Raw genomic sequence first — 48,839 nt, 5'->3', positions numbered from 1 at the left:
GGCTGCAATGAATGATGAATACATGATGCTTCTTCTCAAATCCTTTTGTCAAGGCTGATTGAGATGCTCTTACCCTGATTAGACCAAATAATAGTACCTACACCGTTATAGTTGCCATTTTTCCACTCACCGTCATAACTTTGTGTCTCATTGTTTTTAGGGTAAGTCATATTTCCTTTACCATTGATTTCGTTGTCACGAAACTCACCTACATAACGCCGACCATCAGCATAGGTCAAAGTCCCTTTGCCATTGCGCTTTGTTCCGTCATTGCTCCAGTCTCCCTCATAGCGATCGCCATTCTTATAAATATACACACCCTTGATATAACTATTATTTTTCCACTCACCTTCTAGGCGATCGCCATTCGCATACATTAACAAGCCTTTACCATTTCTTTTATTATTGAGCCATTCCCCATCGTAGCGATCGCCATTCGTATAAGTAAATACCCCTTTACCATTCTTTTTATCATTGAGCCATTCCCCATCGTAATGACTATCATTGGTATAAGTAAACACGCCTTTACCATTGAATTTCCCTACCTTGAACTCCCCTTCATAGCGAGCACCCTTGGCAGAAGTCCATACTCCTTTACCATGTGGCTTACTATTTAAAATATCACCTTTATATCTACTACCAGTCTCGTATGTAATCTCATTAGTCAGAGGGCAGAAACCTGCTTGCCAACCAATACATTGTTTAATTTCACTCTGAAAAATATGGATTGACGATCCTACAATAGCTACTATTACTCCACATACTAGGGTTTTGATTATTCCTTGTTCGTTCATAAAAATTACTTAACAAAGCATTGAATAATAGAAGCAACCAACGGTTTGATTATCTACTGCAATAATCAATAGTTGCTTTGAGATAAGGCACTAATTCTCCAAACCAAGTACCCCAAGCCTGTTTTCCTTCACTGCTATTAATGAAAGAATTAACAGAATTTTGCCACTGAGAATCGTTAGCGGGAAGTATCATCCCATATACGTCACAGGAAAGAGGTTGGCTGGGCAATAAAGCAAAAGTATCTACAGGCAATCCTTGTCTGACTGCTTCTCCTACCAAAAGAACCGTATCGCCCGCAAATGCAGTAATTTTACCGTTCGATACTGCTGTTATGCCTAAATATCTTTCGGTAAACTGTACTATTTCAGCACGAGGATATACTCTGGCAACTGCTGCTAAATTAGCAGAACCTTGAAGGACGCCAATACTTGTATTTGACAAGTTGACGTTTCTATTTTGATTTTTGACAAGCAACTGTGTACCTGTAATAAAAAATGCTTGAGAATACTTAATATTTTCGACTTGTTCTTTAGCGCTGCTGATTGTGTTAGGCCCACACTCTATATGCACATTTCCGTTTCTCACGAGCGCCTCGCGATTTTGAATAGTAGAACGGACTGCCACTACATTAACATTTCTGTTTAGTTGTCGGCTGAGGCTGTTTGCTAGTGCACCTGCAAAAGTTGTACAATAGCCTTTCCAGCCTTGTCCGTCTTCATAGCCAAAAAACACAGCATCTTTTCTAATCCCAACTTTTAAAACTCCTGTTTGCTGAATTTCTTGCAACACAGTCCGCGCCCAGCTTGCCGAAGGAAAAAGCACTGTGCATATAATGCTAGATGTTAGAAATATCAGTTTTAATCGCTTATTCATTATTCTATATTGCTACCTATGGAGCACTGCTCGCGAGCTATTAGTGAAATACTTTATCAACTCGATCGCATCTTTGTCAGTGATAAAAAGTGATAAAAAGTGATAAAAAGTAAGGACTTTCCCCAAATTCCCCAAAAATCTCCTCTCAGATAGATGCTCCTAGAGTTAAACTCTTGTAAATAACCTTTCTCACAACCCAACTTTCTTGGCCTACGACAACACCTGCAAATATCTAGCCGAAAAATTCCCCGCAGCCTTCGTCCGCTGGCTGCTACCAATTGACGAACCCACCAGCGTTCAGGTACTCAAAACCGAACTAATTCAAGAGCCCATCCGAGCCGATTCTCTCGTTTTCCTGCAAACAGATAACCAAATCCTGCATCTGGAATTTGAAACCAGACCCTACTCCGACCCGCCGATCGCCTTCAGGATGCTAGACTACTACGTCAGGCTCAAACGGCAATACTCCTGTTCCATCAATCAAGTAGTAATCTTTTTGCAGCAAACAGCCTCAGAACAAGTTTTTGTATCGGAGTACACAGACGCGAACACCCGACACGGATATCGAGTTATTCGCCTCTGGGAACAAGACCCCGCTTTACTGCTGTCAGTCCCCGGCTTGCTCCCACTCGCAACACTATCTCAAACCAACTCGCCGCGAACTTTGTTAGAGCAAATAGCTACTCAGATTGCTACAATAGAAGAACCTACTCAACAAGCGGATTTACTCGCTTGCACCCAAGTGCTCGCAGGTTTGAGATTTGAAAAAGACTTAATCAGACAACTATTTAGGAAGGAAACTATGCGCGGTTCTGTGATTTACCAAGAAATTCGCGAAGATGGCCTCCTTGAAGGAAGGAAAAATGAGGCGCTGTCGTTCCTCAGTCGTCTGTTGATTCGACGTATCGGTACGATCGCACCTGAAACAACCGAGCAAATTCAGACTTTATCCGTAGAAGAATTAGAGGATTTAGGAGAGGCGCTGCTGGATTTTTCAGAAGCCTCAGATTTAACCAATTGGTTGAATGAACATCAGCCTTAATTCCTAAGATATAGCCTCTTATATTAATTTAATGGGTCGTTGCACATATCTCGATCCCCCTAAATCCCCCTTAAGAAGGGGGACTTTGATCAAAATCTTGTCCCCCCCCTTGTAGGGGCGGTGCGACCCCTACTCCCCGTGCCCGCCCGCCCTCTTTAGGGGGATCGGGTTCTATGCAGCATCATAAAAAAATGGTATTATTGTCAAAACTTCACCAAATATATACTTTAAGGAAACTTAAGCCATGACCGTTGATGAAGCAATCGCGATCGCAGAAACTCTCCTCGATGGCGAAGGCTTAAACGACGTGCAAGAGCTCATCTTCAGACAATGCTGGGAAGGCAGACATTCCTATGAAGAAATTTCTCAACTCTCTCAATATAATGATGAATACATCAAAGCGCTGGCGGCTAAACTCTGGAAACAACTCTCAGAAGCTTTTGATGAAAAGGTAAAAAAAAATAATTTACGCTCTGTTTTTAAGCGATACTTGCGGCGAAATCAAGTGACTTTACATCGAACTCAAGTTATTGGAGTTAACCTCAGCGGTGCTAACTTAAGCGGAGCCCGACTATCATTCGCAAACTTAAGTGAATCTGATTCGTCAGCAGATTTACACGGTGCAATTTTAGCTGATTATAATACAGTATCAGATGAAATTATCAAGGCCGAAGACGCGCACAACCAGGGAATTTTATCGAGCATAAAATCAAGGATTTATCACTGGAACGATCTGCGCTTTCACTGTGAAGAACAAGTAAAAATAGCAGAAGCGCTCGATCGCACAAACACCCTCTTTTTCCCCAACTCCAAAGCCCGCCTCACCACACCCGCAGGCCGACAAAACCAAGAACCAGATTTCCTCATCTTCCACCAAGGCAAATGGGGTATTCTGGAAATATCGCATCCCGATACACAAAAAGATGAAACGCGCGATCGCCTGTTTGCATCTCACGGTATCAGCATCATCCACTATTGCGACGCTAACAGATGCACAGAAGAACCCGATCGCATTGTCCGAGAATTTTTAGACATATTGAGTCAGGGAGAGGGCGATCGCATTTAGTTAAAACGTAATTCCTGTATCGATCGGCGATCGGGCAGCACGATTCAATGGTAAAATAGGAATAGTAAAGCGTTCTCAGTGGCTATGCCTGCCAAAGATCGATTTCATGAAGCCGTAAAAGTCGCCCTCCAAAAAGATGGCTGGACAATTACCGATGATCCACTTACAATCCCGATCGAGCGCCTCAGCAACCTCTACATTGACTTTGGAGCAGAGAAGTTACTCATAAGAATTAATACGGGATGCGGGAAACTCAGTGGCTTCAGCCCTGAGAGGGAAGCGACTCGGGGGACTTCAGTCAAGAGTGTCTTTCTTAATTAGCAGAGTGATGCGGATCTTCGATGTATTTCCTAACAACTTCACTACTAATATTGCCTGCGGTACTAACAAAATAGCTGCTCGTCCACAAGGACGGCAGCTTTTTTAATTCTGGAAATTCAGCCCTTAAATTATGACTAGAACGTCCCTTGAATGCCTTGACAACTAACGCAGGAGTATCCATCGGCTTAACCGCTACAAATAAGTGTACGTGATCTGGCGCTACTTCCAGAGCTAAAATATCCCAACCTTTCTCGATTGAAAGTGCTAAAAATATTTCACGCAGCTTAGTTGCTACACTGCCAACCAGAACTTTTTTCCGGCGTTTGGGATAAACACAAAATGGTAATTAAGTAGGAATTTGACGTGGTTGTGAGTCTGGTACTCAGGAATTGGCAACATAAAGTTTTGTTGTTATGGATTGACTTATCCACTATACTCACCTAAACTAAATAAATCAACTAAATTTCGGGAAAAAGAGGTGACTAAAGTCAAAAAAACAATGGGAGTGCAGCAAGTATTGTTGTCTCCTACCAAAGAAATTGAAGCCGTATTACAATATCTTTGTCGGCAATCCGGCAAGCTGTACAATAGTGCTGTTTACTTCGCTCGTCAAACACTTTTCAAAACAGGAAAACTGTTGACTGGAAAATTTGATTTATCTTTTGAACCGTCAATCGCAAAGTCGATGGTTGCTAAGTCGCTGCCTTCAACGCCTATGCAACAAACTTTGATGTCGGTTACGGAGGCGTTCAAAAGCTTCAAAGAGTTAAAAGCTTTGTATAGCAAAGGTCAATTGCACTTTAGACCCAAGCCTCCGAGCTATTTAACAGGCTCTAAATTGTTTAAAGTCGCCTACCCAAATTCTGGTGGATTAAAGCCAGCGCTTGTCGGCGACCAGTTGAGATTTTCCCTGGGCTTAACAGTACGGCGCTGGTTTGGGGTTTCTGAATTCTTTCTACCTATGCCGTCAAATATTGACTACACAAAGGTTAAAGAGTTCACGATTCTCCCTAAGAATGGCGCTTTCTATTTAGAAATGTCTTACGAAGTAGAATGTAAACAACATGATTTGGATTACAATCAAGCTCTATCAATTGACTTGGGGACGGCTGACAACTTAGCAGCTTGTGTTGACACGCTTGGAAATTCTTTCTTGGTTGATGCTCGCGCCATGAAGGCGATGAATCAACTTTGGAATAAGAAAGTAGCGACTAGAAAAGAAGGAAAGCCCACGGGTTATTGGGACAGTTGGTTAGACCGCGTAACCCGCAAGCGCAATCACCAGATGCGCGATGGTGTCAGCAAAGCTGCAAAGTTAATTATTGACCATTGTTTGAAACACGGTATCGGTAATCTAGTGATTGGATGGAACCAAGGGTTTAAGTCCAATGTTGATATGGGCAAACTGAACAATCAAAAGTTTGTTCAGATGCCATTAGGAAAACTGAAAGATCGCTTAAAGCAACTTTGTAATTTACACGGCATTAAGTTCACTGAAACAGAAGAAGCATACAGCTCTAAAGCTAGCTTTCTTGATGGAGACTTCCTACCCAGGTATGGTGAAAAACCGCTTGGATGGAAAGCATCTGGAAAGCGAATTAAACGTGGATTGTATCGCTCTGCTAATGGAACTATAATTAACGCGGATCTGAATGGCGCGGGCAATATTCTAAGAAAAGTAGCCAGTAAGTTAGGTGTAAAACTTGACCGACTGGGTAGACGGTGTTTGGCCACCGTAGCGAGAATTAGACTTTAGTAATAACTAGAGTTATTCTGTCAGCAGAATCTCAGTGGCTTTAGCCCGCTTGAGTGTCAATGCCGAGCGCAAGGGTCAAAAAATCGCTGTTGAGGTCAAAAGCTTTCTTGGAGCCTCTACACTTTCGGAATTTCATACTGCCTTGGGTCAGTGTCTTAACTATCGCTACGCACTCGAAGATACCGATCCCGATCGAAAACTTTACCTCGCCGTTCCTGTCAGCATTTATGACGACTTTTTTGTTGTTCCCTTCATTCAATCCGTCATTCAAAGGAGTCAAACCCGTCTCATCGTCTACGATCCTACCAGAGAGGAAATCAGACAATGGCTAAACTAGATCGTTATCGAAATGCCGTGCAGCAAGCCTTACTCAACTATGCTCAGATGCGTTCTGGAACTTCTAGCAATTCAGAGTTAGAACTCCAAATTCTGTTCGATCCACAGCGCGACCATTACCAATTAGTGTATGTCGGCTGGTACAAAAGTAAGCGTGTCTACGGCCCGATTTTACATCTCGATATTAAAGATGAAAAAATCTGGCTACAACTCAACACAACGGCAGACGATATCACCCTGGATTTAATGGAATTAGGTATTGCTAAAGATGATATTGTTCTGGGGTTCCATGCACCCTATATGCGCCAATTTACAGAATTTGCCGTAGGTTAATAGCATTCTGCTGCATCGATTGCTTTATTGTATCGATTAATCGATTGCTCATACTGGTTGTGAATCGCCACCCAAAACCGATTCCCGCAAATTCTGCCAGTACGCAGCCGTAACGGGTTCCCCATCCGAGTCTAAACCCTCTTGCAGCAAACCTTCTAGTTTAGCTTGTGCCTGTTTTCGCTGGCGATCTTGCTGCACCAAGTCTAGAAAATACTCTACCGCACTGGCATAAGCCCCTGCCTGAATTTGATCCTCAATATAGGTTTGCAGCTCTTCTGGTATGGCAAGAATAACGTTCATCGTCAACACAGATTTAGGATATCTATCATTGTATCGATCGGCGATCGGGCAGCGCCATAAAAATTAAAATTAGCAGCTTGAACATCGGTTTGACACTTTTGGATGTTCACGACTTAAAAGCTACTCGATCGTACCTACAAGAAAACTGGTCTATCTACATCAACCATACTTCCCAGAAGCTACAGCAGCAGCCAGTCGCTCCATACCAGCTCGAACAATCACTGCTAAGTCACTCAGTGGCATACATTGAATTTTCTTAAGCAGATCGTTAGTATCTACGGGTTCCTGCACCGGCTTGCCTTCGAGATGAGCCATAAGCTCTTCCATCGTAAAGCCTGCTCTTGTCGCAATCTGAGTCAAATTTTTCGTATCTGGAAGTACCTGCCCCTTTTCCCAATACAAGACAGAAGCAGCAGAAACTCCCAACAGCTTGCCAAAAGCGGTCAGACTCATCGAGCCCCGCGCTAATTTAACAACCTCACTCAGTTTTTTCTTAGCTTCTGCGTCCACGGTATCAGCCACGAGATAACCACAACTCCTAGTTTACAGATAAATTTGCTTCATATTCATTCTCCAGCAGCCTCAGCCGACGCAGCGAATCTATCCGCTACAGCTTTAGCAATTAGCGCCACCTGACTCAGAGGCAAAAACTGAATTTTTTTGAGAATATCGTTAATTTCTGAAGGTTGCGAGACTGGATTGCCATCCAAAATGCTGAGAAACTCTTCCAGAGTATAGCCTGCTCTCGCTGCGAGCTTACCCAAGTTTTCCGTCTCTGGAACCGTATCGCCCCTTTCCCAAAGCTGAACAGCAGTCGCAGAAACGCCTAAAAGCTTACCAAACGCTCGCTGACTCATTGTTCCACGAGCAGTTTTGATGATTTCACTAAGTTTTTGTCTATTTTGGATGTTCACAACTTAAAAGCTATGCGATCGTATCTACGAGTCTACTTACGAACAGATACATCAACTATATTTCCCAGACGACTCAGCCGCCGCCGCGAGTCTATCCATCACGGCTCTACCAACCACGGCTAACTCACTAATTGGTATACATTGAATTTTTTTCAGCAGATCGTTAGTATCTACCGGTTCACGCATGGGTTTGCCTTCCAGATGAGCCAGCAACTCTTCAAGTGTAAACCCTGCCCTCACAGCAATCTGAGCCAAATTTTCTGTATCTGGGATGCTCTGACCTTTTTCCCACAACTGAACCGCAGTCGCAGAGACACCCAGAAGCTTGCCGAATCCCCGCTGACTCATGGAACCGCGAGCTAGTTTGACAATCTCGATCAATTTTTTTTTAGCTTCTGCGTTCACAACTGCCGTCACTACTTAATCCCACATAATTCAGTTTACTTCCCAACTCCCAAATTTTCCACTTGCAATTCATAATTACACTTGACACAGGGGCGCATTGCAAGTAAACTAATAATTACAACCTAAGTGTTGATACGCCGAACGGGTCGCTAAACAAATGGTTCTGAGCTAGGAACCCAACATAAGGGGACAGCCCGATCGAACTTTGAAACCGAAGACAGACATCAGGGAAAGTAAAAATGACCAAGAGACGCAATCTAAAAACTCACAAGCCCAGCCGCACCCGTCAAAGCCTTACAGCCTCCGGTTGGCTAAAACCCCAGCGCTGGCAAATCTCCAAAATAGAAGCAGCCGAAGCCTTGAGAATGCCCGTCAACCGCATAGTCAAAGTTTACCCCAAACAACATCAAGTAATAGTCGTTTACCTGAACAAGAAAGGACAAAAATGCAGTTCCTTTTTCAGCTACAGACTATTTGCCAGATGGCAACAAGAGGCGATCGCAGCAATTGCCAGTTGTCGAAACCAGCAAATCCTAGCACCCCTAGAAGTCATTGTACAATACGACCTCGAACATTTCAAATATCCAGTAGCGATCGCCGATGCAATTTGGGAAGCCCTACTCAACCATATCTCCCGCGTAACAAGGGAACTGAGGCTGAGCAAACAATGCGCCTAGCCCCCCATCACTCCATCAATTAGTAGAAGCAGCCAACTCAGCCAAACGTTCCTGCTGATCCTGAGAAATGCAAGTTTGAATAATCCCCTCAATATCTCCTTCCAAAACACTATTGAGCGAGAAATTTTCCCCCAAACGGTGGTCGGTAGCCCGATTGTCCTTATAGTTGTAAGTGCGAATCTTCTCCGATCGCGAACCAGTACCAACCTGAGCCAAACGCCGCGACTTCACCTCATCCTGCTGCTCCCGCAACTTCATCTCATAGAGCTTAGCCCGCAAAATCTGCATCGCCCGCTCCTTATTCTGCAACTGACTGCGCTCCTCAGTACAGAAAATCCGAATTCCCGTCGGCTTGTGAAACAAATCCGCAGCAGTTTCCACCTTGTTCACGTTTTGACCGCCAGCGCCGCCCGATCGAGCCGTACTCATCTCAATATCCTTCGGATCAATGTGAATCTCCACATCATCAACCTCCGGCATCACAGCCACCGTCGCCGTCGAAGTATGCACCCGGCCGCCAGCCTCAGTCACAGGCACTCGCTGCACCCGGTGTACTCCAGCCTCAAACTTCAGCTTGCTGTAAACGCTGTCGCCCGTAACTTCCAGAATCACCTCTTTAAAGCCGCCCATTTCCGCCAGCGACTCGCTCACCAACTTCACCTGCCAGCCTTGAGTTTGAGCGTAGCGCGAATACAGCCGCAGCAAATCTCCCGCCCAAATACTAGCCTCATCTCCGCCAGTACCCGCCCGAATTTCCAGCATAATATTCTTGTCATCGTTCGGGTCGCGGGGGAGCAGCAAAACCTTCAAACGACTTTCCAAATTCTCCAGCTTCGACTCAAGTTCCTGAACTTCCAGCCCAGCCATTTCTTGCATATCTCGATCGCCCGCAGCTTCCTTGAGAACCTGTCGCGCGCCCACCAAATCTTCCTGAGTCGTTTTCCACAGAGCAAAAGTATCGACCACTTCCTCCAAGGACGATCGAGCTTTTGCTACCCGTTGAAACTCTTGATTGTCCCTAGCGACATCCGGGTCAGCCATGCGGCGAGTCAACTCATTAAAAGTTTGCTCTACCGACTTCAATTTATCCAGCAAATAAGATTCAGCCATTGTCAGTTGTCCTTTGTCAATCGATTTTAGATTTTAGATTTTAGATTTTAGATTTTAGATTTGAAGAACAGTTGGAATAGAATCTCCATCGAACTCTACTGCCTGCTTAGCAAGTCTTCAATCTAAACTCTCCAATCCGAGGGCGGATCGATTTTAGATTTTAGATTTTAGATTTTAGATTTTAGAACTCAAGAGCAGTTAGGATAGAATGTCGATCGAACTCTACGCGATAGAACTCAACTGCCTGCATAGCGAAGTCTTCAATCTAAAATCTAAAATCCGAGGGCGGTAAGTTGCCAGTAGAAAGAACTACTCTCAACAAACTGCGGACAAATGACAATCCGGCTACTTCTTCTTTTTGCCTTTACCAGCAGCCTTAGAAGCATCTGCTTTCGGCTCTTCCATTTTCAGCGGCCCAGAGGAAGCATCTGCCTTCGGCATTTCTACCTCAGTCATGCCGTATTTCCGCATAAAGCGCTCCACACGACCTTCAGTATCAATAATCTTCTGAGTGCCAGTATAGAAAGGATGATTTCCCGACCAGACATCAACTTGAAGCTTTGGTCTTGTTGAACCCACAGTCATCACAAGTTCGCCGTTGCAATAAACCTGAGATTCGGGATACCACTCAGGGTGAATGCCTTCTTTTGCCATTGTTTTTTACTCTCTAATTTTTGACTTTACAACCATTTTAGCTGCCGCAGGACTTGTACACCAACAACAGCACCAATTTTGCCTTATATCTGTTGGAACCAGGAAGCAGGAATCGGAAATAGACTTGAAAAAAAAGGAAGATAGAATCTGGATAATTTTGCCTTCTTCCTTCTTCCTTCTATCCGTTACATCCGTTACATCCGTTACACAATCCGCTGCCGAACCTCGATTACCGCTTGGAGTATTGAGGAGCTTTGCGAGCTTTCCGCAAACCGTACTTTTTCCGTTCTTTGGCCCGCGGGTCGCGAGTCAAATAGCCCTCAGTCTTCAGAGGCTTGCGGTTGTCCGGGTCTAATTGACAAAGTGCTCTAGCGACACCCAAGCGAATCGAGTCAGCCTGACCTGTCAAGCCACCGCCTTCGACTTTTACCAAAATGTCGTACTCATTTTCCAGACCCAAAGTTTCCAGAGGGGCCTTAGCCAGAGCCAAATAAGTAGGGTTGAATTGCAGGTACAAATCCCCCTCTTTACCATTGACTGTCAGTATGCCAGTGCCGGGAACCAAACGCACCCGCGCTACGGAACACTTGCGACGGCCGGTACCCCAGTACACAGCGCGACCGGATGTATCTGTTGCTTGCATTACTCATTTCCTCCCGGAATCGTGTGAACAATTAATTCTTCTGGTTTTTGAGCTTGGTGCGGGTGGTTGGGGCCAGCGTACACCTTGAGTTTAGTAAACAGTTGTCTGCCCAGAGAAGTGTGAGGCAGCATTCCTCGTATAGCTTCTTCGACAATTCTTTCGGGCAAACGTGCTTGCAATTTGGCAAAAGTTTCTGTTTTCATGCCGCCCGGTCTTCCAGAATGGCGGCGGTAGATTTTCTGGGTGCGTTTTTTGCCAGTAACAGCGATTTTGTCCGCATTGATGACAATTACGAAGTCGCCGGTATCCATAGAAGGAGTGTAAGTCGGTTTGTGTTTCCCCCGGAGGTACATGGCAACTTCAGTTGCCAGACGGCCCAGTCGCTGGTCGGCGGCATCGACCACGTACCACTTGTGCTCTAGGGAGTCTTGAGTAGGGACGTAAGTTTTGTTCATTGTTTGTTGTTAGTTGTCTATTAACTGTTAACTGTTGTTAGTTGTCAGTTGTCAGTTGTCAGTTGTCAGTTTTTAATTGTTAGTTGTCCTTAGTTTTTTATTAGTAGTTACCTAATGACTAATGACTAATGACTAATGACTAATGACTAATGACTAATTTTGGCTGAGTGTCGTACCAGACATCTGGGGGAAAGGGAAATTCTGAATAGCCAACCCGCAGCAGGCACAAACCTTGAGCGGGAGCGGCATATTTTACCATTTCTCGGCGTTCGTTGACCCAGATATCTGTGAAATTGTCGATCGGCCTTTCCCCGCGACCCACCTGCACCAGCAACCCCACCAGCAGCCGCATCATCCCGTACAGAAACCCGCTTGCCTGAACCTCAATATAGATAAGAGGCCCAGAACGCTGACACTCGGCAGCTTGTACGTCCACCCAGGAATGGGGGCGGGCAGACCCCGCGCGGTGGAAAGCAGCCAGGTGATGCCGCCCGATGAGCGGTGTCAAAGCTGTCTGAATCAAAGATTCATCCACAGGAGCGTGATAGCAGTGCCAAGCAAAAGGACGCACAAACAAATTAGGCGTCGGGTCTGTATAAAGGGTGTAGCGATAGCGCCGCCAACTGGCTGAGAACCGAGCGTGCCAGGTAGGTTCCACCTTTGCCGAAGCTCGAATTAAAATATCTTTTGCCAGTCGAGAGTTGAGAACGCTTGCCCAACGGTGAGCCGGAATTGGGCCGTGGGCATCAAAATGGGCTACTTGAGCAGCAGCGTGAACTCCCGCATCCGTTCTCCCAGCAGCGTGCAGCGTTACCGGGCGTTCCAGAACAGTCGATATTGCTGTTTCAATTTCTTCTTGTACTGTACGCTGGTTCGGCTGTCGCTGCCAACCGTGAAAGTTAGTGCCGAGGTATTGGATTACTAGAGCAACGCGCTGTATCGATTGGGGATTTTCGATTGGGGATTTTGGATTGTCAGTCATAAATCACAAATCTCCAACCCAAAATTGAATTAAACCAGTTCAACGATCGCCATTTCGGAATTGTCTCCTTGGCGGGGGACAGTTCGTACTACGCGGGTGTAGCCCCCGTTGCGCGAGCCGTACCGTTCTTGGGCTGCTTCAAACAAGGCGTGTACTAACTGTTTGTCGTAGATAAAGCCCATAGCTTGCCGGCGAGCGGCCAATGAGCCATCTTTTGCGAGGGTAATCATTCTGTCCGCCTCTGGCCGCAGCGCTTTGGCGCGGGCGAGAGTGGTAGTGATTTTACCGTGGCGGATTAATTCGGTGGTCAGCGAGCGCAGTAGGGCGCGGCGCTGGTCAGCCGGTTTGTTGAGTTGGGGGACGCGACAGCGGTGACGCATGGCAGTTGGTAATTGGTAATTGGTAATTGGGCGCCGGGATAGTCCGCGATCTAGGGGGGTGAATTCTTTAACTTAAAAACTCACCTACTTAAAATTCAGAACTTTTTTACCCGTTACCCGTTGATTAACTTTTAGCTGATTTTTCCTGTGGCAAGGTAATGCCCAAGCGTTTTTGTAAAGCTTCAATCACTTCTTCTGCGGACTTCTGCCCGAAGTTCTTGATCTCGAGCAAGTCTTCTTGGGTATAATCCAATAAGTCTGCGACTGAGTTGATCTGAGCCCGCTTGAGACAGTTGTAAGCCCGGACGGACAACTGCAATTCTTCGATCGGAATTTGGCTAGTAGGATCGGCTTCACCTGGATACTCTGGTTTGAGAGAATCTTGGGTGATGTCTTTGAGAGGTGCAAATAAATCTACCAGGATGTGGGCAGATTGACTCAAAGCTTCTTGAGGAGTCACGCTGCCATCAGTCCAGATTTCCATAATCAGCCGGTCTTTCTCGACCGTGCCCCCTACCCTAGCATCTTCAACGCTGTAGTTGACTCTGCGAATCGGCATAAAGATGGCGTCAATTTGGAGAAAATCCAAAGCCGACCCATCATCGCGACTGCGGTCTACTGCTCGGTATCCGATGCCTTTTTCAATTCTGAATTCCATTTCCAGAACTGAGCCGGGGGAGAGAGTTGCAATGTATTGGGAGCGATCGATCAATTCCACCTCTGAGGGCAAATCGAATCGATCGGCCGTTACTGTTACAGGCCCCTCAATCCGCAACCTGCCGATTTGCGGCTGCTGAGAATGAGTTTTGAGGACGACCTCTTTCATGTTCAGGAGAATTTCTAGAACATCCTCACGTACCCCTTCGATCGTGGCAAACTCGTGATTGACGCCCGCGATTCGGACTGAAGTTACTGCTGTTCCTTCCAAATTTGACAGCAGAACTCGCCGAAGCGCATTCCCAACAGTTGTTCCCTGACCGCGATCGAGCGGTTCCAGGACGAATTTTCCGTACTGACTCCGGTCTTTGTCAGTGTTAGACTCTATACATTCAATTTGAAACTGCGCCACGGAGTGACCTCCCTTTTCCACTGTGGATTTTTGATTTTTGATTTTAGATTGCAGAGCATACCCCTGAATGGATTTCGGATTTTGGATGGACGGGGCAACAGTTAGAAGCATTAGTTTTTGACTTTAAGCAGTTAGCCATTATCCAAAATCTAAAATCTAAAATCTCAAATCGTTTTAGACTCTACGCCGCTTGGGAGGGCGACAGCCGTTGTGAGGAATTGGGGTAACATCTCTAATCAGGGTAATTTCCAGTCCCGCCCCTTGCAGCGCCCGAATAGCAGTTTCTCGACCTGCTCCGGGTCCGCTCACCATTACTTCTATTTGGCGCATTCCTTGGTCATTGGCTCTGCGGGCAGCACTTTCTGCTGCTGTTTGAGCCGCAAAGGGAGTGCCCTTCTTAGCTCCTTTAAAACCGCTGGAACCTGCGGATGCCCAGGATATCACTTCGCCGTTGAGGTCGGTAATAGTTACAATCGTGTTGTTAAAGGTAGACTGGATGTAGCCTACCCCATTGGGTACATTCCGTTTCTGCTTTTTTGCACCAGATTTCTTGCCTGTTTGTGGTCGCGCCATATTAGTCTCTTTAACGTTTCTCTCAACTAATGTCCCGAAGCGCTAGGAGCCAGCAGCCCCCAGCGTATTTTTCCCAAAAAGATGTTACTTCTTGGAAGGAGCCTTTTTCTTGCCCGCAACTGTTCGGCGGACGCCACGACGGGTTCTGGCGTTGGTACGGGTTCGTTGTCCCCGCACCGGCAGACCCAAACGGTGACGCCGACCGCGATAAGTTCCGATGTCCATCAGGCGCTTGATGTTCATTGACTCCCAGCGCCGGAGGTCTCCTTCGATTTGGTATGTTGTTTCTACATGAGCCCGCAGAGCTGTCACGTCGGCCTCTGTTAAATCCTTGACGCGAGTGTCAGGATTTACGCCTGTTGCAGCGATAATTTTTTGGGCCCGCGACAAGCCTATTCCGTAAATGTATGTCAGACCTATTTCGACGCGCTTATCGCGTGGAAGGTCTACCCCGGCAATCCGTGCCACACTTTTTGTCTCCCTAGTTTTCCTGTTTGGCTACAATGTTCAATTAGGATGCACCTGGGTGCAGTGCCCAATCTTCTTTTTTTCTAACCTTGGCGTTGTTTGTGTTTCGGGTTAGTGCATATCACCATCACTCGACCGCGACGGCGGATGACGCGACATTTCTCACAAATTTTTTTGACAGATGCTCGAACTTTCATCTTTCTTCCTGCCTGGAGAACCCCGCTCTACCGGAGAACAGGCACGCTGGGACTGCCCGTAGAGCGGTGGGAGGAGAGGCTGGGCAAGGTGTAGACCTCTCCTCGATTAAATTGTATAAAGTGCGGGTTGTTTCATGAAGGAGCCCGCTTGCACCCACTCCCATTGCTGGGGTAAAGTTCGCCTGCACAAAACAAAAATGTTGGCGAGCGATACTTTTACGGCGTAGCAATGACTTAACCCGGTACACCGGTGGGTTGTTGACGCCCTTCTCGGCAACACTACAAACGTAGCATTATAGCATAAATTTGAAGCTTTTTACCAAATTCTCTCTAATTAAACTTAGAATTAGTTTTTAGAAAGTTTTATCTAAGCCTATTTTTTCCGAAGGCGATAAGTAATCCTGCCTTTGGTCAAGTCGTAGGGAGTCAATTCGACTTTGACGCGATCGCCAGGCAGAATTTTGATGTAGTTGCGGCGGATCTTGCCGGAAATGTGAGCTAGCACGTTAAACCCATTATCTAGGTCAACGCGAAACATCGCATTGGGCAGGGATTCCGTCACTGTCCCTTCCATTTCAATTAAATCTTGCTTAGACAATTTGGTATTTACCTCAACTCTACATTTGATTAACTAGGAGTGTCCCGGCGTGAGCCTCAAAACCTATTTACTGGTAGGAGTCCAACGGGAACGGGGGGCAATAATTAGGGCGCCTCGTTCGACTTCTTGACTCAACCAACGGATCGCTTTAGCTTTACTTGAGTAAAGTTGTGGCAATTAGTATCGAGTTCAATCCGGTCTCTAGCAACCCTCACAAAACCTGATAGCACAAAAAGCTCCTAGTTAACATATCTTAGCAAAAGCTTGTGAGTAACAAGCTGTATTGAGAGGGTTCAAGAGTCGATCGAGAGAGATTGTTGCAGTTCTGCGGTGACTAATTCCATTGCTCGATCGCCATCAACCGCAACTAACTGTTGGCGGCCGCTGTAAAAATCAATCAAAGGCTCAGTTTGTTCGCGATAAACTTGCAACCTGCGGCGGATCGTCTCCTCATTGTCATCCTGCCGGCCCCGCGACAGCAGGCGAGACACCAAAATGTCGTCAGGCACGTCAAGATTAACAGCTTTGAGACCCGATTTTGGGTTGGGTGTACTCCCCTCGGCACCGCTAAGCTCCAGCAGCAGTTTGTCTAAAAAAGTTGCCTGGGCGACTGTGCGGGGAAAGCCGTCAAGAATCCAGCCCGCATTAGCGTCCGGTTCATTCAAGCGTTCCTGCACGATATCCATCAGCAATTGGTCGGGAACCAACTCACCCCTGTCCATGTAAGCTTGCGCCTTTAGACCCAAGGCAGTTTTCGCCACCACGCAGGCGCGCAGGATTTCGCCCGTAGAAATGTGGGGTATTTTCCAGAGAGCGCCTAATATCTGAGCCTGAGTTCCCTTTCCCGCCCCTGGAGGCCCCATGAAAATAAATTGCATTGCGATTACTTCACCATTCCTTCATATCGTTGGGAGATGACGTAAGTTTGAATTTGCTTAGCAGTTTCGATCGCCACACCTACTAGAATCAGTAGGGAAGTTGCGCCAAAACCTCTAAAAGTTTGCACGCCGATCGCGCTTTCTACAGCAGTTGGTACAATGGCCACCAGACCGAGAAAAATCGCTCCCAAGAAAGTCAAACGGTTCAAAACCTTCTCCACATAATCACTCGTTTTCTGACCCGGACGAATTCCAGGAATGCTGGCGCCCATTTTTTTCAAGTTCTGAGACATATCTACGGGGTTGACAATCAACGAAGCGTAGAAATAGCTGAAGAACAGAATCAAAGTCAGATAAAACAGCGCGTAAGCCCAAGGCGTCGGCCCGTTCGGACTCAAAACATTAGCAACTTGAACCAAAAACGGGTTATTGAGAGACTGAGCGAGGAAAGAAGGCACAATCAACACCGAAGATGCAAAAATAATCGGCATCACTCCGCCTTGATTCAAGCGCAGGGGCAGATAACTCCGGCTCTCCCGATAAACTTTGCGGCCGACTTGGCGGCGGGCCGAAATAATCGGAATGCGGCGAGTACCTTCCTGAACAAAAACAATCCCGACAATCGTCACCAAAAAGACCAGCAGCAGAACGACTACACGGCCGACAACTTGCGTGTCCCCACTTTGAGCCAATTCAAAAGTTTGTCCCAAAGAGCGCGGCAATACCGAGACAATATTGATAAAAATCAGCAGCGAGGCTCCGTTCCCGATACCTCGCTCCGTCACCACTTCCGATATCCACATCACAAACATGGAGCCGGCTGTCAGAGCCAAAGCAGTTTGTGCTATGAATAAAGGCGATGGAGATTGAGCAAAAGGGCTGACCCAAATCGCAATGCCAATACTTTGCAAAATTGCCCAGCCCAAAGAAACGTAGCGAGTAATTTGAGAAATCTTGCGCCGCCCTGCTTCTCCTTCATTTTTCTGCAACTCTTCTAAGCTTGGCAGAGCCGCCGTTAGAAGTTGCACAATAATTGAAGCATTAATGTAGGGCAAAATCCCCAGCGCGAAAATCCCCAAAGCTGACAAGCCACCTCCTGAGAACAAATCCAAAAAGCCAATTAAAGGGCTATTTTCGACGTTTTGGGCAAAGGCGACTCGATCGATGCCGGGGACTGGCAAGTGGACACCCAGGCGTACTAAAATCAGTAAGCCAATGGTTACGAGGATGCGGCCTCGTAAACCAGCAGCTTGAGCCATCTGCATGAACGTCTCTTGTGCAGTTGGCGCTTTCTCTCTACTAACGTCCATAGTTACGATTTGGGATTTTAGATTTGGGATTTTCGACTAAATCATTTTCTGATAGCAAGAAGAGAGGATTTGAGATTTGGACATACTCTCAAACCTCAAATCTTCACGCAACTAATTCGCAACTTCCGCCTGCAGCTTCAATTTTTGTGCGAGCACCTGCGGTAAAAGCCGAGGCGCGCACTTGCAAAGGTACATTCAGTTCACCATCTCCTAAGATTTTCAGCGGCCCATCGTCTGTGGTGACAATTTTGGCTTGGATCAAAGAGGTGAGAGTAACTTCGGTGTTTGCTGGCAGCGATGCTAATTTACTTACATTAATGGTAGTGTACTCTTTCCGGTTCACTAGAGGGAAGCTTTTCAACTTGGGGAGACGGCGGTAGAGAGGATTTTGACCTCCTTCAAAACCGGGTCTAGTGCCGCTACCGGCTCTAGATTTTTGACCGCGCATCCCTTTGCCGGAGCTCGCGCCTTGACCGGCAGAAATACCTCTGCCCAAGCGTCGGGGGCGCTTTTGGGAGCCTGCTTTGGGTCGGGCGTCTTGCAATCTCATAGTTTTAGTAATTGGTAATTGGTAATTGGTATTTAGAGAGGGGGTACGCAGTAGTTTTGAGTGCGTGAGTTTTGAGTTGCGGATTTTTTTATTTTCACCGCAAGCACTTAACACTCAAAACTTACAGTTTCCCGTTCTCGCGTGCCCTAACCGTAGAGATTTTCTACTGGAATTCCGCGCTCTTGAGCAACTTCGGACAAGGTGCGGAGGGTGGAGAGGGCATTGACTGCGGCTCGGGCGTTGTTTAAGGGATTTCCAGAACCTAGCTGTTTGGCTAAGATATTGCGGACTCCTGCGAGTTCGAGAACAGTTCGCACTGCTCCCCCTGCAATTACCCCGGTTCCCGGAGCGGCCGGCCGCATCATGACTTTAGCTCCGCCACCGTCACCGTTGATGGGGTGAGGGATGGAGTTAGATTTGGTGAGGGGGACTTCAATTAGGTGCTTTTTGCCGTCAGCGACGCCTTTTTTAACGGCACCGATTACGTCGCTAGCTTTGCCGACTCCTACTCCAACTTGACCGCGTTCGTTGCCGATAATGACTATGGCGCGGAAGCTGAGTTTTTTACCACCTTTGACTACTTTGGTAACGCGCCGAATCTGAACAACCCGTTCTTGCCATTCGGATTCTTTTTCGCGCCCTTTGTTGTTGCTGCTGCTTTTTTTCTTGTTGCGCTGTTCTTTTTGTTCTGCCATAGTTTTGTCCTGTGGGAATTAGTAATTGGTGAAAGGCGATCGGCAAGTGGTAATTGTTTGAGTAAAAAGTAAAAATAGAAGAAATCTGGATTTTGCCTTTTAACTTTCAACTTTTGACTTTTTACTTTTTAATTACTCATTACCCGCTACCCATTACCCCCTCTAAAAGTCTAACCCGGCTTCGCGAGCTGCTTCTGCGAGGGCTTTGACACGACCGTGATAGAGGTTGCCCCCCCGATCGAATACGACTTTGACTATGCCAGCGCTGGAACAGCGTTTGGCAATCAACTGACCGACTTGCACGCTCGCGGAGCAGTTGCCGCCAGAACTGAGAGCTGACTTCAATTCGGGATCGAGGGTTGACGCAGCAGCCAAAGTGTGCTGGGCGGTGTCGTCGATTACTTGGGCGTAGATGTGCTGATCCGATCGAAATACCGCTAGTCTGGGACGTTCGGAGGTGCCGAACACCTTGCGCCGAACACGGCGGTGTCTGCGCTGGACTGATTCTTTGCGAGTAAGCTTCATATAAATACTCGGTAAATGGGAAACGAGCGAGTCTTTAGACCTGAGAGAGAAATGACACTTCGGATTTGCTCCTCGGAGCCTCCCTTGCGGGGTGATGTTAGCTTCGCCAATGTTTTAAGAGCTTTTTAGACTTGCAACACTATCTCAGTGACCTTAAGACTGTTTAGTTGCAAATGACAGAGCAGGGAACTAGCTACGCATTCTCCCGGTGTCGTGACTCCAAAAACGTAGACCTCGAAAGTCTTAGGCTGGTCAGTATGGCTTGCGGGAATTGCCCCTACAAGCGAGCGTGTCTTTAGACCTGGGTTACTGACTGTTACTTCTTACCTGTTTTGCCTGTTTTACCAGCTTTGCGACGGACAACTTCGCCGCTGTAGCGAATGCCTTTGCCCTTGTAGACTTCGGGCGGACGCACCGCGCGGATGCGGGCTGCTGTGTTGCCTACGAGTTCTTTGTCAATGCCGGAGACAATGACGTTGGTGTTGCCTTCAACTGCCATTGTGATGCCTTCTGGAGGGGGCATTTCAACGGGTTTGCTGTAACCGACGTTTAAAATCAGGTTCCGTCCTTGAACCTGTGCCCGATAACCTGTGCCGATAATTTCGAGCCGCCGCTGAAAACCTTGAGATACACCTTCGACCATGTTGGCGACTAGGGTGCGGCACAAGCCGTGCAGTTGTCTGGCGACGCGAGATTCGTCTCGACGGGTAACGAGTAAAGTCTCGCCTTCAATTCCCATGAGGATTTCGGCTGGGATAACTCGGGAAAGTTCACCTTTAGGGCCTTTGACGGCTACTTTTTGACCGTCTAGGGTGACGGTGACTTTCGTGGGGATGCTAATCGGACGCTTGCCAATTCGCGACATAGTTTTTTGTCCTTTGTTTTTAGTTATTAGTCCTTGATTATTAGTGCTTAGTTATTAGTCCTTAGTGATTGATTTTTGAGTCTGTTGCCAACGACCAGTGACTAATGACTAATGACTAATGACTACCAAACATAACAAAGCACTTCACCGCCCAAACCTTGGCGTCGAGCTTCTCGATCGGTCATAATGCCGCTGGAGGTAGAAATAATGGCTATGCCAATTCCGCCTAACACTCTGGGCAATTCTTTACGGTTCGAGTAAACGCGCAGTCCTGGTTTGCTGACTCGCTTAAGTGCCGTGATAATGGGCTTGCGAGTTTTACCTTTGTACTTTAGAGAAAGCACTAAATGTCGCTTGACCCCTTCTGCTTCTGCTTCTTCAAATTCGCCGATGAAGCCTTCACTTTTGAGGACTTGGGCGATGCTGCGGGTCATTTTTGTAGCTGGAATTTGCGTTGTTTGGTGGCGCGCCATGCAAGAATTGCGAATGCGCGTCAACATATCTGCTATGGTATCGTTAGCTGCCATCTTTTGCTTCTTACTCTAGTGCTTAGTTGTCCCGGAACGGCATTCCCATTTCTTTAAGCAAGGCGCGTCCTTCTTCGTCGGTGTTTGCTGTGGTGATAATTGAAATGTCCATGCCTCGAATTTGATCGATGCGGTCATATTCTATTTCTGGAAAAATTAGCTGTTCTCTCAGACCCAAGCTGTAGTTGCCGCGCCCGTCGAAGCTTTTGGGGCTGATGCCGCGGAAGTCACGGATTCGGGGGAGTGCGAGGTTGATCAGCCGATCGAGAAAATCGTACATCCGATCGCCGCGCAGCGTCACCATAACGCCGACGGGTACTCCTTTGCGGATTTTGAAGCCTGCGATCGCTTTTTTCGCCCGCGTCACCACTGGTTTTTGACCGGTGATGATGCCAATTTCGTTGATCGACGAATCCAGTGCCTTAGCGTTTTGAGATGCTTCTCCCAAACCGCGGTTCACTGTGACTTTGACGAGTTTGGGGACCTGATGGATATTAGTATATTTAAACTGATCCATCAGTGTGGGAACGATTTTTCCTTGATAAAGAACCTTGAGTTTGTCCGGCATAGTTTTTGTGTTTCGTTAACTGTCCCTGGGCTTGGTCAGGGAATTATTAGTTGTCAGTTGACTGTTGTCAGTTGTCCGTTGTCAGTTGTCCGTTGACTGTTGTCCGTTGACTGTTGTCAGGAAAGCATTTGTCTAATGACTAATGACTAATGACTAATGACTAATGACTAATGACTAATTATCGATGATTTCTCCAGTTTTTTTGAGCTGTCGCAGTTTCCGGCCATCTTCGCTAAATGTATAGCAAACGCGGCTAGCTATTTTTTCTTTTTCGGAATAGTGCATGACATTGGAGCTGTGAATGGGAGCCTCAAACGTGAGTATTTTCCCGGACTCTCCCTCTTGCTGGGGCTTGACGTGCTTGGTTCTGATGTTTACACCTTTAACAATTACTTTGCTGACTTTAGGATATGTCTTTAAGATTTCTCCGACTTTTCCTTTCTCTTTGCCAGTAATTATTTGCACGGTGTCGCCTGCTTTGACGTGCATTCTGTAGCGCTGCGGCTCGCTAGTTGGTTTACCCTTTTTTCCGTACATTTTAAAGTACCTCCGGGGCTAAGGAAACGATTTTAGTAAAGTTTTTGTCGCGCAGTTCGCGGGCGACGGGGCCGAAGACGCGCGTGCCTTTGGGGTTGCCGTCTACGTTGATAATAACGGCGGCGTTATCGTCAAAACGAATGCTCATGCCACTGTCGCGGCGCAAACCTTTGCGGGTTCTGACAACGACGGCCCGAACGACATCTGATTTTTTGACGGCCATATTGGGGATGGCGTCTTTGACGACGGCAATGATAACATCGCCGACTCCGCCGTAGCGACGGTTGCCGCCTCCCAATACGCGGATGCACATCAGTTTGCGGGCTCCGCTATTGTCGGCGACATTGAGGTATGTCTGGGGTTGAATCATGGTGATTGTTGACTGTTAACTGTTGACTGTTGACGGCTAATTGATTAATCAAGTACCGATCGGGCGATCGCGAGATCGCAATTAACTGTTAGCCGTTTTTTGTCCCGAAAATCTCAGCAACCGTCCAACGTTTGGTTTTGCTCAGTGGTCTAGTTTCAGTGATGCGAACGCGATCGCCCGATTTGCACTGATTTTCTTCGTCATGAGCTTTGTAGCGCTTGGTGCGGACTACGATTTTGCCGTATTTGGTGTGGGAGGAGCGGTTTTCGATTGCTACCACGACGGTTTTATCCATCTTGTCGCTGACTACTACGCCAACTCGTTCTTTAATTGCCATAGCTACCTATTTTTGTTGTGCAATTGACTTGTTTTTAGCTACTGTGCGATCGTCGGCTCGGCTGCTTCTGACTCTTGGCTGACTGCTGCGGTTGCAGCAGGCTGTGCTACCTGTTTAGCTGCGGCTGATTTTGCTGCTGCTTCTTTCTCAGCAACGATTTGGCGCTCGCGTTCAACTGTCATCAATTGAGCTAGGCGGTGTTTGGCGTGCTTGAACAGGTGAGGCTTTTCCATGCGGCCGGTAGCTTGCTGGAGCCGCAATTCCATTAGTTGGCGCTTGACGGCTAAAATTTGCTCTGCTACTGCAGCATCGCTTAATTCTCTAGCTTCTTTAATCTTGGTCAAAGACATAATTGTGTGCTTTCTCGTTAGCGAGCGGTATGACAGAAGACAGAATTGTCTCGCTTGGCTGAAGGTCGAAGGAAAGAAAAGTTATGAAAGCCAGATTTTAAAATGCTGTAGCCGTTTAAAATGCTGATTAATACAGACCTAATTCTACCTTCGCTCTTCGCTATGACTGGTCTTCTTCGCGAGTGATGAACTTGGTTTTAATTGGTAATTTGAAAGATGCCAAACGCATTGCTTCGCGGGCAGTTTCTTCACTTACGCCGCCAATTTCAAACATTACCCGGCCCGGTTTGACCACGGCAACCCAAAACTCTGGTGAGCCTTTACCAGAACCCATCCGGGTTTCTGCTGCGCGCTGGGTGACTGGTTTGTCGGGAAAAATGCGAATCCAGATTTTGCCGCCCCGGCGGATATAACGGGTCATGGCGCGCCGTCCGGCTTCTATTTGGCGGGAAGTAATCCAGGCGGGTTCGACTGCTTGGAGCGCGAAGTCGCCAAAGCTAACTGTGTTGCCGCGGGTGGCAACACCGCTCATTCGCCCGCGCTGTTGTTTGCGGAATTTGGTTCTTTTAGGGCTTAACATGGCGAAAGGGAGTTGGGTAATTGGTAATTGGTAATTGGTAATTGGTGATTGCTAATTGCTAATTGGTTTGGAACAACTGACAATTAACAAGTGACAACTAACAGTTAACAATTAGCTAGCCTTCGTTCGATCGATCTTCAAAGTTCTGGCGACGGCGCTTTTGTTTGGTGCGGGGCACTGCTGCATTTGGTGCAGCCTCTTGTTCCTGTCCGGGAATAATTTCGCCTTTGAAAACCCAAACTTTAATGCCCAGAATACCGTAGATGGTTTGAGCAGTGCAGTAGGAGTAGTCGATGTCAGCCCGCAGCGTGTGCAAGGGGACTCTTCCTTCGCGCGTCCATTCGGTACGGGCGATTTCTGCGCCGTTGAGGCGTCCGCTGACTTGAATTTTGATGCCTTGGATGCCGACTTTTTGGGCGCGGGTGATTGCTTGGCGGACTACTCGGCGGAAGGATACGCGCCGTTCTAGTTGCTGAGCGATGTATTCCGCGATCAGTGTGGCATCGGCGTCTACTCGCTGAACTTCGACGACGTTGATGCGGATTTGGCGGTTGCTACCGAGTTGCTGCTGCAAACCGACGCGCAAGGTTTCGATGCCTGCTCCGCCGCGGCCTACGACAACGCCTGGTCGGGCGGTGAAGACTTCTAGGTCGATTTGATCGGCTTTCCGCTCAATTTTGACCGAGGAAATCCCAGCATTGCTGAGGGTTTTACGAACGTACTTGCGAATTTTATAGTCTTCTTGCAAGAGTTCTGGATAGTTTTTGGGATCGGCAAACCAGCGAGAGCGGTGCTCTTGGGTAATGCCGAGGCGAAAACCAATTGGATGTATTTTTTGGCCCATAATAGTTGATGAGTTAATTGGTAATTGGTAATTGGTAATTGGTAATTGGTAATTGGTGATTACCCATTTTTTTCAACTTTAAGCTGTTTATTACCTCTTACGTTTTTCCCTGGTTTAGTTTTCTACGAGCGGAGCTACTACTACGGTAATGTGACAGGTTGGCTTGCGGATTTGGTAGGCGCGACCTTGAGCGCGGGGTCTAAAGCGTTTGAGGACTGGGCCTTGGTCTGCGTAAGCTTGAGACACTACTAGCTTGGATTTATCCAATCCTGCGTTGTGTTCGGCGTTTGCTACTGCCGATCGCAAAACTTTGACGATTGGTTCGCAGGCGCGGTAGGGCATGAATTCGAGTAAAATCAGCGCTTCTTGATAGCTTTTGCCACGAATTTGGTCGAGGACTCGGCGCACTTTGAAGGGGGATGTTCTGATGTAACGGGCGATCGCCTTAATTTCGGATGTGGTATCTATAGCCATTTCGATTTCGGTAATTGGTAATTGGTAATTGGGCAAAAGGTAATTGGTAATTGGTAATTTTTTTTTTCCGACTACCTATTACCTGTCACCTAATTCGGCTATCTTTTCGCCTTTTTATCACCACTTTTCGCGTGACCTCTAAAGGTGCGAGTGGGGGAAAATTCTCCAAGTTTGTGACCTACCATTTGGTCGGTGAGGTAGACGGGTACGTGCTGTCTGCCGTTGTGAACGGCGATCGTGTGACCTACCATTTGGGGCAGGATTGTGGAAGAGCGCGACCAAGTTTTAATTACTTGTTTTTGGCCCGCGGCGTTGAGTTTTTCGATTTTTGTCATCAGAGCATCTGCGACAAAAGGCCCTTTTTTTAGCGATCGAGACATGATTTTTTTAGTAATTCAGGAGTCATTAGTCAGAATTAAGCAGTCATTGGTCATCAGTCCTCAGTCATTAGTTAGCAGTTAATAACTAAGCACTGAAGACTGCTGACTGATGACTAGCTTTGTCTGCCGCCCTTGCCGCGCTTGGAAGCTTTGCGGCGACGCCGGACGATTAAAGCGTCGCTGCGCTTGTTTTTGCGTCGAGTTTTTGCACCCAATGCTGGTTTACCCCAAGGAGTGACAGGCCCCGGACGTCCGATGGGAGCTCTGCCTTCGCCACCGCCGTGCGGGTGGTCTACCGGGTTCATGACGCTACCGCGAACGGTGGGTCTGCGACCTTTCCAGCGGGTGCGACCGGCTTTACCCAGGCTGATGTTTCTGGCGTCGGTGTTGCCGACTTGACCGATGGTGGCGTAGCAGTCGGCGCGGACTTTGCGCTGTTCGCCGGATGGCAGCTTGAGGGTGACGTAGCTACCTTCTTTTGCCATTAGCTGAGCGCTGGAGCCGGCGGAGCGAACGATTTGTCCGCCTTTTCCGGGTACTAGCTCGACGTTGTGGATGCTGGTACCAAGGGGAATGTTCTTCAGGGGGAGGGCGTTGCCGATTTCGATCGGCGCGTCTGGGCCTGAGACAATTACTGTACCGACGTTTAAGTTGAGCGGGTGCAGGATGTACCGTTTTTCGCCGTCTTTGTAGAACAGGAGGGCGATGCGGGCGTTGCGATTGGGGTCATATTCGATCGCCTTGACGGTAGCGGGAATGCTGTGTTTGTCGCGGCGGAAGTCGATGTCTCTATAAAGCCGTTTGTGACCGCCTCCCCGGTGGCGACAGGTGATGACGCCTCGGTTGTTGCGGCCTTGTTTGGTGTGCTTGTTGCTGGTAAGAGACTTTTCTGGTTCTGATTTGGTAATTTCAGCAAAGTCCGAGACGGTTTGTTCTCGGGTGCTGGAGGTATAAGGTCGGTAAGAACGGATGCCCATAATCGATCTATTTTAGATTTTGGATTTTGGATTTTGGATTTGACGTTTATCGATTTTAGATTTTAGGTTGAAGATTGGCGATCTTTGGTTAACTTACGAGTTTTCTGGTTCGAGAATTTCCACCAGTTAACCGCAATTTAAAATCTAAAATCTAAAATCTAAAATCCAAAATCGTCTAGACTTCTGGGAATAGGAGTTTGCGGATCGAGTCTCCGTCGGTCAGAGTTACGGTTGCTCGCTTGTAACAAGGTTTAAAGCCGACGAATTTGCCAACTCGACGCTTTTTGCGCGGCGGGTTTTGGGTGTTGACGCCGATGACTTTGACCTTAAATAGTTCTTCGATTGCAGCTTTGATTTGAGGCTTCGTCGCTTTGGGGGCTACGTCGAATGTGAATTGATTTAATTCCATCATTCGGGTAGCTTTCTCGGTGAGAATCGGACGCTGGATCAAATCTGCGTAGTCGCGGGGGTCGATTTTACTCACCGTAAATCTCCTGAATTTTAGCTATGGCTGTAGATGTGACGATAATTTTGTCAGCCGCGAGAACGTCGTAAACATTCAGGGATGTTGCCAAGATGACGTTTACTAATTCGATGTTGCGTCCTGATAAGTAGACGTTTGGTTGCGGTTCTGGCAAGATTAACAGAACTTTTGTATCGGGTTCGATACCCCAGCGGGCGATCGCACTCAGCAATTCTTTGCTTTTCGGTCTCGGAAATTGCTCTGCAAATTCTTCAACCACAATGATGTCTTCGGTGCGACTTTGGAATGCTGTCCGCAAAGCGAGACGGCGTTCCTTTTTGTTCATTTTGACTTCAAAGTCTCTCGGTTTTGGCCCGAAGATGACACCGCCGCCCCGCCACAGCGGAGAACGGATAGAACCTGCTCTGGCTCGGCCGGTGCCTTTTTGACGCCAGGGTTTGCGGCCACCGCCTCTGACTTCCGATCGAGTTTTGGTGCAAGCATTTCCTTGACGAGCGTTATTCAGTTGCCGCGTCAATGCTCTGTGAACGATGTGAGACGCATTTTCTTCTTTGGCTACGCGCAGTTCTAAAGTTGTTTCCCCAACTTCTTCGCCTTGCCAATTTCGCACTACACAGTTAACCATATCTTTTGTCCTTTGTCTGTTGTTAGTTGTCTGTTGATTAGTTGTCTGTTGTCTGTTGTCTGTCGTCTGTTGTCTGTTCTCAGGTCTTAGTTTTCAGCTCTTAGTTTTCAGCTTTTAGTTCTTAGTTATTGCTTGCTACTAACGGCCAACCACTATCTACTGACTGCTGACTACTGACTACTGACTACTGACTAACGTCCTACTTTTTTCTCAGGCACAACATTGACTAAGGCGCCAGCTTTGCCGGGAACTGCTCCCTTAATTAGCAGTAAATTCTGCTCTGTATCCACCCGGACAATTGTTAGTTTGCGGACGGTGACTTGAACGTTGCCCATACGTCCTGCCATTCTTTTACCGGGATAAACGCGACCAGGAGTAGTTCCAGGTCCGATCGATCCAGGCTCGCGGTGGTTCTTGGAACCGTGAGACATGGGGCCTCGTTTAAAGTTGTGGCGCTTTTGAAAACCTGCAAAACCTTTACCGATGCTTGTACCGATGACATCTACTATTTGTCCCGGTGTAAAGGTATCTGCTTTTAGTTGTTGACCTAATTCAAATGAACTGGTGTCTTCCAATCGGTATTCCTGCAAGTGGCGCAGTGGATTCGCCCCCGACTTGGCAAGGTGTCCTAGTTCTGGCTTGTTGAGAGCCTTTGGTTTGACTTCGTTGTATCCAACTTGAACGGCACCGTAGCCGTCAGTTTGTTTTGTTTTGATTTGAGTTACTGTACAAGGCCCTGCTTGTATGACGGTGACGGGGATGGCTCTCCCTTCGGCGTCAAACACTTGAGTCATGCCTAGTTTAGTGCCAAGAATGCCTACAGACACGGATTTTCTTCCTTTTATTTACGCAAGAGGTTTCGGATTGCGAAGTTTTCGTCAATCCGCTTGCTCTTGTGCAGAAACATTTATTTCAGTGTTCCTGCAATTAACTGTTATCAACCAACAGCCTTCCTCGGTGTTTAAAATTTGAGTTTTAAATTTGGGAGCGAGCTTGTGGAAGTCTTGCAAGGGTTGAGATTCGCGGCTTTTTACCTGCTAGATCTCCGAGTTTTGTCTCGGTCTTGCTTGTTTGCGCCAGGACTTGAGCAGCAAACTACTCAGTATCCTTTACGGCGACAATTCACAATAGTACATGAAGTGTTTGGCGTTTGTCAAGGCCCGGATGAGAATTTTTCGGCTCAACTTTAGCATTTATAATATTTCCAGCTCGCAAGCAGCGATCGACCAAATTTTGATACAGCAGGAAACACAAATTTATGGGACTGATTACGACGGGATCTGATCTAATTCGGGATTTGGAAAAGTCGGGGTCGCTGGCCCTGTACGTTCCTTTAGAGGGAGGATTTGAGGGGCGCTACCTCCGCAGGCTGAGGGCTGCGGGCTACGGTGGGTACACGATTTCGGCGCGGGGTTTGGGTGATTTGGCGATGTATTTGACCGGGGTTCACGGCGTGCGGCCGCCGCATTTGGGCAAAAAAACTACTGGAAATGAAGGGGCTGTGGGTTATACGTACTTCGTGCCGCCGCTGTTGCAAACTCAATTAGACAATTTGCCGCCGAAAGCAAAAGGACTGGTGCTGTGGATTATTGAAGGGCAGATTTTGTCGAGTCAGGAGATTGAGTATTTGACTGTTTTGCCGACGTTAGAACCGCGAGTTAAAATAGCAGTTGAGATGGGGGGCGATCGAGCTTTTAGCTGGAAGCCACTTAAAGATGCTTTAGTTGCAGCTTAAATTCCGGTATTTGCGATCGCAAATCAACTAAAAAACGCAGCGAGCAACTAAAGCTCAACAGCTTCTGCTCGCTGGTTTTGATATTTTTGGAACTTAATTAACAGGAAAAATCTTATGCTTCAGAACCGCGATTATACCATAATTATTGACAAAAGCGGCAGTATGTACACAAAAGACCAGATAGGCGGTAAAAGTCGGTGGGCGCTCATGCAAGAATCGACGATCGCATTGGCGAATAAATGCGAAGAACTCGATCCTGATGGCATAACAGTTTATGTGTTTTCCGGTCGCTTCAAGCGATATGACAACGTAACAGCAGCTAAAGTCGTGCAAATTTTCCAAGAAAACGAACCTTCGGGGACTACGAATTTAGCTGCTGTTCTGCAAGACGCCCTGAACAGTTATTTTCAGCGCAAAGCATCCGGTAAGGCCAAGCTAAATGGGGAAACAATATTAGTGGTGACGGACGGGGAACCGGACGATCGCAAAGAAGTGATGAAAACCATTATAGAGGCTTCGCGGAAGCTCGATCGAGATGAAGAGCTGGCGATTTCTTTCATTCAAGTAGGGAATGCGCCGGAAGCTACTAAGTTTCTCAAAATATTGGATGACGAACTGCAAAGCGCCGGGGCTAAATTCGATATCGTTGATACTGTGACGATGGATGATATTGAAGGAATGACCCTGACAGAGGTATTGCTGAATGCAATAACTGATTGAGGAGGCGCGCGTCACGCGATTATATTTGTGCCAATTAGCCCAGCAGCATTTTTTAAGGGGTTTAAGTTATGGAATCTATCGATCGCCTGTTAGGTGAACTTAAGGCAGAGTATCAAGCATCTCAAAAAAATGCTGAGTTGAAAACTCAGGCGCCGGTGCCAGCACAAGCGCCTTTGCCACAAGCTGCAGTGCCGTCAAATCAAACATTTAAAACATCAGATATAAATTTGTATGCTGGTTCTTTGGATAAGGATTTAGCTCAAATTAAGGCTGAGTACGAAGCGCAAAATCAAGCTCAGGAAGCAGTTTCACAGCAACCGCTTAAGGCTGAGCACGAAGCACAAAATCAAGCTCAGGCAGTGGCTTCACTGGAACCGCAGCCAGCAGAAAAAGTGGCGGGGCAGCAGTTGGACGTACAAACGCACAGACAGAAAGTTAGGCAAGCTCAGGTTTGGCTGAAAAAGTTGGATAAAAATTCCGATGAGGGATATTGGTTCGATCAGTTTGCTTTTAAGTATTCTTCGAGGATAGATGCGGCGATCGACTATTTGCAAGCTGTGAATGAGTTTGATTGATTCAACTACACGGTATTCACAATTTCTAATGCCGTTTTTTGGTTAATTGCCATCTCTATTTTTTGTAAGGACACGGCAGTGCTGTGTCTTTGCAAAGGGTAAAATAAATATCATATCATGTCTGATCGAGCGATTAAAAGGGCGGGTTTTTGAGATTGTCAATTATTGGCAGATATTTTTGGTGAACCCGCCCCTACCGTATTAGGGACCGGACATAATATCCTGTGTATCACGCGGGATTTAGGATACGGCACTGCCGTATCCCAACAAATTACCACCAAATAAATATCATTTATAGGAACACAGCACATTTATTTCCTGTGGCTGCCACAACCACGTGGAGGATTGATCCTATACTAAATTTTTGGACACAGATGTAGGATTCAACAAAAACAAAGCCGCCTTTTTTGCTGTATCTTCAGATAGCTGAATTTGTTTTAACTCAACAATACCTTCACTGATAAAAGTATCTCTCAAAGCAGCTTTTTCTCCACTGTTAAAACTCGTTTCGTAAAACACTTCTCTAATGCCCGCCGCAATGACTAATTTCAAACAATAGATGCAGGGTTCTAAGGTGACGTAAATACTAGCCCCAGCAGTAGATATACCGTGTTTAGCAGCTTTGGCGATCGCATTTGCTTCCGCATGAACCGCCCTTGAGGGCAAAGTTTTGCTGGCGTCGCAACTACTCAAACCAGGATAGCAGAAGCCTTGAGTTGTACAGTGTGCCGAACCTGACGGCGAACCGTTGTAACCGGTTGCTAAAACTTGCCTGTTTTTAGTTATCACCGCGCCTACAGGAAAAGCCAGACAAGTCGATCGAGTAGCGGCCAATTTTGCCAACATTAAGAAGTATTCGTCCCAAGTCGGTCTTTCTTCTTCTAAATTCATCGTCTATCCTGGATGTATTGCTTGCTCGTTTTCAGACACTCGGCCGCCTTTTGCAATTCTATTCCCAAATAACCAATATGCTCGCCTTTGATGGCAGGGGAAGCCGCACAAATTTCTCGCACTAACTTGAGAGGGTTTGTTCCAGAATAACAGGTGACAACTTCGCCGCTGCCGGGAGTGGTTTGCGTGACAACTATTTGATTGTCGGCTACTTCAACTAAAAAATTGCCTGCTGCATCGAAAAAGTCTCTATCTTCGCAGATTTTAGCATATTGGGTTTGAATAAGTCGATCGGCATTTTCAAAGGTATCGTCATACAAGTGAGCCGATTGACTCAGCGTTACCAACGGGCCCATCGTCAAATTATAATCGGAACGCCTCGCAATTTCATCTCGAATGTGCTGCTGCAAAGCCCGCAAACCCATTGCATTGGCCGGCCAAGCCGCAAACATATCGTTACTGCGGAGAGTTGCAGTTAGCGATATTTCCTCATCCACAACTCGCACCCAAATGTGATTTAAACAAGGACTGCCACTGTGCTGGTGGTCGGAGGAACCGTCAGGTCTTCTGTTGATATTTCCGCCTGCATCCCACAAACTAATTACAGCACTTGCCGCGTCAATTTCCTTAATTAGTTTGGCAATAACTTCTTCGATTTGATCGCGTCCAAACCACGACCGCATCCGCTGTGCGTAAGTATATTTAATGCCTTCGTTATAGGGGGCATCTTCCAGCATTTGCGGTTTGTACTGTTCGAGGAAATCACGGTCTATTGGTAAGTAATTTGGTTCAGGGAAATAGAACTCCGCAGGTTCATCTGTAATCACTGCCATTAAGTCGATTAATTCTTGCCACTGTCCGTCGTAACCAGTCGGCCGTAAGGTGCCAGTGGTCTTAATTCGGTGGATGATTTTTACCCAAGTTTCGGCGATAGTTTTGCCTTCGATTCTGTGTCCGTATTTCTGACCGGGGAGTACAGTCGGGACGATTTCGACTAGCGGAAAAGTTACGGGTTCTCCCCAAGGTTCAACAGATTCTTTTTGGGAAAAAGACTTGACACAGCTCACAGTTTCTGCTATATATTTGGCTTCTTTCCATTCTATTGAATGACGCAATAGTTCTAAGGCTTCTGCTGCTATTTCAATATCAATGTAGCCAAATATTGAAGATTTAATTAGCCAGCAATCTCTGCCAGTATCGCTTTTGCCGGCTTCAAATCCGTTACGAAAAAAGTCGAGCAAGCACGCGGCAGCACCGGAGTTGCTGTCTTCTTTAGTAGCGTTGAGAATTACTAAAAAGCGGACGTGGGGATTGCACAGCAAGTTTCTAATTAAGAAGTTGATGCCGCGAGTAGGAGAGTATAGTTGTCCGATGACAGCAAACTCGTTGGGTTGTAATTTTTTGCCGATCGCACTTTTTACTGTCCAGCCACTGACAATGGCTGTTTGCCCCGTTCCGTTAGAGTCGATAGGAGCGTTACCACTCCTACCTCTCCTTCAGAGCCGGACGTGAGACTTTCACCTCATCCGGCTCCTTGATAATTCCATCCTTGTTATGGATACGATTCAAAACGGGTTACTGTCATAGTTCTTTTGGAGGCAACTATCGTTCGCCGTCTTTGTGTCGTGGCAATGTCTATGTAAAAGTTGAAGATTATCATAGGTGTTTTTTCCACCACTCGAAATCGGATTAACATGATCAACTTCTACAATATCCGTACTGGTAAAGTACGAACCACAGTGTGAACAGATACCCTTTTGTTTCTTGATTAAAGATGCAACTCTTTTAGGTGTATCTGGGCTTTCGCCACGTCGCTTACTCCAGTAAATCCAGTCTCCATCAAACGGACTAGCAACACCCTTGACTTTTGTATGCCTGACGATTGGCGTATTTGCATGGGTGAGTAATTCCAATCCATTCTCGGTACTGAAACACCAATTACGGTCGCCTGACTTTCGCCAATATTTCTCGATATTGATGTTCCCTTTTCCCCTGGTTTTTGCCCAAGCTCTTAATTTTTCCCATGTTAGATGGTCAACTTTTGAGAAGGTATCCTTACTAACGACTGTGGAGTAATAGTTTGACCATCCCCCGACGATTGGATTCAGCTTGCTAATCAGGGCTGCTTGGGGGGCAGTTTTATGGGTGTCTATTACTTCGGCAATCTTGGTTAGATGTAGCTTTACCTTGGCTTTTGAAGGGGTGATTAGTGTTTTAAAACCTAACGGGATTCCGTTTGAACTATTGGCGCTACGGTAGTTTCCTACTTTGTGCTGCTGTACATGGAATCCTAGAAACTCAAACCCAACATTACCGTTAATTTCAATAAGGGTGTGGGTTAATTTTGTTTTGGTTGGTTTTAATTCCAATCCCATATCATTCAACCACTCTGCTATGATCTCTTGACATTTCTTGATTACGTTTAAATCCTCATGGATTATCACAAAATCATCAGCGTAACGGATTAGGCTAAGGGCGAAGCGATTTCTCGTTTTATCCCCTTTCCATGTCTCTGCGTACTGTTTCACTCTTTCTTCCATACCATGTAAGGCAATATTTGCAAGTAAAGGTGAGATCACCCCGCCTTGTGGTGTACCATCATTGGTAGGGAATAAAGAACCCTGGTCACAGTACCCTGCCTTGAGCCAAGCTTTCAGTTGTCGGTTTAAGGTAGGGTATGTATTTATTTTTGAGATCAATGCTTCATGGTTTATACGGTCAAAGCATTTAGCTATATCAGCATCTAGCACATATTTGGCTTTTTGGTTGATACAGTTGTATATTGCTCCAATCGCATCGTGACAGGAACGCCCTGGTCTAAAACCATAACTGTTAGGCTCAAATTTTGCCTCCCATTCAGGTTCTAACGCTAGCTTAACTAGGGCTTGCAAAGCGCGGTCGTTGATTGTGGGTATTCCTAATGGTCTAGTTTCAGTCGTTCCAAGCTTGGGAATGTTTACCCTACGAGTGGGTTTTGCCTTACCTGTTAGCTTCAACTTTCCTGCCAGGTTACTACGTTGCTTTGGGGTCAACGATTTAACGCCATCCACGCCAGCCGTATTTTTGCCCTGGTTGTCTTGTGTTACCCTACGAACTGCGATACATTTTGCAGACCAAGACCTAATCAGGGTCTTCTGAAGTTTGCGAACTGCTTTAACATCACCACGTTCACTCGCTTGGAATATTCTCTTTTGCAACTTAAAAGTTACCCTTTCTAGCTTGCGCCAATTCAGGTCTTTCCACTCCACCGTCTGATTGTTCAGCGTATTAGATTTATTCATTGCTAATTGTTTTATTCCTTTGGAATTACCGTGTATCCGTCAGCATATCCTTACCATTACAGCAAGGCATTCGCTTCTGATACAATCCCGCCCCCAACTATCATTCGTTAGCTACTTACTGGTTATCGACCTTTCCCAGAGATAATTAGGGGTTACTTCGTTCCGATTACACATTGATTGAGTCTTTAGCGTGATACTGTCCACCGGGATTACGGGCAGTGCTTATAAGTCAGATTTGCAGCTACTTATGCCCTATCCTTGCCTTTTGGCTTGGTGTTAATCAGTCTTTACCGCGTTTTTCAACGGTTTTATCCATGATTTAGCCATTACACCATTTCAATTAACGATGGTTCAAACGCATCTTTGCTTTCGCTACGCATGGACTCTTGCTCGACAGTTACCGGGTTCGGCTCCTAGTAGTTCTGCCTTTTATCCCCGCTTTAGTCTAATGGTTGCTACCCAATAAACTAGGGGATATGCTTTCACCGCTGCACTTGCGGGATAGGACTTGACTCACAGAGTCTCACCTACAAATGTAACCAGTTATCACCAGTCTCATCAACTGGGCTAACCTTCCCATAAGCTTTTTAGCTTATTTTAGGTTAAACGAATCGCACGCAAATTAATTGATTTGGTTTGTATAGGGGTTTGTACTCAAATTCATTGACGAGATTTGTGGCTGTCATGGTTTACCGTTTTTTGCACCGCGTACTACTATATCAATAGTTTGGAGGGTTTGAAGAGGCGATTAATCATGTTTCTGCTGCCCCTGCAACGATTTGTTATACTGCGTCAACGCAGATCCTTGCCTGAATGTCTTTTACAGCGATCGCCTTCAGCGGAATTGAAATCACAAACTCTGTACCTTCACCTAAAGTTGAGTTAACTTCTAGAGTTCCAGAGTGTTTCTCGACTACGATTTGACGAGCGATCGCCAATCCCAGCCCTGTTCCTTGCCCCACGCCTTTGGTGGTAAACAGATGCTCAAAGATTTTTGGCTTCACCGCATCCGTCATGCCAATCCCATTATCCTGAATTCGGATCACTGCCTGAGATTCCGACAAGTGGGTTTTGACAGTAATCTGGTTGGGGTTGGCTTTGATATGAGCAAAACTGCGTCCTTTATTTGATTCCTCAAGGGCATCGATCGCATTTGCCAGCACATTCATAAATACCTGATTCAACTGTCCGGCAAAGCATTCTACCTGTGGCAGATCGCCATAGTCTGTGATGACTGCAATTTCCGGGCGACATTCGTTGGCTTTGAGGCGATGCTTGAGAATCAAGATTGTGCTGTCAAGCCCGTCGTGGATATTGTAAGGAATGGGGCGATCGCAATCCGAACGCGAGAAGGTTCTTAAACTGGTGCTGATTGTGTGAATGCGATCGACTCCTTCTTGCATCGAATCAATTAACTTGGGTAAATCCTCTTGTAAGTATTCCAAGTCTATTTCCTCCAGGAACTCCTGTAGCGTGGCACTTGGATAAGGGAGTTCTTTTTGGTAGAGAGCGATAACTTGAAAGAGGTCTTTTATACAATCCTGAGCGGGTTTCAGATTACCAGCAATAAAGCCAAGCGGGTTATTAATTTCGTGCGCGACACCCGCCACTAAATTGCCCAAAGCAGACATTTTTTCGGTGTGGACTAACTGAAGCTGAGACTGTTGCAGTTGTGTGAGTGCTGCTTCTAAATCAGCGGTTTTCTCAGCTACACGCTGTTCGAGATTTTTAGTTAACTGCCGTAGCTGCAAATGAGTTTTTACCCGTGCTAGCACCTCCTGTTCTTGAAAGGGTTTGGTGATGTAGTCCACAGCACCCAGGACAAATCCTTTCACCTTACTATCGGCATCGGAGAGAGCGGTCATAAAAATGATGGGAATACTTGCGGTTTTCGGATCTGCCTTCAGACGCTTGCAGGTTTCAAAGCCGTCAATTCCTGGCATTTGAACATCGAGTAAGATCAGATCCGGAGGATAAGCTTGGACTCGCTTAAGAGCGCGATCGCCATTGATTGCGGTTGCTACTTCGTACCCCGCATCACTTAAAGTTTCACAAACTACTTCTAAGTTTGCAGGGGTATCATCCACTACCAGAATTAATTCAGGACTAGACATCGGCTTTCTTCTCTGTGAGATGTTGTTGTAGCAACTCTTCAATCTCTTCGGCTTTAAATTGCTTGGCCAACTGAAGAATTTTTGAGGCAAAATTAGCGTAGCGAGGGTTAGATTGAGCAATATGCTCTGTGTGCGATCGTAGCCGTTTTAAGTTGCCTTGTTGTGCCAATTCTAGTAACTTTTTTAAGTCTACCGCAGAAGGAATAATCATCCCTTCTGGGTTCTCTAATGCAGTGGTTGGAGTGGATGGTTCAGACTCGTTGGAGCCTGTCATTTCATATTTCCATTTTAATTCCAAATGAGTGGCTAAGAGGTTAAATAATTCACTGACTTCCACTGGCTTTGCCAGGAAATCATTTCCCCCTGCATCTAAACTCATCTGTCGATAGGCTTGTGATACTGATGCAGAAGAGACTACGATCTTCTGGTGTTGCAAATCCTTTGCACTCCGAATTTGTTTGAGCAGTTCAAAGCCGTCCATGACTGGCATTGCCAAGTCTGTAATCACTAAGTCAGGTTGAGACTGTCGTATTTTTTCCAATCCTGCTTGTCCATTTTCTGCCTCACTAAGTTGGAATCCTAGCGGCTCTAACAAGTTGACCAGAACGGCTCGGTTTTCCCAACGATCGTCTACTACAAGTATGCTGCGTCGTTGTCCTTCGTAACCAATAATTTGTTTTCCTGTTGTGAAGGAGTTTTGCTGTACCCAATCGGTGGCGATCGCCAGTTCCACCTCAAAAAAGAACTCACTCCCGACTCCGGGTTGGCTGTTAACTTGGATTTGTCCGTTCATAAGTTGGACAATTCTTTGGCTAATTGCCAGTCCTAAACCGGTGCCCTCGGCTTGGCGCTGGCGATCGCCCACTTGTTCAAAAGCCTGAAAAATTTTCTCCAAATGATTGGGCGCAATTCCTACACCCGTATCCTCAACTTGAAATTTGAAAGCAGGAGTGGATGGATTGGGAGGATTCTCAACTACGGCAACCTTGAGCGTGACAGAACCTTTGTCGGTGAATTTAATCGCATTTCCCACCAAGTTGAGTAACACCTGACGCAGCCGTTTTTCATCGGCAAAAATCCCTTCAGGCAAATGTGGATCGGGCTCGTAAACGAAGCCAATGTTTTTTTGGTCGGCACGAATGCGGCAGATTTCAGCGACACCTTGGAGGAATGAGGGAAAGTGAATCGCTTGAAGTGCGAGTTCTAATTTACCGGCTTCAATTTTGGACAAGTCCAACACATCGTTAATCAGCGTCAGCAAATGAGAACCACACTGGTGAATGATTTCTACCCCATGACGTTCTTTCGCTGGCAATGCGCTGCTGCGGTTGAGGATTTGAGCATAGCCCAAAATACCGTTGAGGGGAGTGCGGAGTTCGTGGCTCATGTTGGCAAGAAATTCGCTTTTTGCTTGGTTTGCGCCATCGGCTACCAGTTTTGCTTCTTTCAGTTCTGCGGTGCGTTCCTCAACACGGCTTTCCAGTTCGATAAAGGAGGCTTTGAGTTGACTCGCCATCTGATTAAAGGAATCTGCCAGCGATTCTAATTCACTAATGCCTTGCACCTGAAGTGTTTGATCCAACTGTCCCGAACTAATTGCCTGACTGGCTTTTTGTAGCTGCAAAATCGGTTTGGTAATCCAACTCGAAGTAAAAAGACCCAGTATAGTCGTCACCACCAAAGCCCCTAGACACAGCAAAATTGTGGTGCGAGTATTGGCATTGATTTGTGCCATGAAATCTGATTCAGGCACTACAACGACGCTGAACCAATCGATACCTCGTTCGTCTCGAATGGCGGAAACCTGCACGAACTGCCGTTGGTTGGCCAGCATAAAATCAAGCTGTTGATTCTGTGCAATAGCGTTGAAGTTGCCAAATCGATCGAGGATGGCTTGCGCGGTGGTACGAATTACAAGATTTTCAGACTTGACGGCAGGAATTTGTTGCAACTCCTCATTTTTAAGATCCAGAATGTAAGGCTGTTTGATCATGGAACTGGCAATCAGATTGCCCGATCGATCTACGATAAACGTTTGTCCCGTTTGACCCACCTTCAACTCGCTCAGAAAACGATGAATCTTGTCCAGCCGAAAGGTGCTTTTTTGCACCCCTAGTAACGTTCCATCGCGATTGTAAATCGGCTGGGATAGAGCCAGCGTAGCCGATTGATACGAACTGCTGACGTAGGGCACAGATGTCCAGGCTGATTTTCCAGCTTTCTGTACAACTTGATACCAGGGTCGAGTCCGAGGGTCAAACTCTGCCTGAGTTTTGAGCAGTGCGACTCGTTGACCTCGATCGTCAAGTTTGTAGAATTGGCGTTGAGGTAGACGCGCTTTGTCACTGAGGCGAGAAACGATGCCGTCATTGATTGTTGTCTCTAGGGCAATATTCATTCCATCCTCTAAACCAATTTGCACGTCTTCGAGGGTATTTTGGCTGACTAACCGCCACAAAGTTCGTTCCAGTTTGGTGAAATCTGTTAAATCAAGCTGACTCTCTTGGGCGGCAGCTACGATCACTTGTCCGGCAATATAAGGTTTTTCCACATAGTTTAGAACTTGCAGGTTGAGGCGATAGCTCATCTCTTGTCGTAACTGACTGGCAACTTCATTGACTGCCTTCTGTCCATTTCTCAGAGAAATATATCCCGTTAATCCAACTGCTGCAAAGATTTGTACAACAAACGGGACAATCAAGAGCGATCGCAGGGAAAGTTTGCGCTTAAGTTTAAATAGATTCAGGGATGAGTTTGGCAGAGACATGGTAGTAGCTTCTCTATAAAATAGACTTTGAGGAATTGCTAGCTTGATATTCAATCCACCTTGGTAAAGCTTTCAAGGCGCTTAAATTCCTGCCTAGACACCGACGCTAACAATTAATGTCGTACCTCCAACCAGCAGTCGCATTAGCAAGCTGCAAGTGGTTTTCTCTTTCTCACGCAACTGCAACAATCGCCCTCGTTGGTTGATGTGCCGTTGGTTGCTGGAGTGGCTGGGAGACTGCGATCAGCGGGCGATCTGTTAGCCGAGTGTTTTTTTAGTAAATCGGGCGATCGTTCTGGCTCAAATTTAAAGGCGATCGCACTCCACCAACAATCTCTCAACCTCATTCCAATGGAAGACTACCGTTTACAGAAAATCCCAAAGAAAGCCCTGGGCTTTTAGTCGTGGGATGAATCTGCTTACCCTTTAGGGTCAGTCCTTTTCAGTCTATGCCGCAGTCCCCTAATTAGATGTTAACTGTATCAATACTTCAAAGTTACCTGTAGGTCGATCTTAAACTCGATTTGATCGTTCCCACATTCTCATTAAACCCAGTCTTAAGCTAAAGTTTCTCACCGTGAGTTTCTCTTTTTAGGATTTTAATAAATTAGTTTAACAAATACCTCAAGCCAACAATTCACTCACAGCTACGCTAAAACCTGCAAGCACACTTTGAGTGTTAACAACTTCATCCGTATTAAACAACCGCCAGCGTTGCCCTGCATTGACAAATATTAATCTAGCTTCAGGAAACAACAACCAAACTTCTAAACATCCCGATTCCAAATATTCCTGAGCTTTCGCAAATAACTCTTCGCCGCTATCTTCCGGAGAAGCAACTTCCGCTATCAAAGGAAAACTTTGGGAAAATGCTGTAAAATTGCCTGATTCTGGCAGCAGTTCAGGAGTAATGTAAGCAACATCGGGACGGCGACCCTGTTTGTTAGTGCGGCAAAGTATTTCGGTGAGAACTTCTCCTCCCTGTCCGCTGGAGTCTTTGTAATTTCCCCAGTAACGGGCTAATTTAGATTGAGCTAGACTGTGCTTGAATGTCATTCCTGTTTTCTCCACTAAGTTGCCGTCAACCCATTCCATTCTATCAGCAGGTCTGACTAAAAAATCTGCCAGAGATATGACTTTTTTAGGCTCAGATTCTGGCGGAATTTCTGGTATGTTTTCTAATTTTTGCGGTAATTCTGGCTCGGAGTTTTGGTCGGGATTTTTTGGTATAATTATAGTAGCTGTCATGCTCGCAACCTCGGTTTAACGATTATAAATTTACAAGCGATCGCTCTCGATCGCATTCGATGACATGATTGAAATTGGTAGATTTTGTCTTTTCAACTTAGCCGGACAATTTATATATCATAGCAATTCAGAAAGGTGACTTTCATGATTCTCTCAAACCGTTTTTCAGAAGCCCTCACCTATGCCGCCGAATTGCACGCTACCCAAGTTCGCAAAGGTTCCGGCGTGCCCTACATTGCCCATTTGTTGGGCACTGCTAGTATAGCTTTAGAATATGGGGCCAATGAAGATGAGGCGATCGCAGCTTTGCTTCATGATGCGATCGAAGATCAAGGCGGCGCCACCACCCGCGAAGCCATCCGCCGCCGCTTTGGCGATACCGTCAATCGATTTTAGATTTTAGATTTTAGATTTTAGATTGAAGAATTGACCCCACCGATAAATTCGGGGGGCAAGTTTCATCAGATACAGGTTTTTTATTTCTGGACGGATGAATCACGTGGCGGGTATCCTGGATGCTTTCGGTCACAGCGATTGTAGACGGCTGTACCGACAGTGACGCGACGCCGAAACCCCCTTGGCGTCAGCGAAAACAAGCTTATATCGATCGCATTTCTACGGCTTCTGCCTCGGTCAGATTAGTCTCGGCTGCTGATAAACTTTATAATGCTCGATCGATCCTGAAAGATTCCCGTCAATTAGGAGATACTGTTTGGGAACGCTTCAAAGGCGGCAAAGAGGGTTCTCTCTGGTATTATCGTTCTTTAGTAGAAGCATTCCGCAAAGCTGAGTTAACGCCTATAGTTGAAGAATTAGACCGCACAGTTTTAGAATTGGAACAGTTTTCTGAACGCTGAAAGATGAAGGTAAAAAGCACTAATTATCAATTACCAATTACAATTAAAAAATGGCAAATGTTCGCTTAGAAAATATTACCCGACGCTACCAAAACGTCACCGCGATCGAAAACATCAGCTTCAAAATCCCGGACGGGGAATTTTGGGTATTAGTCGGGCCCTCCGGCTGCGGGAAATCCACAATTATGCGGACAATTGCAGGTTTAGAAACCGCTACTTCCGGCAATCTTTACATCGGAGATAATTTAGTTAACAACATTCCGGCGAGACAGCGGGATGTAGCAATGGTGTTTCAAAATTACGCGCTTTATCCGCACATGACTGTCGCAGAAAACTTGGCATTTGGATTGCGGATGCGGAATGTTGACCCGACTAAAATTCAAGAACGAGTCGAAACAGTAGCCCGATCGCTCTCGATCGACCATCTCCTCAAACGTAAGCCCAAACAGCTATCAGGCGGACAGCAGCAGCGGGTAGCACTGGGAAGGGCGATCGCCCGCGAACCGAAAGTATTCCTTTTAGATGAACCGCTTTCTAACCTCGATGCTCAACTGCGAGATGACACTAGAGCCGAGCTTAAACAACTGCATCAACGGCTGGGAATTACCACAATTTACGTCACCCACGACCAAGTGGAAGCGATGACTTTAGCGGATAAGATTGTAGTCTTAAATGGGGGAAAAATTCAACAAATTGGAGACCCGCAAAGCATTTATGCGAAACCAGCTAACCGCATGGTTGCAACATTTTTAGGCAATCCCGCCATGAACATTTTGCCGGCCATTTATACTAACGAATCCTTTCAAATAGGAGAGCAAGCTTTAGCCTGTCCGCCCTCGATTCAGAAAAAATTGCAGGCGAGAGAAGGACAAGGATTTGATTTGGGTATCCGTCCAGAAAATATAGAAATCTTTACGCCACAAACAGTAGAAGATGATGATGATTTGAAAACCGATGTTTGGGCTTTAGAAAAAGTTCCCCTCGATGTAGAGGTAAAAGTAGTGGAACCTCTGGGGCGAGAAACTTTAATTCGGGCGAGTTTGCCTTCGGGGAGCGCTGAAACTACTGTACAGGTGCAAGTACCTGCGAGTGTTCGCTTGCGATCGGGCGATCGGCTGACGGTACAGCTTGACTTCGATCGACTATTTATATTTGACCCTTCCACCGGTGAAGCGCTGTATCCTTAACGGGCTTGAACAGGACTTACGCACGGGTAATCAGCCACCGCAATACGCTTGGGTTAACACTGTTAATTCCGGGCGAGATCCCCCTAAATCCCCCTTAAGAAGGGGAGTAGGGGTTGACTTTGAACAACTTCTTGTCCCCCCCTTCGTAGGGGCGGTGCCAAGAGTGCCCGCCCTCTTGGCTAGGGGGGATCAGTCTTATCTGAACCGTATTGAATCAGCCACCGGGGTTTTTTTAGTCGCCGTGCCTAAGTCCTCTTCAATCTAAAATCTAAAATCTAAAATCTAAAATAGACTGAGCCTTCCAGTGGGAAAGTCTCGATTCGTAGTTACAAAAATTTACACTTGACATTTATTAATTTACCAAGTAATGATACGATTAGTATTGGCACAACGACAAAACGTCCCCCCAAAAGCTGATATTTCCTGAATCGGGGCGATCGCGACCCACAACGCCAGCATCTTCGCGCTAAGAAGCGGCTTTACGCCCTCACTTGGGAGCAACTGGCGAACCCAAAACTCAGAAAAACGTTCTAGCGGCATTTTTAGATGAATCCCGACAACCTGCCTCAAATGCTGCAAACAGGATTTCACCTAACTTTAGGTGCAACTTCCTTTTTAATTGAGACATTGCAAGATCCCCTGAAGCGAGAAGAAAATCTTGACAAACTGAAGTCAGATTTTGGCCAGCTAGCCGATGATCTGCTGGAAAAAGGAGAAATGACTGAGCGAGAAGCCCGGAATTTTGTAGATACTATTTTCTCTCAACCGGGCGATCGGGAGAATGCAGACAGCGAATCTGTCTCGTCCAAGCAATCAGATGCAGCGACTGATGCTCCTCCCGAGTCGGTTGTACAGCCTAACGTAAAGCTAGAGATTCAAGAATTAACAGCACACATGGCAGCGCTCAGAGCCGAGTTGGAAAATTTGCGCGCCGAAAATTCCTAGTATTAAAGAATCAAGAGTCTTTAACACAGCCGGAGTTTACTTGCCAACTTAATTTAAGAGAACCAAACTTTAGTCATTTTCCCATTTTTCAGAACCGATCAGGTCGGCGATGCGATCGCGCAGCAAGAAGTCGCATTTTTCTAATTCGCACTCTACACAAGCCCATTCCCGGGGGGGAATGAATTGGCACAGCGTGTAGATAGGCTGTTGGCGGCTCAGCACGCCCTCGTGGACGAGGTGACGCGCTTCATCTTGGATCACATCTAAAGAGTATTGGATTTGGGGAATAGTGGAGTGAATCATAATGCGCCCTCAATGTTTTACTAAAAAAATTTATGGCCCTGGTAATAATATAGTCCAAACTTACGAATATGGAAGTTAAATTTTGTCCGTATACAGCTATACAATTCACTGCCGTCAATTTAAAAAAATTATAGGAACGATCAGTAAGTGATGGGATCTGTCTTAGGATGTGGAGAAGCAGCACATTTTCCCCACAAGCAGGCGGATCTGCTGGAAAGCTCTATTGAGAACTTAGGAACCCGCGTCCAATTCCCGGTTTCTGGATACTTCGCCACCAAAGGCAGAATTTCTCGCGAGAAACCGGGTTGATGAATTTCACTCCTAACGCAGCAAGCAACAAAGGAAAGATTCCGAAGTCGGGCAACTCAAGCATTGCCCTTTGCGTCAATGCCGAATAGCACTTCTAGAACGATAGATTGCGCTGCCGGCATCTGCCCAAAACAAAATACATAGGGAATACTCGGAGGCAAGTGTGGCAAAAATTGCTCTAAAACGTAGGGACTGCCGTAAATTAACACGGCTTGCAGTTCTCCCGTTTTTAATAATTTCTTAAACCAATCTTGAGCTGCTTCGGTCAAACCAGCACTGCCTCGGAAGCAATTGCCGCGAATGAAAATTTGCAGCAGTGTCGGAGAAAAATGCTCTGCACCTGTATTATCAGCGATCGCCCCTGTGCGATCGTCAATCAGTTGCAATTCGTAACCAAACTGTTCGGGAAGGGCGATCGCCGGAGTGTGGTTTCCCAAAAACTCGCACCCCAAAACATCATCTACAACAATCAAATTCCGCAAAAGCTGGTTTTCTGCTGGTTTTGCCACCTGCAAAGGTAGATTGCCGCCAAATTTCAAAGAATCTCGCAAAATATCGGCAGCAGTGGCCCTTGCCTGGGGAGTTGCCAGCAAACCTAAGTCGATCGACTCGATCGATTCTAAATTCTTGCTCCCCCCCTTAGCAAGGGGGGGTTGGGGCAGGGCTTTTTCATTCTCGGTAGGGGCCGTGCCCCCGTGCCGGTCCTCTTGGTCTGATCTGCCGATCGAATCCTCTAGGTCGGGGGTAGGCACGGGGGCACTACCCCTACAAAATTCATGTTTTTGGTGAGAATGAAACAGCCCTGGGGGTTGGGGGGGGTCAGAAATCGGCAAACCCACCTTTATTTTCGCTTTCCAAATTCGCTTGACAGATTCCTTGATTTGTGATAGTGGAATTCGCCCTTGAGTGACAGCTTCGCAGACAGCCAGAATCGCCCCTTCCGGGTCAAGCGGCATCAGCAAAACATCAGCACCAGCCTGGGCCGCCAAAACAGCAGCTTCATTAGCGCCGTACTTATTGGCGATCGCACCCATCACCAAAGCATCCGTCACGATCAAACCTTCAAATCCCAACTCTTCTCGCAGCTTCCCGATCAAAATTTTGCGAGAAAGAGTAGCAGGAAACTCCGCATCCCAAGCCGGAATCAGCAAGTGAGCACTCATCACAGCATCGACCCCAGCAGCCATCGCCTCAACAAAAGGAGGCAACTCAACCAGGGCTAATCTCGCTGGCGAATGCGGCAAAACCGGCAATTCCAAGTGAGAATCAACCGCCGTGTCCCCGTGACCGGGAAAATGCTTAGCTGTAGTCAAAAGCGGGTGTTGGCCTGCGCCGCGAATAAAAGCAGCGGCTAATTTCCCCACAATTTCCGGTGTCTCGCCAAAAGCGCGGACGTTAATCACAGGATTGTCGGGATTGTTGTTAACATCAACCACCGGTGCGAGAATCCAATTTAGACCGATCGCCCTAGCTTCGATCGCAGTGACAGCGCCCATTTGTTCAGCATATCGATCGGCTTTACCTGCATCCTGCCGCGCCACTTCGGCAATCGCCATCGGCGGCCCGAACCAAGTTGCCCCTGCGAACCGCTGGCCGACACCTTCCTCAATATCAGCCGCCAGCAACAGCGGAAACTTAGCCCAAGACTGCAATTGGTGCGATCGAACCGCCAACTCTGCAGCACTTCCCCCCACCAAAATCACCCCACCGACGCCCAAATTTTCCAGATAATAGCGGAGTTTGCTAGCAGTTGGTTCCCATTCGGGATAGCGAATTTGGTGGTCGAACAAGTAGCCAGAAGCGCGCACCACGAACATCTGGGCTACCAGTTCTGGTAAGGAAAGATTGTCAATCATGGGAAATTAGGAATTGTTGACTGTTGACTGTTGACTGTTGACTGTTGACCAAAATTTTGGGTACAAGCCCCGTCATTTTATGACGGCTTTCTCTTGACACATTCTGGAATACTATGTTAAGAGAGAAATGGCAACGCGATAAAACGCCTAGATAGCCAATATTGGGTTCTCCCCGTCTACAATGCTCAGCTACGTGCGACATAGTGTAGGAAAGAGGAACAAACAATTAAGTAAATCATTTCAAATGCGGTCGGGCAGTCCGTGTGCGCTTGTGGACGTATCCAAACAGGGGATTAGCAATAATCAAGCGAGAGGACGGATGAAGCAAGAATCCCCACACCTTTAGGTTGGGGAGTGTCAATACCTTCAGACACTAATCCTCGTCTGCTTCTAAATCCTCATCATCATCATCATCATCATTTTCATTGCCATCGGCCAATTCTTCGTCATCAAACATACCTGGTTTGCGATCGGCCGAAAGCTGATTCAGCAGTATCAACATTTTATCGCCCCGTTCCAAAGAACGGTCTTCGAGAAAAATCACTTCCGGCGTCCGGCGCAGTTGCAATCGTTGGCCCAACTGGTTGCGGACGTAGCTAGTTGCAGATTTCAAACCCTCCATAGTCTCAGCCTTTGCCTCATCAGTACCGTAGATGCTGACAAAAATTTTTGTATGCTGAAGGTCTCCCGAAACAATTACATCGGTAACGCTAACCATACCGGCACCTACCCGGTCGTCCTTAATGCCGTTGAGCAACATCAGGCTGACTTCCCGCTTAACCATTGAAGCTACGCGCTCAATGCGACGACTTGTAGCCATAACAACTATCCCCTACTTTTAGATCGGCCGTTTTCATCCCAATAGACAATTGTAGCGCGATCGGTCAGGGGTGTTACGGGCGATCGTCCAAGTTAGGGGTGAGATACAGCTTAGAGGAAAAAAATGTTTGATTGCCTATAGGTGAATATATAGCTAATATAGAGAGGTAGAGTGAGAGACAGCTTAGAGGAAAAAAAATGTTTGATTGGATTGTCAAAACCGTAGCCGATGCTTCAGGGGTAACTAACCAGCTAAAGATAGCTGAATGGGCAAGATTGAACAGAACTAACCCTTTCGATATGGGAGCCAAAAACTACCAACGATGTATTCATGACTTAGAGTTAGGGGGAAAATATTATGAACTTGAATATAACGAAGATGGAACCCTAAAATATCAATAGTTTGGCAAATACTTCCTTTAATTACGCTTCATAGTTCTTCATTTTATTATCATCCCTAATTAATCACTCAAACAGAAACATTCCTTGTTAAAATTCCTTTATCGCCGTGTTTTCGTAGGGAATAAAACTCATGGAAAAAGAATTTACAATCGGTCAAAAAGTCCGAGTTGTGGCGATGCCGCCTTACGTCAAAACTGCCGAACCGATGCCGATGCTGCGGCCTGCGAATTTAATTGCGATCGGCGCTGAAGGCGTTGTGATCGATCGCCGTCCCGGCAATTATTGGGGAATTCGCTTTGAAAAAGGTGCTTTTCTCTTAGACAGTCAGTACATTGAAGCGGCGGAAACTACTGTAGAAGGTAATGGGTAATGGAAAAGGGGGAATGGGGAAAATTAATCTGATAGAGCAATCCTCCCATCATTTGTGAATTTCTTACGGACTCCCAGGGGGTTCGGGGAGGGTTGGGATGGGGAGCATCTCACCTTTGCAGCCCTCCGCTAGAAATTGGAGTTTTGAGGCAGGAGGAAGAAGGAAAGAGGAAGAAGGAAAGAGGAAGAAGGAAAGAGGAAGAAGGAAAGAGGAAGAAGGAAAGAGCCAGAAGAAGGAAGGAGCCAGAAGAAGTATTTTTACAAATATGAGATGCTCCCGTTGGGATGGGGTAAACAAATCACGAGTCCTGCAAGGATTGGTCTATAAAATGCGTTAGTATCAGAATTATTCATCTCTCTCTTCTCTTCCTCTGCGCCCTCTGCGGTCTCTGCGGTTAAATCATTCCGATCCCTTTTTCTTGTTCCCTCAACATCCCTCCCTTAAATCCGTTAAATCCCATTGCTTGCTCGTTGCCCAAGGTCCCTCTTCAAGAAACCAGCTTAGCCTCAAAAGCCAAAGAATTAACAGGAAACTCCCCCAAGAATTCCTCTAAAATCGGAGATGTGAAGTTACAAGGTTGAGGCTTGCCCAAATGATAACCTTGAGCGTAATCTACCCCAAGTTCATTTAGTTTATC

65 protein-coding genes and 2 pseudogenes (1 of these 67 only partly in view) are annotated in these 48,839 nt (G+C 46.6%); 19 read left to right on the top strand and 48 right to left on the bottom strand.

The annotated features are described in order from the left end of the window. Positions 1-35: 35 nt before the first annotated feature. Both QT990_RS05390 and QT990_RS05385 read right to left on the bottom strand, forming a co-directional pair. Complete coding sequence (locus QT990_RS05390; protein ID WP_333142814.1) at positions 36-794, bottom strand: hypothetical protein; 759 nt, start codon at positions 792-794, stop codon at positions 36-38. Positions 795-843: 49 nt separating this feature from the next. Beyond that, positions 844-1,668: an amino acid ABC transporter substrate-binding protein gene (locus QT990_RS05385; protein WP_333300287.1), complete on the bottom strand. Its 825-nt coding sequence runs from the start codon at positions 1,666-1,668 to the stop codon at positions 844-846. A gap of 205 nt (positions 1,669-1,873) precedes the next feature. Between QT990_RS05385 and QT990_RS05380 the strand changes: the two genes are divergently transcribed. From QT990_RS05380 to QT990_RS05370, 3 genes are all read left to right on the top strand, one after another. After that, complete coding sequence (locus QT990_RS05380; protein WP_333142816.1) at positions 1,874-2,710, top strand: Rpn family recombination-promoting nuclease/putative transposase; 837 nt, start codon at positions 1,874-1,876, stop codon at positions 2,708-2,710. A gap of 244 nt (positions 2,711-2,954) precedes the next feature. After that, a complete protein-coding gene (locus QT990_RS05375) occupies positions 2,955-3,776 on the top strand; it encodes a pentapeptide repeat-containing protein (RefSeq protein ID WP_333142817.1) in 822 nt (273 codons plus the stop codon). Positions 3,777-3,860: 84 nt separating this feature from the next. Further along, on the top strand, positions 3,861-4,097 hold the full coding sequence (locus QT990_RS05370; protein ID WP_333142818.1) for an element excision factor XisH family protein: 237 nt from the start codon (positions 3,861-3,863) through the stop codon (positions 4,095-4,097). Here QT990_RS05370 and tnpA read toward each other — a convergent pair. Then, positions 4,090-4,496 (bottom strand): annotated as a pseudogene (gene tnpA, locus QT990_RS05365) (IS200/IS605 family transposase). The gene QT990_RS05370 and the pseudogene tnpA overlap by 8 nt on opposite strands. A 79-nt stretch (positions 4,497-4,575) precedes the next feature. Here tnpA and QT990_RS05360 point away from each other — a divergent pair. The 3 genes from QT990_RS05360 to QT990_RS05350 are packed head-to-tail and all read left to right on the top strand — an operon-like array spanning position 4,576 to position 6,522. Beyond that, entirely contained in the window at positions 4,576-5,853 is a 1,278-nt protein-coding gene (locus QT990_RS05360; protein WP_333300285.1) for a transposase, read from the top strand. A 34-nt stretch (positions 5,854-5,887) separates the two neighbouring features. After that, positions 5,888-6,190, top strand: a complete 303-nt coding sequence (locus QT990_RS05355) for an element excision factor XisH family protein (RefSeq protein WP_333142820.1) — start codon at positions 5,888-5,890, stop codon at positions 6,188-6,190. Next, the gene (locus QT990_RS05350) at positions 6,178-6,522 is read left to right on the top strand and encodes a XisI protein (RefSeq protein ID WP_333101792.1); all 345 of its coding nucleotides are present in this window, start codon (positions 6,178-6,180) and stop codon (positions 6,520-6,522) included. Before QT990_RS05355 ends, QT990_RS05350 begins: the two co-directional genes overlap by 13 nt. A 48-nt stretch (positions 6,523-6,570) precedes the next feature. Here QT990_RS05350 and QT990_RS05345 read toward each other — a convergent pair whose 3' ends face one another. From QT990_RS05345 to QT990_RS05330, 4 genes are all read right to left on the bottom strand, one after another. After that, positions 6,571-6,822, bottom strand: coding sequence for a hypothetical protein (locus QT990_RS05345; protein ID WP_333142821.1), 252 nt, complete (start codon positions 6,820-6,822; stop codon positions 6,571-6,573). A 159-nt stretch (positions 6,823-6,981) separates the two neighbouring features. Continuing rightward, entirely contained in the window at positions 6,982-7,344 is a 363-nt protein-coding gene (locus QT990_RS05340; RefSeq protein ID WP_333142822.1) for a helix-turn-helix domain-containing protein, read from the bottom strand. A gap of 44 nt (positions 7,345-7,388) precedes the next feature. Further along, positions 7,389-7,679: a helix-turn-helix domain-containing protein gene (locus tag QT990_RS05335; protein WP_236504535.1), complete on the bottom strand. Its 291-nt coding sequence runs from the start codon at positions 7,677-7,679 to the stop codon at positions 7,389-7,391. A gap of 108 nt (positions 7,680-7,787) precedes the next feature. After that, complete coding sequence (locus QT990_RS05330) at positions 7,788-8,153, bottom strand: helix-turn-helix transcriptional regulator (protein WP_333032907.1); 366 nt, start codon at positions 8,151-8,153, stop codon at positions 7,788-7,790. Between the two features lie 227 nt (positions 8,154-8,380). Here QT990_RS05330 and QT990_RS05325 point away from each other — a divergent pair, with 227 nt between their 5' ends. Then, on the top strand, positions 8,381-8,818 hold the full coding sequence (locus QT990_RS05325) for a hypothetical protein (protein WP_333142823.1): 438 nt from the start codon (positions 8,381-8,383) through the stop codon (positions 8,816-8,818). A gap of 15 nt (positions 8,819-8,833) precedes the next feature. On the opposite strand, the gene prfA is transcribed toward QT990_RS05325, so the two are convergent. The 31 genes from prfA to rplC all read right to left on the bottom strand — a co-directional run bounded on the left by prfA (position 8,834) and on the right by rplC (position 28,650). Continuing rightward, positions 8,834-9,928, bottom strand: coding sequence for a peptide chain release factor 1 (prfA, locus tag QT990_RS05320; RefSeq protein ID WP_333142824.1), 1,095 nt, complete (start codon positions 9,926-9,928; stop codon positions 8,834-8,836). A 345-nt stretch (positions 9,929-10,273) separates the two neighbouring features. Beyond that, positions 10,274-10,582 carry a 50S ribosomal protein L31 gene (rpmE, locus tag QT990_RS05315; RefSeq protein ID WP_333142825.1) on the bottom strand — a complete coding sequence of 103 codons (309 nt, stop codon included), beginning with the start codon at positions 10,580-10,582 and terminating at the stop codon, positions 10,274-10,276. Positions 10,583-10,811: 229 nt separating this feature from the next. Beyond that, the gene (gene rpsI / locus QT990_RS05310) at positions 10,812-11,225 is read right to left on the bottom strand and encodes a 30S ribosomal protein S9 (RefSeq protein WP_194067224.1); all 414 of its coding nucleotides are present in this window, start codon (positions 11,223-11,225) and stop codon (positions 10,812-10,814) included. Continuing rightward, a complete protein-coding gene (gene rplM / locus QT990_RS05305) occupies positions 11,225-11,680 on the bottom strand; it encodes a 50S ribosomal protein L13 (RefSeq protein WP_015178725.1) in 456 nt (151 codons plus the stop codon). The genes rpsI and rplM overlap by 1 nt, the downstream gene beginning before the upstream one ends. Before the next feature lie 139 nt (positions 11,681-11,819). After that, positions 11,820-12,662 (bottom strand): tRNA pseudouridine(38-40) synthase TruA, encoded by an 843-nt coding sequence (truA, locus tag QT990_RS05300; protein ID WP_190745434.1) that lies wholly within the window; start codon positions 12,660-12,662, stop codon positions 11,820-11,822. A gap of 29 nt (positions 12,663-12,691) precedes the next feature. Then, positions 12,692-13,042: a 50S ribosomal protein L17 gene (rplQ, locus tag QT990_RS05295; RefSeq protein WP_190657966.1), complete on the bottom strand. Its 351-nt coding sequence runs from the start codon at positions 13,040-13,042 to the stop codon at positions 12,692-12,694. 124 nt (positions 13,043-13,166) lie between these two features. After that, positions 13,167-14,111, bottom strand: coding sequence for a DNA-directed RNA polymerase subunit alpha (locus QT990_RS05290; RefSeq protein WP_332958426.1), 945 nt, complete (start codon positions 14,109-14,111; stop codon positions 13,167-13,169). 174 nt (positions 14,112-14,285) lie between these two features. Further along, positions 14,286-14,684 (bottom strand): 30S ribosomal protein S11, encoded by a 399-nt coding sequence (gene rpsK, locus QT990_RS05285; RefSeq protein WP_332978136.1) that lies wholly within the window; start codon positions 14,682-14,684, stop codon positions 14,286-14,288. 84 nt (positions 14,685-14,768) lie between these two features. Continuing rightward, on the bottom strand, positions 14,769-15,152 hold the full coding sequence (gene rpsM / locus QT990_RS05280; RefSeq protein ID WP_006634981.1) for a 30S ribosomal protein S13: 384 nt from the start codon (positions 15,150-15,152) through the stop codon (positions 14,769-14,771). Between the two features lie 83 nt (positions 15,153-15,235). After that, entirely contained in the window at positions 15,236-15,349 is a 114-nt protein-coding gene (gene rpmJ / locus QT990_RS05275; protein ID WP_015178722.1) for a 50S ribosomal protein L36, read from the bottom strand. Between the two features lie 373 nt (positions 15,350-15,722). Further along, on the bottom strand, positions 15,723-15,947 hold the full coding sequence (infA, locus tag QT990_RS05270; protein WP_006276978.1) for a translation initiation factor IF-1: 225 nt from the start codon (positions 15,945-15,947) through the stop codon (positions 15,723-15,725). A 293-nt stretch (positions 15,948-16,240) separates the two neighbouring features. Next, positions 16,241-16,825, bottom strand: coding sequence for an adenylate kinase (locus QT990_RS05265; RefSeq protein WP_333142826.1), 585 nt, complete (start codon positions 16,823-16,825; stop codon positions 16,241-16,243). 5 nt (positions 16,826-16,830) lie between these two features. After that, positions 16,831-18,135, bottom strand: a complete 1,305-nt coding sequence (gene secY, locus QT990_RS05260) for a preprotein translocase subunit SecY (RefSeq protein ID WP_333142827.1) — start codon at positions 18,133-18,135, stop codon at positions 16,831-16,833. A 103-nt stretch (positions 18,136-18,238) separates the two neighbouring features. Next, positions 18,239-18,685, bottom strand: a complete 447-nt coding sequence (rplO, locus tag QT990_RS05255) for a 50S ribosomal protein L15 (protein WP_006634984.1) — start codon at positions 18,683-18,685, stop codon at positions 18,239-18,241. Positions 18,686-18,831: 146 nt separating this feature from the next. Then, positions 18,832-19,380, bottom strand: a complete 549-nt coding sequence (gene rpsE, locus QT990_RS05250) for a 30S ribosomal protein S5 (protein ID WP_190745441.1) — start codon at positions 19,378-19,380, stop codon at positions 18,832-18,834. A gap of 162 nt (positions 19,381-19,542) precedes the next feature. Continuing rightward, on the bottom strand, positions 19,543-19,905 hold the full coding sequence (gene rplR, locus QT990_RS05245; RefSeq protein WP_333142828.1) for a 50S ribosomal protein L18: 363 nt from the start codon (positions 19,903-19,905) through the stop codon (positions 19,543-19,545). Positions 19,906-20,221: 316 nt separating this feature from the next. After that, positions 20,222-20,770: a 50S ribosomal protein L6 gene (gene rplF, locus QT990_RS05240; protein WP_333039622.1), complete on the bottom strand. Its 549-nt coding sequence runs from the start codon at positions 20,768-20,770 to the stop codon at positions 20,222-20,224. Positions 20,771-20,892: 122 nt separating this feature from the next. After that, complete coding sequence (rpsH, locus tag QT990_RS05235; RefSeq protein WP_190657976.1) at positions 20,893-21,297, bottom strand: 30S ribosomal protein S8; 405 nt, start codon at positions 21,295-21,297, stop codon at positions 20,893-20,895. 22 nt (positions 21,298-21,319) lie between these two features. Further along, positions 21,320-21,865 carry a 50S ribosomal protein L5 gene (rplE, locus tag QT990_RS05230; RefSeq protein ID WP_006634989.1) on the bottom strand — a complete coding sequence of 182 codons (546 nt, stop codon included), beginning with the start codon at positions 21,863-21,865 and terminating at the stop codon, positions 21,320-21,322. A gap of 174 nt (positions 21,866-22,039) precedes the next feature. Continuing rightward, complete coding sequence (rplX, locus tag QT990_RS05225; RefSeq protein WP_333057790.1) at positions 22,040-22,402, bottom strand: 50S ribosomal protein L24; 363 nt, start codon at positions 22,400-22,402, stop codon at positions 22,040-22,042. Position 22,403: 1 nt separating this feature from the next. Next, positions 22,404-22,772 carry a 50S ribosomal protein L14 gene (rplN, locus tag QT990_RS05220; RefSeq protein WP_333101805.1) on the bottom strand — a complete coding sequence of 123 codons (369 nt, stop codon included), beginning with the start codon at positions 22,770-22,772 and terminating at the stop codon, positions 22,404-22,406. Positions 22,773-22,860: 88 nt separating this feature from the next. Beyond that, entirely contained in the window at positions 22,861-23,109 is a 249-nt protein-coding gene (gene rpsQ, locus QT990_RS05215) for a 30S ribosomal protein S17 (protein ID WP_006634992.1), read from the bottom strand. A 38-nt stretch (positions 23,110-23,147) separates the two neighbouring features. After that, the gene (gene rpmC / locus QT990_RS05210; RefSeq protein WP_333101806.1) at positions 23,148-23,459 is read right to left on the bottom strand and encodes a 50S ribosomal protein L29; all 312 of its coding nucleotides are present in this window, start codon (positions 23,457-23,459) and stop codon (positions 23,148-23,150) included. Positions 23,460-23,619: 160 nt separating this feature from the next. Beyond that, positions 23,620-24,039 (bottom strand): 50S ribosomal protein L16, encoded by a 420-nt coding sequence (rplP, locus tag QT990_RS05205; RefSeq protein ID WP_333057788.1) that lies wholly within the window; start codon positions 24,037-24,039, stop codon positions 23,620-23,622. 115 nt (positions 24,040-24,154) lie between these two features. Continuing rightward, positions 24,155-24,883, bottom strand: a complete 729-nt coding sequence (gene rpsC, locus QT990_RS05200) for a 30S ribosomal protein S3 (protein ID WP_006634995.1) — start codon at positions 24,881-24,883, stop codon at positions 24,155-24,157. Positions 24,884-24,997: 114 nt separating this feature from the next. Next, positions 24,998-25,357, bottom strand: a complete 360-nt coding sequence (rplV, locus tag QT990_RS05195; RefSeq protein WP_190657986.1) for a 50S ribosomal protein L22 — start codon at positions 25,355-25,357, stop codon at positions 24,998-25,000. Positions 25,358-25,455: 98 nt separating this feature from the next. Then, on the bottom strand, positions 25,456-25,737 hold the full coding sequence (gene rpsS, locus QT990_RS05190; RefSeq protein WP_006634997.1) for a 30S ribosomal protein S19: 282 nt from the start codon (positions 25,735-25,737) through the stop codon (positions 25,456-25,458). 113 nt (positions 25,738-25,850) lie between these two features. After that, complete coding sequence (gene rplB / locus QT990_RS05185; RefSeq protein WP_015178705.1) at positions 25,851-26,714, bottom strand: 50S ribosomal protein L2; 864 nt, start codon at positions 26,712-26,714, stop codon at positions 25,851-25,853. A 175-nt stretch (positions 26,715-26,889) separates the two neighbouring features. Beyond that, positions 26,890-27,198 carry a 50S ribosomal protein L23 gene (locus tag QT990_RS05180; protein ID WP_006634999.1) on the bottom strand — a complete coding sequence of 103 codons (309 nt, stop codon included), beginning with the start codon at positions 27,196-27,198 and terminating at the stop codon, positions 26,890-26,892. Beyond that, positions 27,191-27,823, bottom strand: coding sequence for a 50S ribosomal protein L4 (gene rplD / locus QT990_RS05175; protein WP_190657994.1), 633 nt, complete (start codon positions 27,821-27,823; stop codon positions 27,191-27,193). Before rplD ends, QT990_RS05180 begins: the two co-directional genes overlap by 8 nt. A gap of 191 nt (positions 27,824-28,014) precedes the next feature. Further along, positions 28,015-28,650, bottom strand: a complete 636-nt coding sequence (rplC, locus tag QT990_RS05170; protein WP_333039608.1) for a 50S ribosomal protein L3 — start codon at positions 28,648-28,650, stop codon at positions 28,015-28,017. 431 nt (positions 28,651-29,081) lie between these two features. Here rplC and QT990_RS05165 point away from each other — a divergent pair, with 431 nt between their 5' ends. The 3 genes from QT990_RS05165 (at position 29,082) to QT990_RS05155 (ending at position 30,853) form a co-directional block, all read left to right on the top strand. Beyond that, entirely contained in the window at positions 29,082-29,558 is a 477-nt protein-coding gene (locus QT990_RS05165; RefSeq protein WP_333306546.1) for an NAD(P)H-quinone oxidoreductase subunit N, read from the top strand. 114 nt (positions 29,559-29,672) lie between these two features. Next, positions 29,673-30,278 carry a VWA domain-containing protein gene (locus tag QT990_RS05160; RefSeq protein ID WP_333465004.1) on the top strand — a complete coding sequence of 202 codons (606 nt, stop codon included), beginning with the start codon at positions 29,673-29,675 and terminating at the stop codon, positions 30,276-30,278. Positions 30,279-30,346: 68 nt separating this feature from the next. Then, on the top strand, positions 30,347-30,853 hold the full coding sequence (locus QT990_RS05155; RefSeq protein WP_333465003.1) for a salt stress protein, Slr1339 family: 507 nt from the start codon (positions 30,347-30,349) through the stop codon (positions 30,851-30,853). Positions 30,854-31,204: 351 nt separating this feature from the next. Here the strand turns inward: QT990_RS05155 and QT990_RS05150 are convergent, their stop codons facing one another. The 5 genes from QT990_RS05150 to QT990_RS05130 form a co-directional block, all read right to left on the bottom strand. Continuing rightward, positions 31,205-31,744: a dCMP deaminase family protein gene (locus tag QT990_RS05150; RefSeq protein ID WP_190658002.1), complete on the bottom strand. Its 540-nt coding sequence runs from the start codon at positions 31,742-31,744 to the stop codon at positions 31,205-31,207. Next, the gene (locus QT990_RS05145) at positions 31,741-33,066 is read right to left on the bottom strand and encodes a thymidylate synthase (protein ID WP_333465002.1); all 1,326 of its coding nucleotides are present in this window, start codon (positions 33,064-33,066) and stop codon (positions 31,741-31,743) included. Before QT990_RS05145 ends, QT990_RS05150 begins: the two co-directional genes overlap by 4 nt. Positions 33,067-33,309: 243 nt before the next feature. Next, entirely contained in the window at positions 33,310-35,025 is a 1,716-nt protein-coding gene (gene ltrA, locus QT990_RS05140) for a group II intron reverse transcriptase/maturase (protein ID WP_445252009.1), read from the bottom strand. Between the two features lie 782 nt (positions 35,026-35,807). After that, positions 35,808-37,139, bottom strand: coding sequence for a response regulator (locus QT990_RS05135; protein ID WP_333465001.1), 1,332 nt, complete (start codon positions 37,137-37,139; stop codon positions 35,808-35,810). Next, positions 37,132-39,960 (bottom strand): ATP-binding protein, encoded by a 2,829-nt coding sequence (locus tag QT990_RS05130; RefSeq protein ID WP_333306556.1) that lies wholly within the window; start codon positions 39,958-39,960, stop codon positions 37,132-37,134. The genes QT990_RS05135 and QT990_RS05130 overlap by 8 nt, the downstream gene beginning before the upstream one ends. Before the next feature lie 144 nt (positions 39,961-40,104). On the opposite strand from QT990_RS05130, the gene QT990_RS05125 reads away from it, so the two are divergent. Further along, positions 40,105-40,308, top strand: a complete 204-nt coding sequence (locus QT990_RS05125; protein ID WP_333142834.1) for a hypothetical protein — start codon at positions 40,105-40,107, stop codon at positions 40,306-40,308. Between the two features lie 222 nt (positions 40,309-40,530). Here the strand turns inward: QT990_RS05125 and QT990_RS05120 are convergent, their stop codons facing one another. Then, complete coding sequence (locus tag QT990_RS05120; protein ID WP_333142835.1) at positions 40,531-41,154, bottom strand: Uma2 family endonuclease; 624 nt, start codon at positions 41,152-41,154, stop codon at positions 40,531-40,533. 144 nt (positions 41,155-41,298) lie between these two features. Between QT990_RS05120 and QT990_RS05115 the strand changes: the two are divergent. From QT990_RS05115 to QT990_RS05100, 4 genes and pseudogenes are all read left to right on the top strand, one after another. Then, positions 41,299-41,535 (top strand): annotated as a pseudogene (locus tag QT990_RS05115) (HD domain-containing protein); the annotation flags it as partial. A gap of 134 nt (positions 41,536-41,669) precedes the next feature. Then, positions 41,670-42,011, top strand: coding sequence for a hypothetical protein (locus QT990_RS05110; protein ID WP_445300659.1), 342 nt, complete (start codon positions 41,670-41,672; stop codon positions 42,009-42,011). Positions 42,012-42,061: 50 nt separating this feature from the next. Then, complete coding sequence (locus QT990_RS05105) at positions 42,062-43,198, top strand: ABC transporter ATP-binding protein (RefSeq protein WP_333142836.1); 1,137 nt, start codon at positions 42,062-42,064, stop codon at positions 43,196-43,198. Between the two features lie 546 nt (positions 43,199-43,744). Next, positions 43,745-44,143, top strand: a complete 399-nt coding sequence (locus QT990_RS05100; RefSeq protein WP_333142837.1) for a hypothetical protein — start codon at positions 43,745-43,747, stop codon at positions 44,141-44,143. Positions 44,144-44,212: 69 nt separating this feature from the next. On the opposite strand, the gene QT990_RS05095 is transcribed toward QT990_RS05100, so the two are convergent. Continuing rightward, the gene (locus QT990_RS05095; protein ID WP_333255834.1) at positions 44,213-44,446 is read right to left on the bottom strand and encodes a DUF4327 family protein; all 234 of its coding nucleotides are present in this window, start codon (positions 44,444-44,446) and stop codon (positions 44,213-44,215) included. A gap of 150 nt (positions 44,447-44,596) precedes the next feature. On the opposite strand from QT990_RS05095, the gene QT990_RS05090 reads away from it, so the two are divergent. Then, positions 44,597-44,755 (top strand): hypothetical protein, encoded by a 159-nt coding sequence (locus tag QT990_RS05090; RefSeq protein ID WP_333306560.1) that lies wholly within the window; start codon positions 44,597-44,599, stop codon positions 44,753-44,755. A 56-nt stretch (positions 44,756-44,811) separates the two neighbouring features. On the opposite strand, the gene QT990_RS05085 is transcribed toward QT990_RS05090, so the two are convergent. Beyond that, entirely contained in the window at positions 44,812-46,611 is a 1,800-nt protein-coding gene (locus QT990_RS05085; protein WP_333465000.1) for a glycoside hydrolase family 3 N-terminal domain-containing protein, read from the bottom strand. Positions 46,612-46,984: 373 nt separating this feature from the next. Then, a complete protein-coding gene (rbfA, locus tag QT990_RS05080; protein ID WP_333283387.1) occupies positions 46,985-47,431 on the bottom strand; it encodes a 30S ribosome-binding factor RbfA in 447 nt (148 codons plus the stop codon). 197 nt (positions 47,432-47,628) lie between these two features. On the opposite strand from rbfA, the gene QT990_RS05075 reads away from it, so the two are divergent. From QT990_RS05075 to QT990_RS05065, 3 genes are all read left to right on the top strand, one after another. Next, positions 47,629-47,832: a hypothetical protein gene (locus tag QT990_RS05075; RefSeq protein ID WP_333464999.1), complete on the top strand. Its 204-nt coding sequence runs from the start codon at positions 47,629-47,631 to the stop codon at positions 47,830-47,832. Between the two features lie 130 nt (positions 47,833-47,962). After that, the gene (gene sipA / locus QT990_RS05070) at positions 47,963-48,202 is read left to right on the top strand and encodes a regulatory protein SipA (RefSeq protein WP_333101820.1); all 240 of its coding nucleotides are present in this window, start codon (positions 47,963-47,965) and stop codon (positions 48,200-48,202) included. Positions 48,203-48,294: 92 nt separating this feature from the next. After that, complete coding sequence (locus tag QT990_RS05065; protein ID WP_333464998.1) at positions 48,295-48,471, top strand: hypothetical protein; 177 nt, start codon at positions 48,295-48,297, stop codon at positions 48,469-48,471. 218 nt (positions 48,472-48,689) lie between these two features. Here QT990_RS05065 and QT990_RS05060 read toward each other — a convergent pair whose 3' ends face one another. Beyond that, positions 48,690-48,839: the final stretch of an EAL domain-containing protein gene (locus tag QT990_RS05060; RefSeq protein ID WP_333464997.1), read on the bottom strand. It continues 3,216 nt past the right edge of the window; the window shows 150 of its 3,366 coding nt (coding positions 3,217-3,366); the start codon falls outside the window, past its right edge; its stop codon occupies positions 48,690-48,692.

It is taken from the genome of Microcoleus sp. T3_B1, assembly GCF_036700445.1.
In the GTDB taxonomy this organism is placed as follows: Bacteria; Cyanobacteriota; Cyanobacteriia; order Cyanobacteriales; family Microcoleaceae; genus Microcoleus.
Note: the sequence above shows the minus strand (reverse complement) of the source record. Positions and strands in the feature narration are given on the sequence as shown.

Coding starts and splice junctions, on each gene's coding strand:
- QT990_RS05390 (WP_333142814.1), bottom strand. CDS start 794: ATGAACGAACAAGGAATAATCAAAACCCTAGTATGTGGAGTAATAGTA.
- QT990_RS05385 (WP_333300287.1), bottom strand. CDS start 1,668: ATGAATAAGCGATTAAAACTGATATTTCTAACATCTAGCATTATATGC.
- QT990_RS05375 (WP_333142817.1), top strand. CDS start 2,955: ATGACCGTTGATGAAGCAATCGCGATCGCAGAAACTCTCCTCGATGGC.
- QT990_RS05370 (WP_333142818.1), top strand. CDS start 3,861: ATGCCTGCCAAAGATCGATTTCATGAAGCCGTAAAAGTCGCCCTCCAA.
- QT990_RS05350 (WP_333101792.1), top strand. CDS start 6,178: ATGGCTAAACTAGATCGTTATCGAAATGCCGTGCAGCAAGCCTTACTC.
- QT990_RS05345 (WP_333142821.1), bottom strand. CDS start 6,822: ATGAACGTTATTCTTGCCATACCAGAAGAGCTGCAAACCTATATTGAG.
- QT990_RS05335 (WP_236504535.1), bottom strand. CDS start 7,679: ATGAGTCAGCGAGCGTTTGGTAAGCTTTTAGGCGTTTCTGCGACTGCT.
- QT990_RS05325 (WP_333142823.1), top strand. CDS start 8,381: ATGACCAAGAGACGCAATCTAAAAACTCACAAGCCCAGCCGCACCCGT.
- prfA (WP_333142824.1), bottom strand. CDS start 9,928: ATGGCTGAATCTTATTTGCTGGATAAATTGAAGTCGGTAGAGCAAACT.
- rpmE (WP_333142825.1), bottom strand. CDS start 10,582: ATGGCAAAAGAAGGCATTCACCCTGAGTGGTATCCCGAATCTCAGGTT.
- rpsI (WP_194067224.1), bottom strand. CDS start 11,225: ATGCAAGCAACAGATACATCCGGTCGCGCTGTGTACTGGGGTACCGGC.
- rplM (WP_015178725.1), bottom strand. CDS start 11,680: ATGAACAAAACTTACGTCCCTACTCAAGACTCCCTAGAGCACAAGTGG.
- truA (WP_190745434.1), bottom strand. CDS start 12,662: ATGACTGACAATCCAAAATCCCCAATCGAAAATCCCCAATCGATACAG.
- rplQ (WP_190657966.1), bottom strand. CDS start 13,042: ATGCGTCACCGCTGTCGCGTCCCCCAACTCAACAAACCGGCTGACCAG.
- rpsK (WP_332978136.1), bottom strand. CDS start 14,684: ATGGCGCGACCACAAACAGGCAAGAAATCTGGTGCAAAAAAGCAGAAA.
- rpmJ (WP_015178722.1), bottom strand. CDS start 15,349: ATGAAAGTTCGAGCATCTGTCAAAAAAATTTGTGAGAAATGTCGCGTC.
- QT990_RS05265 (WP_333142826.1), bottom strand. CDS start 16,825: ATGCAATTTATTTTCATGGGGCCTCCAGGGGCGGGAAAGGGAACTCAG.
- secY (WP_333142827.1), bottom strand. CDS start 18,135: ATGGACGTTAGTAGAGAGAAAGCGCCAACTGCACAAGAGACGTTCATG.
- rplO (WP_006634984.1), bottom strand. CDS start 18,685: ATGAGATTGCAAGACGCCCGACCCAAAGCAGGCTCCCAAAAGCGCCCC.
- rpsE (WP_190745441.1), bottom strand. CDS start 19,380: ATGGCAGAACAAAAAGAACAGCGCAACAAGAAAAAAAGCAGCAGCAAC.
- rplR (WP_333142828.1), bottom strand. CDS start 19,905: ATGAAGCTTACTCGCAAAGAATCAGTCCAGCGCAGACACCGCCGTGTT.
- rplF (WP_333039622.1), bottom strand. CDS start 20,770: ATGTCGCGAATTGGCAAGCGTCCGATTAGCATCCCCACGAAAGTCACC.
- rpsH (WP_190657976.1), bottom strand. CDS start 21,297: ATGGCAGCTAACGATACCATAGCAGATATGTTGACGCGCATTCGCAAT.
- rplE (WP_006634989.1), bottom strand. CDS start 21,865: ATGCCGGACAAACTCAAGGTTCTTTATCAAGGAAAAATCGTTCCCACA.
- rplX (WP_333057790.1), bottom strand. CDS start 22,402: ATGTACGGAAAAAAGGGTAAACCAACTAGCGAGCCGCAGCGCTACAGA.
- rplN (WP_333101805.1), bottom strand. CDS start 22,772: ATGATTCAACCCCAGACATACCTCAATGTCGCCGACAATAGCGGAGCC.
- rpsQ (WP_006634992.1), bottom strand. CDS start 23,109: ATGGCAATTAAAGAACGAGTTGGCGTAGTAGTCAGCGACAAGATGGAT.
- rpmC (WP_333101806.1), bottom strand. CDS start 23,459: ATGTCTTTGACCAAGATTAAAGAAGCTAGAGAATTAAGCGATGCTGCA.
- rplP (WP_333057788.1), bottom strand. CDS start 24,039: ATGTTAAGCCCTAAAAGAACCAAATTCCGCAAACAACAGCGCGGGCGA.
- rpsC (WP_006634995.1), bottom strand. CDS start 24,883: ATGGGCCAAAAAATACATCCAATTGGTTTTCGCCTCGGCATTACCCAA.
- rplV (WP_190657986.1), bottom strand. CDS start 25,357: ATGGCTATAGATACCACATCCGAAATTAAGGCGATCGCCCGTTACATC.
- rpsS (WP_006634997.1), bottom strand. CDS start 25,737: ATGTCTCGATCGCTAAAAAAAGGGCCTTTTGTCGCAGATGCTCTGATG.
- rplB (WP_015178705.1), bottom strand. CDS start 26,714: ATGGGCATCCGTTCTTACCGACCTTATACCTCCAGCACCCGAGAACAA.
- rplD (WP_190657994.1), bottom strand. CDS start 27,823: ATGGTTAACTGTGTAGTGCGAAATTGGCAAGGCGAAGAAGTTGGGGAA.
- QT990_RS05165 (WP_333306546.1), top strand. CDS start 29,082: ATGGGACTGATTACGACGGGATCTGATCTAATTCGGGATTTGGAAAAG.
- QT990_RS05160 (WP_333465004.1), top strand. CDS start 29,673: ATGCTTCAGAACCGCGATTATACCATAATTATTGACAAAAGCGGCAGT.
- QT990_RS05155 (WP_333465003.1), top strand. CDS start 30,347: ATGGAATCTATCGATCGCCTGTTAGGTGAACTTAAGGCAGAGTATCAA.
- QT990_RS05150 (WP_190658002.1), bottom strand. CDS start 31,744: ATGAATTTAGAAGAAGAAAGACCGACTTGGGACGAATACTTCTTAATG.
- ltrA (WP_445252009.1), bottom strand. CDS start 35,025: ATGAATAAATCTAATACGCTGAACAATCAGACGGTGGAGTGGAAAGAC.
- QT990_RS05135 (WP_333465001.1), bottom strand. CDS start 37,139: ATGTCTAGTCCTGAATTAATTCTGGTAGTGGATGATACCCCTGCAAAC.
- QT990_RS05120 (WP_333142835.1), bottom strand. CDS start 41,154: ATGACAGCTACTATAATTATACCAAAAAATCCCGACCAAAACTCCGAG.
- QT990_RS05110 (WP_445300659.1), top strand. CDS start 41,670: ATGCTTTCGGTCACAGCGATTGTAGACGGCTGTACCGACAGTGACGCG.
- QT990_RS05105 (WP_333142836.1), top strand. CDS start 42,062: ATGGCAAATGTTCGCTTAGAAAATATTACCCGACGCTACCAAAACGTC.
- QT990_RS05100 (WP_333142837.1), top strand. CDS start 43,745: ATGAATCCCGACAACCTGCCTCAAATGCTGCAAACAGGATTTCACCTA.
- QT990_RS05095 (WP_333255834.1), bottom strand. CDS start 44,446: ATGATTCACTCCACTATTCCCCAAATCCAATACTCTTTAGATGTGATC.
- QT990_RS05090 (WP_333306560.1), top strand. CDS start 44,597: ATGGGATCTGTCTTAGGATGTGGAGAAGCAGCACATTTTCCCCACAAG.
- QT990_RS05085 (WP_333465000.1), bottom strand. CDS start 46,611: ATGATTGACAATCTTTCCTTACCAGAACTGGTAGCCCAGATGTTCGTG.
- rbfA (WP_333283387.1), bottom strand. CDS start 47,431: ATGGCTACAAGTCGTCGCATTGAGCGCGTAGCTTCAATGGTTAAGCGG.
- QT990_RS05075 (WP_333464999.1), top strand. CDS start 47,629: ATGTTTGATTGGATTGTCAAAACCGTAGCCGATGCTTCAGGGGTAACT.
- sipA (WP_333101820.1), top strand. CDS start 47,963: ATGGAAAAAGAATTTACAATCGGTCAAAAAGTCCGAGTTGTGGCGATG.